This is a genomic window from Salipiger sp., assembly GCF_048261495.1.
Taxonomy (GTDB): domain Bacteria; phylum Pseudomonadota; class Alphaproteobacteria; order Rhodobacterales; family Rhodobacteraceae; genus Salipiger.
The window spans coordinates 1-54,446 of sequence record NZ_JBLXFX010000004.1 but is presented as its reverse complement, the minus strand read 5'-3'; the positions used below and the strand labels follow the sequence as shown (position 1 = coordinate 54,446).

At 66.3% G+C, this 54,446-nt stretch carries 55 protein-coding genes, 1 tRNA gene and 1 pseudogene (1 of these 57 running past the window's edge); 29 read left to right on the top strand and 28 right to left on the bottom strand.

Annotated features, from left to right (window positions below; translation table 11 throughout):
• On the bottom strand, positions 1–41 hold the 5' portion of the coding sequence (locus ACN0RJ_RS09480) for a DUF2270 domain-containing protein (protein WP_417719174.1). 637 nt of this gene lie to the left of the window's left edge; only the first 41 of its 678 coding nucleotides appear in the window; the start codon lies at positions 39–41; its stop codon lies beyond the left edge, outside the window.
• Between the two features lie 351 nt (positions 42–392).
• On the opposite strand from ACN0RJ_RS09480, the gene ACN0RJ_RS09475 reads away from it, so the two are divergent.
• Positions 393–1,937 carry a trimethylamine methyltransferase family protein gene (locus ACN0RJ_RS09475; protein WP_417724105.1) on the top strand — a complete coding sequence of 515 codons (1,545 nt, stop codon included), beginning with the start codon at positions 393–395 and terminating at the stop codon, positions 1,935–1,937.
• Between the two features lie 46 nt (positions 1,938–1,983).
• Here ACN0RJ_RS09475 and ACN0RJ_RS09470 read toward each other — a convergent pair whose 3' ends face one another.
• Positions 1,984–2,268 carry a DUF6477 family protein gene (locus ACN0RJ_RS09470; protein ID WP_417719176.1) on the bottom strand — a complete coding sequence of 95 codons (285 nt, stop codon included), beginning with the start codon at positions 2,266–2,268 and terminating at the stop codon, positions 1,984–1,986.
• A 225-nt stretch (positions 2,269–2,493) separates the two neighbouring features.
• Here ACN0RJ_RS09470 and ACN0RJ_RS09465 point away from each other — a divergent pair, with 225 nt between their 5' ends.
• Positions 2,494–3,609: a DUF6456 domain-containing protein gene (locus ACN0RJ_RS09465; protein WP_417724104.1), complete on the top strand. Its 1,116-nt coding sequence runs from the start codon at positions 2,494–2,496 to the stop codon at positions 3,607–3,609.
• Between the two features lie 61 nt (positions 3,610–3,670).
• Here ACN0RJ_RS09465 and ACN0RJ_RS09460 read toward each other — a convergent pair whose 3' ends face one another.
• On the bottom strand, positions 3,671–5,185 hold the full coding sequence (locus tag ACN0RJ_RS09460) for a catalase (RefSeq protein WP_417724103.1): 1,515 nt from the start codon (positions 5,183–5,185) through the stop codon (positions 3,671–3,673).
• A gap of 96 nt (positions 5,186–5,281) precedes the next feature.
• Here ACN0RJ_RS09460 and ACN0RJ_RS09455 point away from each other — a divergent pair, with 96 nt between their 5' ends.
• Entirely contained in the window at positions 5,282–6,226 is a 945-nt protein-coding gene (locus ACN0RJ_RS09455; RefSeq protein ID WP_417719179.1) for a LysR substrate-binding domain-containing protein, read from the top strand.
• Positions 6,227–6,304: 78 nt separating this feature from the next.
• Here the strand turns inward: ACN0RJ_RS09455 and ACN0RJ_RS09450 are convergent, their stop codons facing one another.
• Positions 6,305–6,853 (bottom strand): peroxiredoxin, encoded by a 549-nt coding sequence (locus ACN0RJ_RS09450; RefSeq protein WP_417719180.1) that lies wholly within the window; start codon positions 6,851–6,853, stop codon positions 6,305–6,307.
• 309 nt (positions 6,854–7,162) lie between these two features.
• Between ACN0RJ_RS09450 and lipA the strand changes: the two genes are divergently transcribed.
• Positions 7,163–8,113, top strand: coding sequence for a lipoyl synthase (gene lipA / locus ACN0RJ_RS09445; protein ID WP_417719181.1), 951 nt, complete (start codon positions 7,163–7,165; stop codon positions 8,111–8,113).
• An 81-nt stretch (positions 8,114–8,194) separates the two neighbouring features.
• Here lipA and ACN0RJ_RS09440 read toward each other — a convergent pair whose 3' ends face one another.
• The 12 genes from ACN0RJ_RS09440 to ACN0RJ_RS09385 form a co-directional block, all read right to left on the bottom strand.
• Positions 8,195–8,422: a ribbon-helix-helix domain-containing protein gene (locus tag ACN0RJ_RS09440; RefSeq protein WP_417719182.1), complete on the bottom strand. Its 228-nt coding sequence runs from the start codon at positions 8,420–8,422 to the stop codon at positions 8,195–8,197.
• Complete coding sequence (locus ACN0RJ_RS09435) at positions 8,419–8,595, bottom strand: DUF4169 family protein (RefSeq protein WP_417724102.1); 177 nt, start codon at positions 8,593–8,595, stop codon at positions 8,419–8,421. Before ACN0RJ_RS09435 ends, ACN0RJ_RS09440 begins: the two co-directional genes overlap by 4 nt.
• Before the next feature lie 127 nt (positions 8,596–8,722).
• Positions 8,723–10,117 carry a class II fumarate hydratase gene (gene fumC / locus ACN0RJ_RS09430; protein ID WP_417719184.1) on the bottom strand — a complete coding sequence of 465 codons (1,395 nt, stop codon included), beginning with the start codon at positions 10,115–10,117 and terminating at the stop codon, positions 8,723–8,725.
• Positions 10,118–10,238: 121 nt separating this feature from the next.
• Positions 10,239–10,805 (bottom strand): class I SAM-dependent methyltransferase, encoded by a 567-nt coding sequence (locus ACN0RJ_RS09425; RefSeq protein ID WP_417719185.1) that lies wholly within the window; start codon positions 10,803–10,805, stop codon positions 10,239–10,241.
• Positions 10,806–10,901: 96 nt separating this feature from the next.
• Positions 10,902–11,384 (bottom strand): SspB family protein, encoded by a 483-nt coding sequence (locus tag ACN0RJ_RS09420; RefSeq protein ID WP_417719186.1) that lies wholly within the window; start codon positions 11,382–11,384, stop codon positions 10,902–10,904.
• Positions 11,385–11,478: 94 nt separating this feature from the next.
• Entirely contained in the window at positions 11,479–12,720 is a 1,242-nt protein-coding gene (gene chrA, locus ACN0RJ_RS09415; protein ID WP_417724101.1) for a chromate efflux transporter, read from the bottom strand.
• Positions 12,721–12,792: 72 nt separating this feature from the next.
• Positions 12,793–13,455 carry a DUF1194 domain-containing protein gene (locus tag ACN0RJ_RS09410; protein ID WP_417719188.1) on the bottom strand — a complete coding sequence of 221 codons (663 nt, stop codon included), beginning with the start codon at positions 13,453–13,455 and terminating at the stop codon, positions 12,793–12,795.
• Positions 13,456–13,516: 61 nt separating this feature from the next.
• Entirely contained in the window at positions 13,517–14,275 is a 759-nt protein-coding gene (locus ACN0RJ_RS09405) for an aldolase/citrate lyase family protein (protein ID WP_417724100.1), read from the bottom strand.
• 5 nt (positions 14,276–14,280) lie between these two features.
• Positions 14,281–14,715, bottom strand: a complete 435-nt coding sequence (gene aroQ, locus ACN0RJ_RS09400) for a type II 3-dehydroquinate dehydratase (RefSeq protein ID WP_417719190.1) — start codon at positions 14,713–14,715, stop codon at positions 14,281–14,283.
• Between the two features lie 217 nt (positions 14,716–14,932).
• On the bottom strand, positions 14,933–16,129 hold the full coding sequence (gene pcaF, locus ACN0RJ_RS09395) for a 3-oxoadipyl-CoA thiolase (protein ID WP_417724099.1): 1,197 nt from the start codon (positions 16,127–16,129) through the stop codon (positions 14,933–14,935).
• Positions 16,126–16,815 (bottom strand): 3-oxoacid CoA-transferase subunit B, encoded by a 690-nt coding sequence (locus tag ACN0RJ_RS09390; protein ID WP_417719192.1) that lies wholly within the window; start codon positions 16,813–16,815, stop codon positions 16,126–16,128. Before ACN0RJ_RS09390 ends, pcaF begins: the two co-directional genes overlap by 4 nt.
• Positions 16,812–17,519, bottom strand: a complete 708-nt coding sequence (locus ACN0RJ_RS09385; RefSeq protein ID WP_417724098.1) for a 3-oxoacid CoA-transferase subunit A — start codon at positions 17,517–17,519, stop codon at positions 16,812–16,814. The genes ACN0RJ_RS09390 and ACN0RJ_RS09385 overlap by 4 nt, the downstream gene beginning before the upstream one ends.
• Positions 17,520–17,644: 125 nt before the next feature.
• Here ACN0RJ_RS09385 and ACN0RJ_RS09380 point away from each other — a divergent pair, with 125 nt between their 5' ends.
• From ACN0RJ_RS09380 to ACN0RJ_RS09355, 6 genes are all read left to right on the top strand, one after another.
• Entirely contained in the window at positions 17,645–18,400 is a 756-nt protein-coding gene (locus tag ACN0RJ_RS09380) for an IclR family transcriptional regulator domain-containing protein (RefSeq protein ID WP_417719194.1), read from the top strand.
• Positions 18,401–18,904: 504 nt separating this feature from the next.
• Positions 18,905–20,206 (top strand): tyrosine-type recombinase/integrase, encoded by a 1,302-nt coding sequence (locus ACN0RJ_RS09375; protein WP_417724097.1) that lies wholly within the window; start codon positions 18,905–18,907, stop codon positions 20,204–20,206.
• Positions 20,206–20,652: a hypothetical protein gene (locus ACN0RJ_RS09370; RefSeq protein ID WP_417724096.1), complete on the top strand. Its 447-nt coding sequence runs from the start codon at positions 20,206–20,208 to the stop codon at positions 20,650–20,652. Before ACN0RJ_RS09375 ends, ACN0RJ_RS09370 begins: the two co-directional genes overlap by 1 nt.
• Positions 20,653–20,755: 103 nt before the next feature.
• On the top strand, positions 20,756–21,043 hold the full coding sequence (locus tag ACN0RJ_RS09365) for a helix-turn-helix transcriptional regulator (protein ID WP_417724095.1): 288 nt from the start codon (positions 20,756–20,758) through the stop codon (positions 21,041–21,043).
• 100 nt (positions 21,044–21,143) lie between these two features.
• Positions 21,144–22,880: an AAA family ATPase gene (locus ACN0RJ_RS09360; RefSeq protein ID WP_417724094.1), complete on the top strand. Its 1,737-nt coding sequence runs from the start codon at positions 21,144–21,146 to the stop codon at positions 22,878–22,880.
• Between the two features lie 77 nt (positions 22,881–22,957).
• A protein-coding gene (locus ACN0RJ_RS09355; RefSeq protein ID WP_417723142.1) for an IS3 family transposase occupies positions 22,958–24,111 on the top strand; the annotation gives its coding sequence in 2 pieces (ribosomal slippage) (positions 22,958–23,210 and positions 23,210–24,111; 1,155 coding nt in all).
• 673 nt (positions 24,112–24,784) lie between these two features.
• On the opposite strand, the gene ACN0RJ_RS09350 is transcribed toward ACN0RJ_RS09355, so the two are convergent.
• Together ACN0RJ_RS09350 and ACN0RJ_RS09345 are read right to left on the bottom strand one after the other, a co-directional pair.
• On the bottom strand, positions 24,785–25,543 hold the full coding sequence (locus ACN0RJ_RS09350; RefSeq protein WP_417724093.1) for a hypothetical protein: 759 nt from the start codon (positions 25,541–25,543) through the stop codon (positions 24,785–24,787).
• A gap of 210 nt (positions 25,544–25,753) precedes the next feature.
• Positions 25,754–25,843: transfer RNA gene (locus tag ACN0RJ_RS09345), tRNA-Ser, on the bottom strand.
• Positions 25,844–26,010: 167 nt separating this feature from the next.
• On the opposite strand from ACN0RJ_RS09345, the gene ACN0RJ_RS09340 reads away from it, so the two are divergent.
• The 4 genes from ACN0RJ_RS09340 (at position 26,011) to ACN0RJ_RS09325 (ending at position 28,555) form a co-directional block, all read left to right on the top strand.
• The gene (locus tag ACN0RJ_RS09340; protein WP_417724092.1) at positions 26,011–26,823 is read left to right on the top strand and encodes a hypothetical protein; all 813 of its coding nucleotides are present in this window, start codon (positions 26,011–26,013) and stop codon (positions 26,821–26,823) included.
• A gap of 197 nt (positions 26,824–27,020) precedes the next feature.
• Entirely contained in the window at positions 27,021–27,569 is a 549-nt protein-coding gene (gene rplU / locus ACN0RJ_RS09335; RefSeq protein ID WP_417719196.1) for a 50S ribosomal protein L21, read from the top strand.
• An 18-nt stretch (positions 27,570–27,587) separates the two neighbouring features.
• A complete protein-coding gene (rpmA, locus tag ACN0RJ_RS09330; RefSeq protein ID WP_417719197.1) occupies positions 27,588–27,857 on the top strand; it encodes a 50S ribosomal protein L27 in 270 nt (89 codons plus the stop codon).
• Between the two features lie 149 nt (positions 27,858–28,006).
• Positions 28,007–28,555, top strand: a complete 549-nt coding sequence (locus ACN0RJ_RS09325; RefSeq protein WP_417719198.1) for a GNAT family N-acetyltransferase — start codon at positions 28,007–28,009, stop codon at positions 28,553–28,555.
• 119 nt (positions 28,556–28,674) lie between these two features.
• Here ACN0RJ_RS09325 and ACN0RJ_RS09320 read toward each other — a convergent pair whose 3' ends face one another.
• Complete coding sequence (locus ACN0RJ_RS09320; protein WP_417719199.1) at positions 28,675–29,244, bottom strand: YcbK family protein; 570 nt, start codon at positions 29,242–29,244, stop codon at positions 28,675–28,677.
• Positions 29,245–29,573: 329 nt separating this feature from the next.
• On the opposite strand from ACN0RJ_RS09320, the gene ACN0RJ_RS09315 reads away from it, so the two are divergent.
• From ACN0RJ_RS09315 to ACN0RJ_RS09300, 4 genes are read left to right on the top strand one after another with little or no spacing between them, the layout of a single operon-like run.
• Positions 29,574–31,214, top strand: a complete 1,641-nt coding sequence (locus ACN0RJ_RS09315) for a L,D-transpeptidase family protein (protein WP_417719200.1) — start codon at positions 29,574–29,576, stop codon at positions 31,212–31,214.
• A gap of 31 nt (positions 31,215–31,245) precedes the next feature.
• Positions 31,246–32,334: a UDP-3-O-(3-hydroxymyristoyl)glucosamine N-acyltransferase gene (gene lpxD / locus ACN0RJ_RS09310; protein ID WP_417724091.1), complete on the top strand. Its 1,089-nt coding sequence runs from the start codon at positions 31,246–31,248 to the stop codon at positions 32,332–32,334.
• A gap of 41 nt (positions 32,335–32,375) precedes the next feature.
• Complete coding sequence (locus ACN0RJ_RS09305) at positions 32,376–32,636, top strand: acyl carrier protein (RefSeq protein WP_417719202.1); 261 nt, start codon at positions 32,376–32,378, stop codon at positions 32,634–32,636.
• Between the two features lie 4 nt (positions 32,637–32,640).
• Positions 32,641–33,849 (top strand): beta-ketoacyl-[acyl-carrier-protein] synthase family protein, encoded by a 1,209-nt coding sequence (locus ACN0RJ_RS09300; RefSeq protein ID WP_417724090.1) that lies wholly within the window; start codon positions 32,641–32,643, stop codon positions 33,847–33,849.
• A 16-nt stretch (positions 33,850–33,865) separates the two neighbouring features.
• On the opposite strand, the gene ACN0RJ_RS09295 is transcribed toward ACN0RJ_RS09300, so the two are convergent.
• Positions 33,866–34,378 carry a VPLPA-CTERM sorting domain-containing protein gene (locus ACN0RJ_RS09295; protein WP_417724089.1) on the bottom strand — a complete coding sequence of 171 codons (513 nt, stop codon included), beginning with the start codon at positions 34,376–34,378 and terminating at the stop codon, positions 33,866–33,868.
• A 276-nt stretch (positions 34,379–34,654) separates the two neighbouring features.
• Between ACN0RJ_RS09295 and ACN0RJ_RS09290 the strand changes: the two genes are divergently transcribed.
• Positions 34,655–35,206, top strand: coding sequence for an NADPH-dependent FMN reductase (locus ACN0RJ_RS09290; RefSeq protein ID WP_417719205.1), 552 nt, complete (start codon positions 34,655–34,657; stop codon positions 35,204–35,206).
• 59 nt (positions 35,207–35,265) lie between these two features.
• Here the strand turns inward: ACN0RJ_RS09290 and gap are convergent, their stop codons facing one another.
• Positions 35,266–36,270 (bottom strand): type I glyceraldehyde-3-phosphate dehydrogenase, encoded by a 1,005-nt coding sequence (gap, locus tag ACN0RJ_RS09285; RefSeq protein WP_417724088.1) that lies wholly within the window; start codon positions 36,268–36,270, stop codon positions 35,266–35,268.
• Between the two features lie 226 nt (positions 36,271–36,496).
• Between gap and ACN0RJ_RS09280 the strand changes: the two genes are divergently transcribed.
• Positions 36,497–37,471, top strand: a complete 975-nt coding sequence (locus ACN0RJ_RS09280) for a DUF808 domain-containing protein (RefSeq protein ID WP_417724087.1) — start codon at positions 36,497–36,499, stop codon at positions 37,469–37,471.
• 78 nt (positions 37,472–37,549) lie between these two features.
• Here ACN0RJ_RS09280 and tkt read toward each other — a convergent pair whose 3' ends face one another.
• The gene (gene tkt, locus ACN0RJ_RS09275) at positions 37,550–39,565 is read right to left on the bottom strand and encodes a transketolase (protein WP_417724086.1); all 2,016 of its coding nucleotides are present in this window, start codon (positions 39,563–39,565) and stop codon (positions 37,550–37,552) included.
• Positions 39,566–39,807: 242 nt separating this feature from the next.
• Between tkt and ACN0RJ_RS09270 the strand changes: the two genes are divergently transcribed.
• Both ACN0RJ_RS09270 and ACN0RJ_RS09265 read left to right on the top strand, forming a co-directional pair.
• Entirely contained in the window at positions 39,808–40,425 is a 618-nt protein-coding gene (locus ACN0RJ_RS09270) for a hypothetical protein (RefSeq protein ID WP_417724085.1), read from the top strand.
• Positions 40,425–40,826: a cell division protein ZapA gene (locus ACN0RJ_RS09265; protein ID WP_417724084.1), complete on the top strand. Its 402-nt coding sequence runs from the start codon at positions 40,425–40,427 to the stop codon at positions 40,824–40,826. The genes ACN0RJ_RS09270 and ACN0RJ_RS09265 overlap by 1 nt, the downstream gene beginning before the upstream one ends.
• Before the next feature lie 246 nt (positions 40,827–41,072).
• On the opposite strand, the gene eno is transcribed toward ACN0RJ_RS09265, so the two are convergent.
• Positions 41,073–42,347 carry a phosphopyruvate hydratase gene (eno, locus tag ACN0RJ_RS09260; RefSeq protein ID WP_417724083.1) on the bottom strand — a complete coding sequence of 425 codons (1,275 nt, stop codon included), beginning with the start codon at positions 42,345–42,347 and terminating at the stop codon, positions 41,073–41,075.
• A 231-nt stretch (positions 42,348–42,578) separates the two neighbouring features.
• On the opposite strand from eno, the gene ACN0RJ_RS09255 reads away from it, so the two are divergent.
• The 5 genes from ACN0RJ_RS09255 to ACN0RJ_RS09235 all read left to right on the top strand — a co-directional run bounded on the left by ACN0RJ_RS09255 (position 42,579) and on the right by ACN0RJ_RS09235 (position 47,987).
• Positions 42,579–43,736, top strand: a complete 1,158-nt coding sequence (locus tag ACN0RJ_RS09255) for a mechanosensitive ion channel family protein (RefSeq protein WP_417724082.1) — start codon at positions 42,579–42,581, stop codon at positions 43,734–43,736.
• Between the two features lie 93 nt (positions 43,737–43,829).
• Positions 43,830–45,059, top strand: a complete 1,230-nt coding sequence (locus tag ACN0RJ_RS09250; RefSeq protein WP_417724081.1) for a hypothetical protein — start codon at positions 43,830–43,832, stop codon at positions 45,057–45,059.
• Positions 45,056–46,408 carry a cytochrome P450 gene (locus tag ACN0RJ_RS09245; RefSeq protein ID WP_417724080.1) on the top strand — a complete coding sequence of 451 codons (1,353 nt, stop codon included), beginning with the start codon at positions 45,056–45,058 and terminating at the stop codon, positions 46,406–46,408. Before ACN0RJ_RS09250 ends, ACN0RJ_RS09245 begins: the two co-directional genes overlap by 4 nt.
• 104 nt (positions 46,409–46,512) lie before the next feature.
• Positions 46,513–47,418 (top strand): fructose bisphosphate aldolase, encoded by a 906-nt coding sequence (locus ACN0RJ_RS09240; protein ID WP_417724079.1) that lies wholly within the window; start codon positions 46,513–46,515, stop codon positions 47,416–47,418.
• A gap of 272 nt (positions 47,419–47,690) precedes the next feature.
• Entirely contained in the window at positions 47,691–47,987 is a 297-nt protein-coding gene (locus tag ACN0RJ_RS09235) for a hypothetical protein (protein WP_417719216.1), read from the top strand.
• 5 nt (positions 47,988–47,992) lie between these two features.
• On the opposite strand, the gene ACN0RJ_RS09230 is transcribed toward ACN0RJ_RS09235, so the two are convergent.
• The gene (locus tag ACN0RJ_RS09230; RefSeq protein WP_417719228.1) at positions 47,993–48,610 is read right to left on the bottom strand and encodes a YitT family protein; all 618 of its coding nucleotides are present in this window, start codon (positions 48,608–48,610) and stop codon (positions 47,993–47,995) included.
• 186 nt (positions 48,611–48,796) lie between these two features.
• Positions 48,797–50,014 (bottom strand): NADP-dependent isocitrate dehydrogenase, encoded by a 1,218-nt coding sequence (locus tag ACN0RJ_RS09225; RefSeq protein ID WP_417724078.1) that lies wholly within the window; start codon positions 50,012–50,014, stop codon positions 48,797–48,799.
• A 164-nt stretch (positions 50,015–50,178) separates the two neighbouring features.
• Between ACN0RJ_RS09225 and ACN0RJ_RS09220 the strand changes: the two genes are divergently transcribed.
• Together ACN0RJ_RS09220 and ACN0RJ_RS09215 are read left to right on the top strand one after the other, a co-directional pair.
• Positions 50,179–50,505: a hypothetical protein gene (locus ACN0RJ_RS09220; RefSeq protein WP_417724077.1), complete on the top strand. Its 327-nt coding sequence runs from the start codon at positions 50,179–50,181 to the stop codon at positions 50,503–50,505.
• Entirely contained in the window at positions 50,502–52,046 is a 1,545-nt protein-coding gene (locus tag ACN0RJ_RS09215) for a methyl-accepting chemotaxis protein (RefSeq protein ID WP_417724076.1), read from the top strand. The genes ACN0RJ_RS09220 and ACN0RJ_RS09215 overlap by 4 nt, the downstream gene beginning before the upstream one ends.
• 117 nt (positions 52,047–52,163) lie before the next feature.
• Here the strand turns inward: ACN0RJ_RS09215 and ACN0RJ_RS09210 are convergent, their stop codons facing one another.
• The 3 genes and pseudogenes from ACN0RJ_RS09210 to ACN0RJ_RS09200 form a co-directional block, all read right to left on the bottom strand.
• Complete coding sequence (locus ACN0RJ_RS09210; RefSeq protein ID WP_417724075.1) at positions 52,164–53,375, bottom strand: multidrug effflux MFS transporter; 1,212 nt, start codon at positions 53,373–53,375, stop codon at positions 52,164–52,166.
• 207 nt (positions 53,376–53,582) lie between these two features.
• A complete protein-coding gene (locus ACN0RJ_RS09205) occupies positions 53,583–54,227 on the bottom strand; it encodes a DsbA family oxidoreductase (RefSeq protein WP_417719220.1) in 645 nt (214 codons plus the stop codon).
• A 92-nt stretch (positions 54,228–54,319) separates the two neighbouring features.
• Positions 54,320–54,446 (bottom strand): annotated as a pseudogene (locus tag ACN0RJ_RS09200) (3-hydroxyisobutyrate dehydrogenase); the annotation flags it as partial.

Sequence of the window (54,446 nt, the reverse complement as noted above, 5' to 3'; positions counted from 1 at the left end):
TCCGCATTGCCGAAGCCCGGTCGCGGCGCGTCATCCGCCACGGTCGGTGCCGGGGCCGCCGTGTCTTCGGTCCATCCGCCAGGCGATCCCTGGGTTTGTCGTGCATTCGCTGACATCTCTTTCCCTCAAGACTCCGGCCGCCATCCGCGCCCCTGTCCGCCCCCGGAACCCGGAGCCTAGGGCCCACGTGTTAAGGCGCCGATAACTCCGCCCGGTGCATCAGGGAAGAATGTGTCGGATTGTCCGCGTCCGGGCGGGCGGCGGCGCGCATGTCGCTTTTCCCCGCGATGCGCCGCAATCGCGCCAAAGGCGGCCGGGCGGAGGTAGTAACAAGGAAGAATCAGCCGGGCGCGTCGGGCGTGCCGGGTGCTGGGGGCAAACCGGAGGCAGGCATGACGGAAATGATGGCGCGCAAGCGGGGCCGGAGCGGCGGCGGCGCGGCGCGCAGGGCCGAACGCAGCGCTCCCGCGGTCGAGACGGCGAAATACATCGAACGCAATATCCCGCTCTATGACATCCTCGATGCCGAAGCGCTCGAGGCGATCGAGGCCCATGCCGACATCGTCCTGGAAGAGATCGGCGTCAATTTCGTCAACAATCCCGGAGCTCTCGCGCTGTGGAAGGCCGCCGGAGCGGACGTCGAGGGCGAGCGGGTCCGGATGCCCCGCGGCCTTGCCCGCGCGCTCTGCGCCACCGCGCCCGCGACCTTCACCCAGCACGCCCGCAACCCCGCGCGCAACGTCGAGATCGGCGGCCGCAACCTTGTCCTCGCCCCGGTCTACGGCCCGCCCTTCGTGCAGGACATCGAAGGCGGACGCCGCTATGCGACCATCGCGGATTTCCGCAATTTCGTGAAGCTCGGCCAGATGTCGAAATGGGTGCACCATTCCGGCGGTACGGTCTGCGAGCCGACCGACGTGGCGGTGAACAAGCGCCATCTCGACATGCTGCACGCCCATATGACGCTGTCGGACAAGCCCTTCATGGGCTCTGTCACCGAACCCGGCCGGGCGCAGGACAGCGTCGACATGTGCGGCATCCTCTTCGGCGAGGAGTTCGTGCAGAACAACACCGTGATGACCTCGCTCATCAACATCAACTCGCCGCTGACCTTCGACGACACGATGATGGGCGCGCTCGAAGTCTATGCGCGCAACAATCAGGCCTGCATCGTGTCGCCCTTCATCGTCGGCGGCGCGATGGCGCCGGTGTCGGTCGCGGGGACGCTGGTGCAGGTGCTGGCCGAGGTGATGGCGGGGGTCGCCTATTCGCAACTCGTCCGCAAGGGCGCGCCGGTGATCTTCGGCGCCTTCGTCACCTCCATCGACATGAACTCGGGCGCCCCCACATTCGGCACGCCGGAGGCCGCGCAGATCACCTACGGAGCAGGGCAACTGGCGCGGCGGATGGGGCTGCCCTACCGCTCGGCGGGGTCGTTCTGCGGATCGAAGCTACCCGATGCGCAGGCGGCCTACGAGACGGCGAACACGCTCAATGTCGGCCTGCTCTCCGGCGTCAATTTCATGCTGCATGCCTGCGGCTGGCTCGAGGGGGGGCTGGTGTCGTCCTACGAGAAATACGTGATGGATGCGGACCAGCTCGGCGCGCTGCACAAGATGGCGCGCGGCATCGCCGTGGATGCGGACTCGCTGGCGCTGGATGCGATCCGCGAGGTCGGGCCGGGGGGGCATTACCTCGGTTGCGCGCACACCCAGGCGAATTTCAAGACGGCGTTCTGGCGCTCGGATCTCTTCGATTACAAACCGTTCGAGACATGGAGCGAGGAGGGCGCGCGCGACACGATGGCGCTGGCCTCGGTGCGGGTGAAGAAGCTTCTGGCCGAATACCGCAAGCCCGAGCTCGATCCCGCGGTGGACGAAGCGCTGACGGCCTATGTGGCGCAGAAGAAGGCATCGGTCCCCGACAGCTTCCTCTGATCCCGGAAGGCCGGGCGATCGTTTCCGAATCGGAAACGACCGGCGATCACAGCCCGGCCTGAAACAGACGTGCCTCGCCCATCATGACGGCAAGGACCTCGACGTGGCGCGCCACCGAATAGCCCGCATCCGCGGCGCGGCGGCGCTCGTCCAGTTCGGCTTCGATCTCCATCAGCCGCATGATCGCCGCGCCCGAGCGCGGCAGCGGTCCGATGCCCAGAATGCGCGTCAGATGCGTGTCGCGGCGATAGTCGTCGGCCCCGAACCGCGCGGCGCGGATCAACAGGCGCGGACGGCGCAGGCTGTGCAGGATGGTGAGGATGTCTTGCATGGTCGTCTCCGGTCAAAGCGAAATCCCGGACATGCTGACACGGCGCAAACCGGTGTTGCGCGATGCTCCGGACGGCCGAACGCTTTGTTCAAGACTGTTTATAATTTGGGGATAATTTGTCTAACCACGGGCGATTGTTAACGAACAGGTAACAACCACACGCCTAGGTTGCGTCCAGCTTGGGGATAACTCTGTGGAACAATGATTGACTGAGGGGATGGCAAGATGATCTGCCGCAGTGACTGCGATCAACCGGACAGGCTTCCGTCCTGGGTTCCGGAAGACGCGAGGTTCTATCTCGCGCATACCGAAGGTGGAGAGGCGATCCGGAAGCTGGCCCGGGACGCGGGGCGCCATGCCTCGACGGTTCTGCGGCAGGTCCGGAAAATCGAAACGCTGCGGGACGACCCGCTTGTGGACGGTGCCCTGCGCCGGCTCGGAGCGCTGCGCCTCTGTGCCGAGGAGGCGCAATCCAAGAAGGAGACTGTGCGGATGATGGAGATTTCCCGGTCCGAAACGACACCCGATGCGGCCACCCTGACGCGCGAGGCCCGGCGCATCCTGCGGCGGCTGTGCGAAAGCGGCGCGGTGCTTGCGGTGGCGGCCGAAATGGAAAAGGCCGTGGTGGTGCGCGACACGGGCGAGGGCGGTTCGACCCGCACCGCCGTCGTCGATGCGCCGGTGGCGCAGGCCATGGCGCTGAAAGGCTGGATCGCCTGCGACAACCCGGGGCGGATCTCGCGCTATCACATCACCTCTGCGGGCCGGACCGCGCTGGGGCGGCTGATGGCGGAACAGGAAAGCAAGCTGCGCGGGTTCAACGAGGCCCAGGCCGGCTTCGACACCTCGGCGGCCGCCGAAGCGGCGATGGAGGCGGAAGAGGCCGATCCCCGCGGGCGCCGCCGCTACGTGGTCTCGGAAAGCCCGCTTCAGGGACTGGCACGGCGCCGCGACAAGGACGGCACGCCCTTTCTGTCCGAAGAGCTGGTCCGCGCCGGCGAGCGCCTGCGCGAGGATTTCGAGCTGGCGCAGATTGGCCACCGAGCGGCGCAGAACTGGGACCAGTTCCTGACCGCCGGCCTGCATCTCGGGCTGGTGACGGGGCAGGGGCGTGGCAGCGAGGGCGCGCGCCAGCGTCTGTCGGGCGCGCTGCGCGAACTGGGCCCGGGGTTGGGGGACGTGGCGCTGCAATGCTGCTGCTATCTCGAAGGGCTCGAAACCACGGAAAAGCGCATGGGGTGGGCCGCACGCTCGGGCAAGGTGGTGCTGCGCATCGCTCTGCAGCGGCTGCACCGGCACTACGAACGGACCATCGGCGCGGGTGGCGGCCTGATCGGCTGATCGTTTCCGCGTTGGAAACAGGAAGGGCGGAGCACGGGCTCCGCCCTTTTCTTGTCCGTGCCTACTCGGCGGCGCGCACCGGGGTGTCGCCGGTGACGGGAATGCCGGGATAGGTGTCGATGTTGCCGGACTTCAGATCCTCTGCCGCCTTGCGCACCCCCGCCTCGTAGTCGGGGTGCACCCGACCGAGGACCGCGTACCAGCGTTCCTTGACCGAGGTCGAACAGGGCGACATGGCGCGGGCCATGTTGAGATGCAGGCGCGCGCGCTCGTCATCGCCCAGAACCTCGGCATAGAGCGCGCGGGGCTGCACGTAGTCGGCATCCTTGTCCTCCTGCACGTAGCGATCCGCGTCACCCGAGATCCGCAGCGGCGGTTCGGCGACCGAAGGGTCGGGACGCGCCGCCTCCTCGTATTGATTCGGTTCGTAGTAGGCATCCGGGTGCCCGGTCTTCTGCGGGAAGAACCGCATGGAGCCATCCTTGTGATAGAAATGCGTCTCGGATTTCGCCCGGTTCGCCGGAAGCTGCTCGTAATGGGTGCCGAGCCGGTAACGATGCGCATCCGCATAGGCAAAGATCCGGCCCTGCAGCATCTTGTCGGGCGAAAAGCCGATGCCGGGGATCTTGTTCGACGGCGAATAGGCGGCGTTTTCGACGTATTGGAAATAGTTCTCCGGGTTCTCGTTGAACTCCAGCATCCCCACGGGGATCAGCGGGAACGCGGCGTGTGGCCAGACCTTGGTGAGATCGAAGGGATTGAAGCCGCAGGTCTCGGCGTCTTCCTCGGCCATGACCTGGATGTTCAGCTCCCACTTGGGGAAATTCCCCTCTTCGATGGCGTTGAACAGATCCTCCTGGTAGCTCTCGCGAGTCTTGCCGATGATCTCCTCGGCCTGCTCGTTGGTGTAGTTCCTGATCGGCTGCTGGCAGCGGAAGTGGAACTTGACCCAGTGCCGTTCGCCCTTGTCGTTGAACATGGAATAGGTGTGGCTGCCGTAACCGTGCATGTGCATCGGGTTCTGCGGAATGCCGCGATCCGACATCAGGATCGTCACCTGATGCACCGATTCGGGCTGCGCGGCCCAGAAATCGAACATCGCTTCGGGCGAGCGCAGGTTGGTCTGCGGGTGGCGCTTTTGCGTGCGGATGAAGTCCGGGAACTTGTAGGCATCGCGGATGAAGAAAATGGGGGTGTTGTTGCCCACCACGTCCCAGTTGCCTTCTTCGGTGTAGAACTTGACCGAGAACCCGCGCACGTCGCGTTCTGCGTCCGCTGCACCCTGTTCCCCGGCCACGGTGGACCAGCGGCTGAGGATGTCGCAGGTGTTACCGACCTTCGAAAAGATCGCGGCCGAGGTGTAGCGGCTGATGTCGTGGGTCACGGTAAAGGTGCCCTTGGCGCCCCAGCCCTTGGCGTGAACGACCCGCTCGGGGATACGCTCGCGGTTCTGGTGAGCCAGCTTTTCGATCAGCTGGTAATCCTCCAGCAGCACCGGCCCGCGGGCGCCCGCGGTGGCCGAGGTCTCGTTGGTGGGCATCGGGGCCCCGGCTGTGGTGGTCAGTCGCTTGGACATGGGTCGCTCCCTCCTTGCTATGGTGTCGACCCACGACTTAGTGGCCGTGAAATAATTACCAATTGCGAATAATTTGGTTTTCTATAGTTTTTGATTATGACAATCACCCTCCGGCAGCTTTCCTACTTCAAGGCCCTGGCGCAGCAGCGGAATTTCAGCCGCGCCGCGCTGGCCTGCAATGTCTCGCAACCGGCGCTGTCGGTGCAGATCCGCGAATTGGAAGCGGCGCTGAACGGGCCGCTCATCGAACGCCATGCCCGCGATGCGGTGCTGACGCCCTTCGGCCGCCAGGTGCTCGACGTGGCCGACCGCGTTCTGGGCGAGGTCGCGGGGCTGGAACAGGCGGCCCGGCGGCGCGGCGGCATGGCGGGTCGGCTGGCGCTGGGGGTGATCCCGACCATCGCCCCCTATTTCCTGCCCGAGGTGCTGGAGGCGCTGCGCTCGCGGGACATCTCTCTGGACGTGGCGGTGACCGAGGCCAAGACCGACCGCCTGCTGGACCTGCTGGCGGAGGGCGCGCTCGACGCCTGCGTGATCGCCCTGCCGCTGACCCGCGACGGCATCACCGCGCTGCCGCTGTTCGAGGACCGTTTCCTGCTGGCGGGCAGCGCCGGGCGGCTGGACCTCTACCCCGAGGCGCCGCACCCCGAGGGGCTGGGCGAGGCGCAATTGCTGCTGCTCGAGGACGGACATTGCCTGACAGATCAGGCGCTTGCGGTCTGCGGACGGGGGCGGGGGCACGCGCGGATCAACATGGCGGCCTCCTCGCTCGCGACACTGTCGCGGCTGGTCGAGGCGGGGTTCGGCCTGACGCTGATCCCCGAAATCGCGCTGCGGACGGAAACCCGCAATGCCGCCGACCTGCACCTGCGGCGCTTCGCGGTGCCGGAACCCTCGCGCAGCGTGTGCCTTGCCCGGCGCGGCACCGCGTCCGAGCCGGGCTGGTTCACCGACCTCGCCGCGATCCTCTCGGCCGTGGGGGCGCAGTTGATCGCGGAGGCGCGCCAAACCCTCCCCGATGCCGTGGGCCGGGCGGACTGAACCCGCGCGCACCCGAACAGCAAGGGGGAAGGCCGCAACCTTCCCCCGTTTCTCGAAAGAGTCCCGAGAGGGCTGCGATTACGCGGCCGCTTCCTTTGAGACCTCTGCCAGGTAGTCGAGCAGGTTTTCCGGGCTCGACACTCCGTAGGGATCCTCGGCGCAATTGTCCTCGAACCCCGGCTCCTCGAACCAGGCTTCGACCACGCCGTTGTCGACCACGGCGGCATAGCGCCAGGACCGCATGCCGAATCCGAGATTGTCCTTGGCGACCAGCATGCCGATCTTGCGGGTGAATTCGCCCGAGCCGTCGGGAATGACCGAGACGGCCTTGAGGTCCTGCGACTGGGCCCACTTGTTCATCACGAAGCTGTCGTTGACGGACATGCAGTAGATCGCGTCGATGCCGTGCGCGGCAAAGGTCTCGGCGTTCTGTTCGAAGCCGGGAAGCTGGTAGGTCGAGCAGGTCGGGGTGAAGGCGCCGGGCAGGGAAAACAGGATGACCCGCTTGCCCTTGAAGTAATCGTCGGTGGTCCGGTCCTGCCAGCGGAACGGGTTCGGACCCGCGATGGATTCGTCGCGGACGCGGGTGCGGAAGGTGACCTTCGGAAGAGCGACTCCGGTTTTCATGGGATTGAGATCCTCTGTCTTGCGTGTCGGCTCCTCCCCGGTGAGGCTGATAGCCGGGGGCGCGCAGGGGCGCAACGGGGGAAGCGGGCGGTTCGCCGCCGGGACCGGAAAAATCGCGCCGGGGGCGGGATTTGCGGCGCGCTGCCTGAGGAATATGCGGTGCGCAAACGCCCGGTGCGGCGGCGGTGGCGGCAGGGGGGCACTCGCTACGACGGGGATATGCCCTCCGGGAAACGGCTGGCACTGGAACCTCCCCCTGCCGTGCTGTATCCTGACGGACGAACGTACCAAGATCGCGGGGAAATTCCAGTGCGAGACCTCAAGATTCCGACGCAGCGGCATCCGGAAAAAGCCCACCGGCCCGACAATCCGCAACCGAAGAAGCCGGACTGGATCCGCGTCAAGGCGCCGGGCGGCGAGGGCTACAACGCGACCCGCAAGCTGATGCGCGAGCATCGCCTGACCACGGTCTGCGAAGAGGCGGGCTGCCCCAATGTCGGCGAATGCTGGTCCCAGGGCCACGCCACTATGATGATCATGGGCGAGATCTGCACCCGCGGCTGCACCTTCTGCAACATCGCCACCGGGCGCCCGGAGACGCTGGACGTGTTCGAACCGGGACGCGTGGCGGACGCGGTGCAGAAGCTGGGGTTGAAGCACGTTGTCATCACCTCGGTCGACCGCGACGACCTCGAGGACGGCGGGGCCGATCACTTCGCCCAGACCATCCGCGCGATCCGCCACCGCGCGCCGGACACCACGATCGAGATCCTGACCCCCGATTTCCTGAAATGCGCCCCCTCGGTGCTGGAAACCGTGGTCGCGGCCAAGCCGGACGTGTTCAACCACAACCTGGAAACGGTGCCGGGCCTCTACCCGACGGTGCGCCCCGGCGCGCGCTACTTCCACTCGCTGCGCCTGTTGCAGCGGGTCAAGGAACTCGATCCGTCGATCTTCACCAAGTCCGGGATCATGGTCGGGCTGGGGGAGGATCGTCAGGGCGTTGCGCAGGTCATGGACGACATGCGCGCGGCGGATGTGGATTTCCTCACCATCGGGCAGTACCTGCAGCCGACGCCGAAACACCACCGCGTCGACCGTTTCGTCACGCCGGACGAATTCGCCAGCTACGAGAAGACGGCATTCGGCAAGGGGTTCCTGATGGTCTCAGCCACACCGCTCACGCGGTCGAGTTACCACGCGGGCGACGATTTCGCGCGGCTCAGGGCGGCCCGCGAAAAGAAACTCGCCGAGGCCTGATCGGGCCCCGGCGCCGGACCCGGGTGCAAATTCCTTCCAAGGAATTTGCAAATCTTTTGAAAAAGATTTGCGGTGCGCCGCTCAGGGCGTCGTGCGCGATTTGACGCGTTGCAGGACATAGACCCGGATGGCGGAAGCGAGGCCCGCCTCGATCCCGCGATGTTCGTCGACTTCGGCGGCGAGGGCATTCAGCGGCTTGCCGTCGGCCTTCGCGATCGCCCGGAATTCGAGCCAGAACTCCTCCTCGAGCGACACCGACGTGCGGTGGCCGCGCAGCGTGAGAGAGCGTTTGACCGGGCGCCCGCTCATTCGTCGCGCGTGTGACCGTCGAGATCCCGCGCGGCCTTTTCGGCGCGTGCCTTGTCCAGTTCCTTATCGGCCTTGCTGCGGCCGTGAAGGACGGCGTTCCTGTCCCCAGTCTCGCGCTTTTCGGCGCGGGCCCGGTCCTTGCGGAAGCGGTTGAGATTCACGACCTTGCTCATGTCCAAGATGTAGCGCGTACCGGGGCCGCGGCAAAGGGGCAAGCGGAGGGGATCGCGTCGACGCTCCGGAACGTGATGCAACCGGAGGCTGACCGGCCCCCGGTTCCTGTCGTCACGATGCCGGCGCTCAGCCCTTGGGGCCGATCATGTCCTCGGGCCGCACCACGCGGTCGAAGGTTTCCGCGTCGACATAGCCGAGTGCGATGGCTTCCTCGCGCAGGGTGGTGCCGTTCTTGTGCGCGGTCTTGGCGACCTTGGTGGCGGCGTCGTAGCCGATGGTCGGCGCCAGCGCCGTCACCAGCATCAGCGATTCCTTCATCAGCTTGTCGATCCGCGCCACGTTCGCCTGCGTGCCCACCACCATGTTGTCGGTGAAGGCCGAGGCCGAGTCGCCCAGGAGTTGCATCGACTGCAGCACGTTGTAGCTCATCATCGGGTTGTAGACGTTGAGCTCGAAATGACCCTGAGAGCCGGCAAAGCCGACCGCCGCGTCGTTGCCCATGACATGGGCGCAGACCATGGTCAGCGCCTCGGCCTGGGTCGGGTTGACCTTGCCCGGCATGATCGACGAGCCGGGCTCGTTCTCCGGCAGGATCAGTTCGCCGAGGCCCGAGCGCGGGCCCGACCCCAGCAGGCGCATGTCGTTGGCGATCTTGAACAGCGAGGCCGCGACCGTCTTCAGCGCGCCCGAGAACATCACCATCGCGTCATGCGCGGCAAGGGCTTCGAACTTGTTGGGGGCCGTGACGAAGGGCAGGCCGGTGATTTCGGCCATGTTCGCCGCGACCATCTCGGACCAGCCCTTCTGCGTGTTGAGTCCGGTGCCGACGGCGGTGCCGCCCTGGGCCAGTTCGTAGATGTCGCCGAGGCAGGCCTCGACCCGCTCGATGCCCTTTTTCACCTGGTGCGTGTAGCCGCCGAATTCCTGGCCCAGCGTCAGAGGGGTCGCGTCCTGGGTGTGGGTTCGGCCGATCTTGATGATGTCCTTGAATTCCGCGGACTTCGCGGCCAGCGCATCGTGCAGTTTCTTCAGGCCCGGCAGCAGGACGTCGCGCGCCTGCATGGCGATGGCGACGTGCATCGCCGTCGGGAAGGTGTCGTTCGAGGACTGGCCCATGTTGCAGTGGTCGTTCGGATGCACCGGCGTCTTGCTGCCCATCTCGCCGCCCAGCATCTCGATGGCGCGGTTCGAGATCACCTCGTTCGCGTTCATGTTGGACTGGGTGCCCGACCCGGTCTGCCAGACCACCAGCGGGAAGTTGTCGTCGAAGCGGCCGTCGATGACCTCGGTCGCGGCGGCGACGATGGCATCCCCGACCTTCGGTTCGATGGTGCCCAGCGCCAGGTTGGCCTGCGCGCAGGCCTTCTTGACCACGCCGAGCGCGCGGATGATCGGCACCGGCTGCTTTTCCCAGCCGATGGGGAAGTTCATGATCGACCGCTGGGTCTGCGCGCCCCAGTACTTGTCGGCGGGAACCTCGAGCGGTCCGAAGCTGTCGGTCTCGGTGCGGGTGTTGGCCATCTCTGCCTCCTGCAAGCATGCGATTGTGTGCCGTTTAGCCGTCCGCCGACGCGGGGGCAACGGTCGAGCGCGCACCGCGGGTCGTGTTAGCGCCGCAAATCGCAGGGAAAAGCGCGAAAGCTCAGGAAATCGACCGCGTCAGGGTGTAGACCCGCGCCGGCGGCAGGTTTCCCCAGATCCGGCAGCGGCGCTGCGCCACCAGTCCGAGCCGCGTCATCAGCGGCTGCGGCACCGGGTTGGAGGGGCCGTAGGTGAACTGGATGAAGGGCGCGCCGGGCGGCAGCAACTCGAAGGCGGCGGTCAGGATCTCGTCCTGGAGACCGCGCGGAAAGGACAGCAGCGGCAGGCCGGACACCACGGCGCGGACATCGCTCAGCCCGACCTGGGTCATCTGCTGGGCACCGCGGTGGTGGATGGTCGCGTCCGGGTGGCGCAGGTGCAGAAGCTCGACGAAGGGCGCGTTGATTTCGAACAGGTGAAGGTCGGCGGCGGCGATCCCGGCGGCGATCAGCGCGCGGGTGATCTTGCCCGTGCCCGGACCCAGTTCGACCACCGGCCCCTTGCCCGCGGGAACCTGCGCCGCCATGGCGCGGGCGAGCCGTTCGGAGGATGGCACCAGCGCGGAGACCGATTGCGGCCGCCGCAGGGCCTGTCCCAGAAACAGCCCCAGATCCTCGCGGTGGCTCATCTTTTTCTCCAGATCGGTCCGGAACCTGCTGTTCCGTCAGTTGCAGGGACTATGCCCCGCATCGCGCGCCGGGTGCAAGACGGGCCATGGCGCGGGTCACTTGCGGAAGGAATCGAGCCTGACGACCTCGGCGTCGCGTTTGCCCGGTTTCCGGCCGTCACCGCTGTCGGGCGAGCCTTCGGGCGGGGTCGGTTCGTCGTCATCCTCGTCGTCGTCATCCTCGTCTTCGTGGGTTTCGAAGCGCAGGCCGAATTCGACCGAGGGATCGACGAAGGTCTTGATGGAATCGTAGGGGATATACAGCCGTTCGGGCGCATCGCCGAAGTTCAGCGTGACCGCAAAGCCGTCGTCGCCCGCGTCCAGCTCGTCGTACCAATGCTGCATGACCACGGTCATCTCGCCCGGGTAGCGGTCGGACAACCAGTCCGCCAGTTCCACATCCGGGTGCTGGGTGTCGAAGGTGATGAAGAAGTGGTGTTCTCCCGGCAGGCCGTCGCGCATCACGCCCGTGAGGACGTTCTGGATCAAGCCGCGCATCGCGCGGTGCATGAGATTGCCGTAGTCGATACCGCCTGACATGGCACAAATCCTTGTGTCTTCGGTCTTACCTTATTCGATTTGTCAGCGAGGAAAAGAGCCGGAGGCGCAAAATTTGCGGCAGTCGGCCCCACCGTCACCCCGCGAACCACCCGGCCACGGCGGTCACGGCGAGGGTCGTCGGGACCGATCGTCGCAGCGGGATCAGCAGCAGCGCGGCCAGCAGGGCAAGGGCCAGCGCCTCGGGGCGCAGGCTTTGCAGCACCGGCAGCAGCGGCGAGATCGGGCCATCGGGGCGAAAGGTTTCGCCGAACAGCACGTTGACGGCGAACCAGAGCGACAGGTTGGCGATGACGCCGAGCACGGCGGCGGTGATCGCGGAGAGCGCCGATTGCAGGCGCGGCCGTGCCAATAGGCGCTCGATGTGGGGCGCAAAGGCAAAGATCCACAGGAAGCAGGGCACGAAGGTCATCCAGAGCGTCAGCGCCGAGGCGGCCGCGGCAAGCGTCCAGCCCCCTGCCGCGTGGCCGATCAGCTGGCCGGTGAACTGCGTCACCAGGATCAGCGGTCCGGGTGTGGTTTCCGCCAGGCCGAGCGCATCGGCCATCTGCCGCGCGTCGAGCCAGTGCCGCGCCTGCACCACCTCCTGCGCCATGTAGGCCAGCACCGCGTAGGCGCCGCCGAAGCTGACCACGGCGAGCCAGGCAAAGAAGGCGGCAAGCTCGAACAGCAGGCGTTGCCCGGCGAGCAGCAGCAGGGGCAGCGGGGCGAGCCACAGCACCAGCCAGGCCAGCAGCGTGACGGGACGGGTCGGGCGCGGGGCGACGAGGGGCGGAGCCTCGGGCAAGGGGGCCTCGGCGCGGCGGCTCCAGCCCCAGAGGGCGGCGGCGGCGACGACCAGCGGAAAGGGCAGTTGCGCGACATAGAGCGCGGCAAAGGCCAGCGCCGCGATCACCGGCGCCCCCGGCGCGGCCAGCGCCTTGCGCCGCAGCCGCCAGAGCGCCTGAAGGACGATGACGATCACCGTCGCCTTGACCCCGAGCATCAGCGATTCGGTCTCGGGATGGCTGCCCCAGGCGGCGTAGAGCGCCGCCAGCACGGCGATCAGCGCGGCGCCGGGCAGCACGAACAGCCCGCCCGCCACCAGCCCGCCCGCGATTCCGCGCAGCCGCCAGCCCGCATAGGTGGCCAGTTGCATCGCCTCCGGACCCGGCAGCAGCATGCAGAGCGACAGCGCCGAGAGGAACTGCCGCTCGCTCAGCCAGCCGCGCTCCTCGACGAGGATGCGGTGCATCAGCGCGATCTGCGCCGCCGGGCCGCCGAAGCTGAGCAGGCCGATGCGGGCAAAGGTCCGGAAAAGGTCGGAAAACGGGATCATGGCGCCCGGAGTGCCCCGGCAGCGTGACACCGGCGTGACGGTGCGTGACGGGGCGTGGCGGGCATCGCGCCGTCAGCTCACGATCCGCGAAATCTCGCGGAGGATCTTCTTGCGGATGGTCTCGGGATAGGCGCGGTGCCCGCGCGATGTCAGCACGAAGCCGTCGCGGGTGATGAGGCGGCGGGTGTAGAAATTGGTTACCGCGACGCTCTTGCCGGGGGCTTCGATGGCAAGGCCGTTCACCGTGACCCCCATCGATTCGGCGCGGCGGCTGGCCGCCCCGGTGGAGCCGCCCGCGTTGGGCGTTCCGTCGCCCGACACATCGACCACCCGGCGGCGGCAGTCGGGCGCGCTGCCGAAAAGGTCGAGCGCGCGGTGCAGCGCCGGGGCCGGGGCGGTGTCGGACAGGACAAAGGCGCGCTCCATGCTGCGGGCGGCCTCGGCGAACTGCGCCACGTGCGAGGCGCTGAGCATCACCGCCCAGCCGATCGTGACCTGCTGGCGATCCTCGCCCGACCATTGCAGCACGGCCAGCGCGACCTGATCGCGCACCAGGATCTCGGCGATTTCGGGATCGGCCAGCGCATCCGCCAGCCCGTGCGCCTGAAGCCGGTATTCCGCCGGGTCGATGGAGTTGGAAACGTCCATCGCCAGCACCAGCGCCGTTTCACAGGCCTGTGCCCCGGGGGCGGAGATCAGAAGGGCGGCGGCAAGGCTCCGCAGGGTCGTCAGCATCCCGCGATGCTGGCAGCCGGACGGCATCCGGTCAATCTCCCGTGCCGTCCGGCGTGCGGTTTTACCAGGCGCCCCGTCGCGCCAGCGCGCCGCGCCTGACGATGGAGGCGTCCACGTCGACCGCAATGAACACCGCGCCGGCCTCGGCGCAGTCCTCGAGAAAGGGCTGGTCCGCCGAGAGCACACCCGCGGGCTTTCCCGCCGCCGTGATGCGGCGGATCGCGTCGACCACCGCCGCCTTCACGTCGGGACGGGCGGTGCCGCCGGGATGGCCCATCGACGCGGCAAGATCCGCCGGCCCGACAAAGATCCCGTCAACGCCGTCGACGGTGGCGATCGCTTCGATCTGGGCGACCGCGTCGACCGTCTCGACCTGCACCAGCAGGCAGAGCTCCTCCTCGGCGCGCTGCGCGTAGTTCTCGACCGCGCCGAAGCGGCTGGCCCGTGTGGTGCCCGCCACGCCGCGAATCCCGCGCGGCGGGTAGCGTACGGCGGCAACGGCGGCGCGCGCTTCCCCGGCGTTCTGGACATAGGGAATCAGGATGGTCTGGGCGCCGCAGTCGAGCAGCTTCTTGATCTCGACCGCGTCGTTCCAGGCCGGGCGCACGGCGGCGCTGGACGGGTAGGGCGCGACCGCCTGCAGCAGCGGCAGCGTGCCCGATCCCTCGACCGGCGAATGTTCGGTGTCCAGCAGCAGCCAGTCGTAGCCGCATCCGGCAAGCAGTTCGACCAGCCCGCTGTCGGGAATGGTGCACCACAGGCCGATCTGGCGGCGGCGTTCGGCGAGGGCGGCCTTGAAGGCGTTGCGGGGCAGATCCATCGCGCTCACGCTCCGGTCAGCGCGATGACGCGCTGCACCCCGGCCACGTAGCCGAACAGGCCGAGCCCGGCGATCACGCCGTCGGCCCGCATCGAGACATAGGAATGGTGGCGGAAGGCCTCGCGCTTGTGCACCTGGCTGATGTGGACCTCCATCACCGGACCCTCGAAGGCGTTGAGCGCGTCGAGGATCGCCACCGAGGTATGGGTGAAGGCCCCGGGATTGATGACGATGCCGCAGGCGGACTGCCGGGCCTCGTGGATCCAGTCGATGATCCGGCCTTCGTGGTTGGATTGCTCGAGCCGGATCTCGTGGCCCTCGCCGCAGGCCTCGGAACACATCCGCGCCACGTCGTCGAGCGTTTCATGCCCGTAGATCTCGGGCTGGCGTTTGCCGAGCAAGTTCAGGTTCGGTCCGTTCAGGACGAGAATGGTCTTCATGGGGGCCTCCGTGCCATCCCGCCGCGGGCGGCGGTCTCTCCTCGACCTCATGCATAGGCCGCGCATCGGCGCTTGGAAAGACGCTGCCGCCGGGAAACTGCACCAACCGGTGCAAAGCGGCATTTGATACGGATTTCATGCGTTTGGCCCGCGACAGCGGGGCAGGGGGCGAATCCCCGCGCGGCGGACCGGGGCGGCGGACCGCCCCGGTTGCCGGTCAGACCGCCTCGAGGGCGATGGCGATGCCCTGGCCGACGCCGATGCACATGGTCGAGAGCGACCGTTCGCCCGGCTTCAGGTCGAGCATGGCCGATCCGGTGATCCGCGCCCCGGACATGCCCAGCGGATGCCCCAGCGCGATCGCGCCGCCGTTGGGGTTCACGCGGGGATCGTCATCGGCGATGCCGAGGTCGCGCAGCGTGGCCAGCCCCTGGGAGGCAAAGGCCTCGTTGAGCTCGATCACCGCGAAATCCGCCTGCGTCAGTCCCAGCCGCGCCATCAATTTCTTCGACGCGGGCGCCGGGCCGAATCCCATGATGCGCGGGGCGACCCCGGCGGTCGCGCCGCCCAGGACCCGCGCGACGGGGGTGAGGCCGTGCGCCCTTGCCGCCGCTTCGGAGGCGAGAACAAGCGCCGCCGCCCCGTCGTTGACCCCGCTCGCGTTGCCCGCCGTGATCGTTCCGCCGGGCTTCACGAACCCCTTCAGCTTTGCCAGCGCCTCGGCGGTGGTGGCGGGGCGGGGATGCTCGTCGGTGTCGATCACCAGCGGATCGCCCCGGCGCTGCGGGATCGAGACCGGGGTGATCTCGCGCGCGAGGCGCCCGTTTTCCATCGCCGCGCCCGCCTTCTGCTGCGAGCGCAGGGCAAAGGCGTCCTGATCCTCGCGGGAGACGCCGAAATCCTCGGCCACGTTCTCGGCCGTCTCGGGCATCGAATCCACGCCGTACTGCGCCTTCATCAGCGGGTTGACGAAGCGCCAGCCGATGGTGGTGTCATGCACTTCGGCGGCGCGGGAAAAGGCGCTTTCGGCCTTGGGCATCACGAAGGGCGCGCGCGACATGCTCTCGACTCCGCCGGCGATGGCGAGGTCCATCTCGCCGGCGCGGATGGCGCGGGCGGCGGTGATCACCGCGTCCATCCCCGAACCGCAGAGCCGGTTCATCGTGGTGCCGGGCACGCTGTCCGGCAGCCCCGCCAGCAGCGCCGACATGCGCGCCACGTTGCGGTTGTCCTCACCGGCCTGGTTGGCGCAGCCGAAGACCACTTCGTCCACGGCCGCCCAGTCGAGATCGTGCCGCGCCATCAGCGCCCGGAGCGGGATCGCGCCGAGATCATCGGCCCGGACCGAGGACAGCGCGCCGCCGAAACGGCCGATGGGCGTGCGGATGTAGTCGCAGATATAGACGTCGGTCATGCCACATCCTCCGGGGCGATCAGGTCGGCGACAGCGCCGGTGGTGTGAAGCGGTGCGCCGGTCAGCGCCTGCAGTTCGTCGAAGGAGATCGCGGGGACCTTTTCCCGCAGCACGAAACGGCCGTCCTCGATATCGACCACGGCGAGCGAGGTATAGACCCGCGTCACGCAGCCGACGCCGGTCAGCGGAAGCGAGCAGGCCTCGACCAGCTTGGGCGCGCCCTTGCGGGTGACGTGGTCGGTCAGCACCGCGACACGCTTTGCCCCGTGAACGAGGTCCATCGCGCCGCCCACCGCGGGCACGCCGCCCTTGCCGGTGGACCAGTTCGCGAGATCCCCGGTCTGCGCGACCTCGTAGGCGCCGAGGATCGCCACGTCGAGATGCCCGCCGCGCACCATCGCAAAGCTGTCGGCATGGTGAAAGAAGGCGGTGCCGGGGCGGGTGGTGATCGCCTTCTTGCCGGCGTTGATGCAATCCCAGTCTTCCTCGCCGGGGGCGGGGGCGGGGCCGAAATCGAGCACGCCGTTCTCGGTGTGAAAGATCGCCTGCCGCCCCTCGGGCTGGAAGCGGGCGACCATCTCGGGAAAGCCGATGCCGAGGTTCACATAGGCACCGTCGGCGATGTCCTGCGCCGCGCGCCAGGCGATCTGGGCGTTGCTCAGGGAAAGGGTCTGAATGTCGGTCATGGGTAGACGGTCTCCGCCCGGTTGAGCATTTCTTCCTGCGCGGGCGCGGCGACCTCGATGACGTGATCGACGTAGATGCCGGGGGTCACGACCTGTTCGGGGTCGATCGCGCCCAGGTCCACCACGCGGCTTGCCTGGACGATGGTGGTCGCGGCGGCGGTCGCCATGACCGGGTTGAAGTTCCGCGCCGCCATCCGGTAGGTCAGGTTGCCGTGCGGGTCGGCCGTTTCGGCCTTGATGAGCGCGAAATCCGCGCGCAGCCCGCGTTCCTGCACATACATCCGCCCGTCGAACTCGGCGACCGGCTTGCCCTCGGCGAGGTCGGTGCCGTAGCTGGTCGGCGTGTAGAAGGCGGGGATGCCCGCCCCGCCGGCGCGGATGCGTTCGGCCAGCGTGCCCTGCGGCACGATCTCGAGCGCGATGCGTCCGGCGAGATAGGCCTCGGTGAAGACGCGCGGATCGGCGCTGCGGGGGAAGGAACAGATCAGCTTGTCGACCTGTCCCTGTTCGATCAGCGCGGCAAGGCCCACATGGCCGTTGCCCGCGTTGTTGTTCACCACGGTCAGGCCCCTGGCGCCGTGGTCGATCAGCGCGTGGATGAGTTCGATCGGCGCACCGGATCCGCCGAAGCCGCCGATCATCACCGTCGCCCCGTCGGGAATGCGGGACACGGCCTCGGCGATCGAGGTCAGTCTCTTGTCCATGACAATCCTCCTGTTCTTCCGCGCTGGCGCGCGATGTGGCACATGGCTAGGCGCGGCTCGCGCGGGAGGCCAGCGAATTTGTGCGGATGTTGACATATGTTCGCAAGACGTGAAGGTTTGTGCGCATGGTGAACAAGACCGATGTCATCGCCTCCTTCGGCAAGGGGCTCCGGGTGCTGGAGTGTTTCGGCGCGGACCACCCGCGGCTGTCCGTCTCCGAGGTCGCGGCCGCCACGGGCCTCGATCGCGCCACCGCGCGGCGCTGTCTGCTGACCCTCCATGCCGGGGGCTATGCCGATTATGACGGCAAGTACTTCACCCTGACGCCGCGGACCCTGCGGCTCGGGATGGGGGCGCTGGCCTCGCTGCCGCTTCCGCAGCGGGTGCAGCCCTGGCTGGAACAACTGACCGAGCAGATCGGCCAGAGCTGTTCGGTGTCGATCCTCGACGGCACCGAAATCGTCTACCTCGCCCGCGCCGCGCAGCGCCGCGTGATGTCGATCGGGCTGATGCCGGGATCGCGCCTGCCGGCGCATTGCACCTCAATGGGGCGGGTCCTGCTCGCCGCGCTGCCGGAGGCTGCGGCCCGCGCGGTGATCGAGGCCTCCGATCTCAGCCCGCGGACCGCGTACAGCCTTACCGACCCGGAGGAGATCCTGACCCGCATCGCCGTCGTTCGCGAGGCGGGCCACGCCGTCATCGACCAGGAGGTCGAGATCGGCCTGCGCTCCATCGCGGTGCCGGTCTTCGATTCCCGCAACGAGACGGTCGCCGCGCTCAACACCGGCATGGCAGCGACCGGGACCGGCACCGAGGGGATGGTGGCCGACTATCTCCCCGCGCTGCTGAAGGTCCAGGCAGGCCTGCGCCGCGTCCTGTGACCCGCCGGCCCGGAAAGTCGGAGCCTTGTCGTGAACATCTTGGGGGGGCGATGCCGCCGGCGTCGGGGCCGAATGGCTTTGCCGGAGAAAGACGACACAGCGTTGCCCCGGCACGCGCATGTGGATCGGAAACGCGGCGGCCACAGATCCCGCGACCGGATCAGGTACGGAATTACGAAAGAGCCTGATTTGTGGTCACCTGGCGCAACAAGACGCCATCGGCTGCCATAATGACCGCCCCGGTCCCGGAGCCATCGACACCCGGGTATCAGCCCCCCCAGACAACACGGAAATTCCGTGCCCGGTCAGGGCGGTATCGCAGGTACTCAATGGGGATTATGGCGGAGAGACAGGCCGCCAAGTATGCGTCTTTGGGTGTCTAGGGTGTCTTTCAGGTCCTTTTATTGTCAATTACTTAGGTGGTAATTCCTTCTCTATGGGTCTTGTTTTGCCTCTGACCTTCTACTAGATTTTGTTAGTAGAAAATCAGTAGCGGGGCGCGATATGGGACGCGGGATACACCGGCTTTCAGCCGTCGAAGTGAAGACGAAGACCAAGCCGGGCCACTATGCGGACGGGGGCGGGCTGTACCTGCAAGTGTCGAAGTGGGGCACCAAGTCTTGGGTGTTCAAGTTCACGCTTGGCGGTCGCACGCGCGGCATGGGGCTAGGCCCAATTCACACCTATTCGCTAGCCGAAGCCCGCGCCAAAGCTGGCGACCTGCGCAAGACCGTAGCAGAAGGCCGTGACCCCATCGAAGAACGCAAGGAAGCATTGGCGCAGCTTGCGACCGATGCCGCCCCGGCCATGACTTTCGCACAGTCGGTAGAACGGACGCTTGAGAAGAAGGAAGGCGAGTTCCGCAACGACAAGCACCGGAAGCAATGGCGCAGCACCTTGGACACGTACGCATCGCCGGTCATTGGCGCGATGGACGTTGGCGCGATCACCACACAGGACGTTTTGCGCGTTCTCAGTCAGGAAACCAACGGGGGCACCCTGTGGGAAACGAAGACCGAAACCGCGTCGCGCCTTCGTGGTCGTATCGAAGCGGTACTTAGCCAAGCGACCGTTGCGGGCTTTCGGACAGGCGACAACCCCGCGCGTTGGGCGGGCAACCTGAAAGAACTACTGCCGAAGCCAAGCGCCATTGCGGACAAGGGCAATCAACCCGCTTTGGCCGTCGCAGAATTGCCCACATGGTTTGCAGCCCTGCGGAAGCGCGAAGGTATCAGCGCCCGCGCTATCGAGTTCTTGGCGTTGACCGCCGCGCGTTCCGGCGAAATCCGGGGCATGTTATGGCAAGAGGTTCACGACCTAGACGGCGAAAAGCCCGTGTGGATTATCCCCGCATCGCGGATGAAGGCGAAGCGCGAACACCGTGTACCGCTCACGCCGGAAGCCGTGGCATTGCTCAAATCGGTGCCGCAGGTCGATGGAACCGACTACGTGTTTCCCGCCGTGCGGGGTGGTGCCCTGTCCGATATGGCCCTGTCAGGCGTCATGCGGCGGATGCAGGATGCCGAAGTGAAAGCCGGGCGGAAGGGGTGGCTAGACCCGCGTTCGGGCCGTCCTGCGGTGCCCCACGGGCTGCGCAGCACCTTCCGGGATTGGGCGGCTGAAATGGGCTTTGAACGCGACATGGCCGAAATCAGCTTGGCCCACACTGTGGGTAGCGAAGTAGAGCGCGCGTATCGTCGTAGCGATATGATCGAACGCCGCCGCGCAATGATGGGCGCATGGTCCGCCGCTTGCCGGGGCGAGAAGTCCGACAACGTGGTGCCGCTTCGTATGGGGGCCGTGTGATGGCAAAGCTGCCGTATTCATTCGACGCAGAAGAGTTTGCGCGGGACGCATTAGACGCTGACCCGCAGAAGGCATGGACGAAGCTTAAGACGGTTCAAGAGTTCTTGCAGGATGGTGAGCCGGTTCCACCTGAGTTGGCACGGTGGCTTGGCGAGGCGATCACACACGCGGCAACGCTTGCGTCGGAGGATGCAAACGCCGCCGCAAGCGATTTTACGAAGCGCCTAGGTCTGACCGTTGGTCGCGGCAACGAAAGCAGCCAAGACAAGCGTTGGCTGATCTACGGCGAGTTGATGGACCGACTTTGCGCTGAAACCTTCGTCGCAGCCGCGACCGCCGAAACCCGTGAGCAAATGGCGAAGGATGGACACAGGCCAGTTAGCGACACGCAGCTAACCAAGTGGCGCGACAAATACCGCGCCGTCAAATCGGCTAAGACACGGTAAGCATTAACTAAACACTAAATCACCCCTTTTGGTGTTCGGCGTTCGTTCGATTTGCTGGGCTAGTTGTGGCTCTCTTGTCTCATAGAGACACGGAGATACGCCTATGGACACTCAAACCAATTCGACCGCGACGCCCACGGCGACCGGCCCTCGCGCCAAGATGCTGCCCACACGCGCCACGATGGACGCGACGGGCTTTTCCCGACCCTACCTCTACGCCTTGATGAAAGACGGCCTCTTCCCGCGCCCTGTGAAGTGGGGGGACAAGTTTTCCGTGTGGCCGGAAGATGAGGTTTACGCGGTGATTAATGCCCGCGTGGCGGGGCGTTCCAATGAGGAATTGCGCCAGCTAGTGGCCGAACTTACCGACGCACGCTCTACGCGGATTTGAGCGTAGGCGGACATACTGTCCCCCAAAGACAATTGATAACAAGATGAATTTTCCGGTCTCGGGAAATCTACTAACTCTTGACTCACAGGCACACCCCGAAATGGCCGCAAGCGCACACCTAGACAACATACCTTCCGAACTGCGGTCGTATCCTCATTGGGTATGCCATGACGCGACCAAGCGCCCACTCAATCCGAAGACCGGCGAACTTGCTGACGTGTCGAACCCGGAAACTTGGGCAAGCTTTGACGCCGCACGCGATGCCTTGGACGGCGGGCGCGGTGTGGGTATCGGGTTCGTATTCAGTCATGCCGACCCGTTCACCGGGATTGACCTTGACGTAGGCCAAGGTGCGCAGCCGTCGGAAGGGCAACAGCGCATTTACGACGCCTTCGAGACGTACGCGGAACAATCGCCGTCGGGCCGTGGCCTGCACATCATTGCCAAGGGGCAGGTGCATAACGGCGGGGTGCGTAACAGCGCGCTTGGGGTTGAAGTGTATTCGTCGGGGCGCTTCTTCACGTTTACCGGGCAGGTTGTCCGCGCGGCGTCCATCCAGTCATGCCAAGACCTGATAGACCGGCTTTGTGAGGAAATTGCCCCCAATAGGGAAAGCGACACTGGCGACGTTATCGACCCAAACCCCGCGCCGTCGGTTTCCGACGAAACCTTGCGCGAACGTATCTGCGAAAGCGACGTGAACCGGGACCACTACGAAGGCCGCGTGTCGGACTGGTCCGCCGCATATTTCGCCCTGATTTGTGCTGCGTGCCTGTTTTCCAGCGATGAAGCGCAGGTGCGCCGCGTCGTGATGGAAAGCCCGTTGGTACAGGATGCCCCGCCGAAGGGCCGGGAAACACGGTCGCAGAAGGCCGCACGGCTTTGGTTGCGCGAATATCGTAGGGCTGCGGCTAAGGGTGCTGAAGAACGGCAGGCGAGCGCAGCAATGCGCCGAAGCGTCAATATCGACCTGTCAGGGCAGATAGCCCGCACCTTCGGCTTGGCGTCGCCGCAGCATTCGGACGTAGGTTGGTTTCCTGCATCGGATTTTGCGGGCAAGCCTTGCCAGCCCCGACCGTGGCATGTTCGCGGCCTAATCCCCACAGGGCAGGTTACGGCGCTCTACGGGGACGGCGGCACGGGCAAGAGTACCGTTGCCATGCAGCTAGCGGCGTCAACGGCCTTGGGCGTGCAGTGGCTAGGTCAGGACGTGCGCGACGGGGGCGTGATCTATCTATCAGCCGAAGACGATGCCGAAGAACTGCACCGCCGCTTAACCGGGATGGGCGACCTAAGCGCCATGCAGCGGCTCACCCTGCGGTCGCTGGCCGGGGAAGATGCCCTGCTTGCCGCTCCGCAGGGCCGCACGGGGGCACTCGCCCCTACGGCGCTGTTCCATGCTCTGGACGCCCGAATGTGCCTTGAGCGGCCCGCTCTGTTGGTGCTGGACACCTTGGCCGACTTCTTCGGGGGCAATGAAAATGACCGTGCCCAGGCACGCCAGTTTGTGGGCATGTTGCGCGGGCTGGCAATCCGGCACCAATGCGCCGTGCTGTTGCTTTCGCACCCTTCGGTCGCGGGTATTGCAAGCGGCGCGGGTTCTAGCGGTTCGACCGCATGGAGCAACAGCGTACGTTCACGCCTCTACCTGTCACGCATCACGGGCGAAGACGGATACGAAGCGAACCCCGACGCGCGGCGGCTCACGGTCAAGAAAAGCAACTATGGCCGTATCGGAAATGAAATCATGCTGCATTGGGATAAGGGCGTATTCGTCGCCACCGAAGTTCCCACACAGGCCGAACACTACGCCAAGGCCGAAAGCGTCTTCATGTGAGCTACCCCCCGAAATTCGGACACTGACATAAGCTACGATTTGCAGTCTGCTGATCTTCGACGAGAAGGAGATCAGAGATGTCGAAACGGAAGCAGCACGCGCCTGAGTTCAAGGCGAAGGTCGCGCTGGAAGCCCTGAAAGGCGAGGAGACGGCTGCCGAACTGGCAAGCCGGTTCGGGGTGCATCCGACGATGATCCATCAATGGAAGCGAGCCCTGCTCGAAGGCGCCTCCGGTGTGTTCGAACGCGGGGGCCGCAAGAAGCCGGAGATTGACGAGGAGCAGGTGAAGGAGCTCCACGCCAAGATCGGGGAGCTGGCGGTGGCCAACTCTTTTTTGGAACGAAAGCTGAAGCCCTGGGGCGGGAAGTGAGGCGCGGCATGATCGAGCCTGACCACCTGGATCTGTCGATCGGCCAGCAGTGCAAGTTGCTGTCGATCGCGCGTTCGTCTTTCTACTACACGCCCAAGGGCGAGACCGAACAGAACCTCGGCCTGATGCGGCGGATCGACGAGCAGTTCTTGGAGACGCCGTTCTTCGGTGTCCGGCAAATGACCTGGCACCTGCGCAACGACGGCCACCTAGTGAACGAGAAGCGCATCCGGCGGCTGATGCGCCTGATGGGGCTAGTGCCGATTTACCAGAAGCCCAACACGAGCAGGCCGACGAAGGGCCACAAGACCTATCCCTACCTGCTCAGAGGTCTACGGGTGGAACGCCCGAACCAGGTCTGGTGCTCGGATATCACCTACCTGCCCATGCGGCGCGGGTTCCTATACCTCGTGGCGATCATGGACTGGCATACCCGCAAGGTCCTGTCCTGGCGGATCTCGAACACGCTGGAGGCCGACTTCTGTGTCGAGGCGCTGAACGAGGCCATCCACAAGTTCGGCCCGCCAGAGATAATGAATACGGATCAGGGATCCCAGTTCACGTCCTTTGCCTGGACGGATCGGCTCCGCCGGTCCAGCGTGCGCATATCGATGGATGGGAAGGGCCGTTTCCTCGACAATATCTTCATCGAGAGGCTGTGGCGCACCCTGAAATACGAGTGCGTTTACCTGCATGCCTGGGAGACCGGATCGGAGACGAAAGCGGCGATCCGGAAATGGATGACCTTCTACAACCACCAGCGCCCGCATTCAGCCTTGGGCGGCCAGCCCCCGGCGCTGGTCTACTGGCAGAGAAATGATATCAACCAACCCGATCAGCAGGTGCAACGAGTAGCTTAATTTACGCCAGATCCTGTCCAAGAAATGGGGAGTAGCTCAAAGAACTACGAAAAGGTCGTAGGCGACGTACACGGCGCGTACTACAACGCGGAACTAGTCGAAGCCGCCGAAGCGTCGCGGGTCGAAGTTTAATGCCGCTAGCGTCGCAGGATATGGCGGCAATCGCCGCATGGGTTCAGGCCAGCAGCCCCGGCAAGGTTCGGTCGCCTATGGGCGGCTGGACGCAGCGCGGGCCGTACGCCGTCCTGTGGCCCGTCAATCCTGCCGTCGCCAGCTACCCCGACCTGTCAGGGCTAGGGCCGCGTTCCCTGCCGCTCTACGCCCCCGCAGTGGCCCTGTCTGCCCCCGTGCTGGAACACCGCCTAGGCTGGTCCTGTGAAACCCTGCCTGCGGCCTCTGAGCGGCTGCGGCACATGCTGTTCCACCGATGGGATTTGCCCCGGCCCCTAACTGTGGGCATCGCTTCGCCGTCGCAGTCCGTCAACGCTGCGCTTGCCGCAGAAGGCTTGAACGTTGACCTAACCGAAACCGCCGTGCTTGCTGTGCCGCTGTACGCGGTCACGTCGAAAGACCGCGCCGATGTGCAAGAGGTTTGCCGAAGTACCTACGCCGTAGCGGCGTAACCCGTGTTCTTTCTGAAAGTGCCAACTAGCCCCGCTTCGGCGGGGTTCTTTTATGTCCAGCCTTTACCCTCATCAAAGCCCACTCGTGGTTTCGCGAAACGGTAGCCCTTCCACATAAATTTGCACGCGCCAACTAGACCGAATTTCGGAATGACTTCACGCAAGAGCTGGTCAGGCGTTGTGATCTTCACCAGCACCTCTTTCTTAGAGCGTGCCACTACCTTTTGCAGCTTATAGTCCATAGTGAGAAAGTAGTTCATACCTGCGCACTCTGCGCACCACAGGTGATAAGCATCGAGCGCCTGATTGAGGTTGAGCGGTTTGGTGGCCCCTTGGAACGCGCCGGTGATCTTTGTTAGTTCAACGAAGCGTGGTGCGCGGATGTTCGAAAGAAAATCCAAGGTATACTCTTTGGGTTTCTTAGGTCCGCCTGCGATGATGCGTGACCGGGGCGCGATAGGGTCTGGAACGTCATTGATCGGGCAGTCGAAGAAGCGACCGGATGCACTCATCATTCCCGGAAGGCCCCAAGTTTCCAGATCAACTTCCGGGTGAGAATGGAAATTCAACTGCCCGGAAGTACCGGCGTAAGCTAGCATACCGAGCATTATGGCATCACGCTTCTGCGTATCACTCTTAATTTTGTGTATGTCGTTCGTTGTGTAAGGCTCATGCACAACGATTTCTTGCTCCAAACCACCCCAATTGATCGTTTGTTTTTGGGGGCGAAAGACGTGCTTCTTGACTGCTGAAAACTTAAGGATATTCGTGTCGAGAAATACGTCCGCTACCGATGCGACCTTTGCCAACAGGCTGCTTCCTTATGCTCTGAATACTACCAAAGCTAAGCTGTGCCTGACCCTTACCCGGTTCAATGGTCTGACCGTCCGGAAGCACTAAGGCGAAGAAATTTTCACAAATCTGTGATCGAAAGACACAGAACTACCGCTCAAAAATGAGTAGTAGATTGAGAGTAGATTTGGTCTCTTGCTAGATTTCTCAATAAAATCAAAGGCAAGTGGCGGAGAGACAGGGATTCGAACCCTGGGTGGGCTTGCACCCACAACGGTTTTCGAGACCGCCCCGTTCGACCACTCCGGCACCTCTCCGCGGTCTGGAGCGCCGTTTAGCCGGGTGTGGCGGCGTGTGCAACAGGGAAATCGCGCGGGTCCGGATTCGGTGGTGGCGACAATCGGCGTGTTCCGAGGACGTGACTTTCAAATCACCCGCGCGCCGCCTAATCTGCCGCGCGTCACGATACCGGAGATTCCCCCTTATGCGCTCGCGCCTCGTCGCCTGTCTTCTTGCCATCGCCTCTGCCTTGCCCCTGCGGGCCGGAGAGGCTTCGGATGCGGTGCTCGACGCGCTCGACCTTCCAGGAATCGTGCAGATCATGCGCGACGAGGGAATCGATTACGGACGCGAGATGGCGGCGGATCTGCTGCCGGAGGGCTCGCACCCCGGCTGGCAGGCCGCGGTGTCCGCGATCTACGACACCGGCGCGATGGAGCAGGTGGTACGGCGCAACTTCGGCGAGAGCTTCGGCGACACCGACCCCGCGCCGCTGCTGGAGTTCTTCGGATCGAGCGCGGGCGAGCGGGTGGTCGACCTCGAGATCTCGGCCCGGCGCGCGATGATCGACAACGATGTCGAGGCCTCGGCCCGCGCCACATTTCGCGGTCTCGAGGGCGGGGCGGACACCCGGATGCGCCTGCTCGACGAATTCATCGAGGCCAACGACCTGATCGAATCCAACGTCGTCGGAGCGCTGAACGCCAGCTACCAGTTCTATCTCGGGCTGGTCGACGGCGGCGCCTTCGAGATGACGGAGGGCGAGATCCTGTCCGAGGTCTGGGGCCAGGAGGAGGAGACCCGCGCGGACACGCGCGAATGGCTCTATGCCTACCTGCTGCTGGCCTACCGGCCGATGTCGGACAAGGTTCTGAAGGACTACGTGAAGCTGTCGGCGACCGAGGAGGGCAAGGCGATGAACCGCGCGCTCTTTGCCGGGTTCAACGGCATGTACGACGAGATTTCCTACGCGCTGGGGCTGGCCGCGGCGCAGCAGATGAAGGGGCAGGATCTCTGACCTCCGCCGGGCCCCGGGCGGGTTGACAATCCGGGGAAAAGCGTGGATAAGCGCGCACTCGGAAGCGGGGCTTTGCGGCCCCGTCTTTCATTTTCATCAACGACGGTCCCGAGAGGGACGCGCAGTTCGAGGCGGGCAGGGCCCGGAAAGTCCCCGGCGGGGCGCCACAGGACGCGGCAGAGAACAGGAAGACGCACATGTTCGCGGTTATGAAAACCGGCGGCAAGCAGTACAAGGTCCAGTCGGGCGATACGCTCCGGGTGGAAAAGCTGGCCGCAGATGCGGGTGAAACCGTACAGTTCAACGACATTCTGATGCTGGGTGGCGATTCCGTCGTCCTCGGCGCGCCGCTGGTTGCGGGCGCAGCCGTTCAGGCCGAAGTGGTCGATCAGATCAAGGGCGACAAGGTCATCACCTTCGTCAAGCGCCGCCGCAAGCACGGCTCGCAGCGCACCCGCGGCCACCGCCAGCAGCTCACCCTGCTGCGCGTGACCGAGATCCTGACCTCCGGCGCCGAAAGCACCGGTGTCAAGGTTGCCGCCGGCGCGGCCTCCGCACCGAAGGCCGCTCCCGCTGCCGCGGGCGACGACCTGACGCAGATCACCGGCGTCGGTCCGGCCGCTGCCAAGAAGCTGAACGAGGCCGGTATCACCACCTTCGCCCAGCTCGCCGCCGTCGACCCCGAGACCTTCGAGGCCGTCAAGGTCAAGCCCGAGTGGGTCGAACAGGCCCAGACGCTCGCCTAAGCTCAAGGAGACCAACCAATGGCACACAAAAAAGCAGGCGGTTCGTCCCGGAACGGCCGCGATTCCGCAGGTCGCCGTCTTGGCGTGAAACTCTACGGCGGTCAGCAGGCCATCGCAGGCAACATCATCATCCGTCAGCGCGGCACCAAGTTCTGGCCGGGCGAAGGTGTCGGCATGGGTCGCGATCACACGATCTTTTCCGTGACCGATGGCGCCGTGACCTTCCACAAGGGTCTGAAGGGTCGCACCTTCGTATCCGTGCTTCCAGTGGCGGAGGCTGCCGAGTAAGCCGATCTTCAGATCGTAGGATTGGGGGGATCGGCGGAAACGCCGGTCCCCCTTGCCATTCCGGACCAGGAGGGTTCCGGATCGGTCGGGGCGGGGGATCCTGTCGCCCCGCCACAAAACGGCCACCAGTGCATGAGAGGAGTATGCACATGAGTGTCGATCACGTTGATATCACGTCCGCCCAGCCGGTCATCGAGACCGGGCGTTTCGTGCTGCGTCCGTTGCGCCGGTCGGACACCGGCCTGATTTCCCTCTACGCGGGGGACGAGCGCGTGGCGCGCATGACCACCAGCATTCCGCACCCGCTGCCGCCCGGCGCGACCGAGGCCTACATTGCCCGCGCCGAATCCCCCGCGCGGGTCGAGGATGTCTGGGTGATGGATGCCCACGGTCACGAGGGGGCCGAGGTCATGGGGGTCATCTCGCTCAAGCGGATGGACCGGGACCAGTCGGAAATCGGCTACTGGGTGGCGCCGCCCTACTGGAACACCGGCCACGCCTCCGAAGCGGTGCGCGCGCTGGTCGAGGCGAATCCCGGCAACTCCGCGACGATGTTCGCCAGCGTCTTCCAGGACAACCCGGCTTCGGCGCGGGTGCTGGTCAATTGCGGCTTCGAATATATCGGCGATGCCGAGGCGTTTTCCGTGTCGCGCAATGCGACCGTGCCGACCTGGACCTACCTCAAGCGCTTCCGCTGATTTTTTTCACGATCGGGCGGAACGCTTTGCGGGCCGGGGCGTTGACCCTTCAGAAAGCAAAAGGGCGTCCTCATGGGACGCCCAAAGGCTGAAGTCTCGTCAAGAGGCCGCGTCGTTGTTCAGCTTCCCCAGGTGCGAACAGGGCCGCAATCCATGTGGACGAAGTCCGACCGGGTATAACGCCCGACGCCGCCGCCGTGGCAGGCTTGCGCTGCCTTGGCCATCTGGTTGACGGAGCGGGATTTCAGAGTGAGATCCGCCGCTTCGCCGCGCAGGTGGCGGGAGTTTTTCGCCACGCCCGAAGAGCGTGCGCGCAGCATGGCGTTGGTTTTCGGGCAGCGGTAGCCCGAGATGAGCATGTAAGGCTCGGTCACGTCCATGAGATTGTGTGCGGCGGTCATGATGTCGATCGTCCGCGCATCGATGTTCTTCACCTCGTTCGTGCGCCAGTCGCGCATGAAGTAGGTGATTTCCTTCAAGGCTTCGGAGACGTATTCACCCTCGATCCAGTAGATCATGTCGATCTTTTCACCGGTTCTGGAGGAATACATCTTGATCCGCCGGATATCGCCGCCCCCGCGAAGGAAGCCCGCAGCGTTCGCATACGTTGGTGCTGCTGTGACGAGTGTGGCCGCAAATGCGCCAAGAAGGCCGCGGCGTGTCAAGCCGCCCGCGTGCAGTTCTGTCATATTGAAGCGCCTGTCCCGTTAAGTCGCTGTACCTGTTACCGCCTCGTTGGGCGGTTCTGCCATCTCTCCCCAGATGCGAGAATTTTATGCCATATCTCGATTCTGCCCGAAAGCGCCTTTTCCCTCGAATGCGAACTATCAAGGGGTATCGGCAAGATCCTGCGCACTTGGCGCAAAACCTGTGGCGCAAATGCGCCGACAGGGCGTCGCGATGCAGCGCCGCCTCAGACGAGGGGAAGTTTGTCAACTGGGGAAAAAGTGAATGGACACTCGGAAGCAGCGGTGCACAATTGCTAACGTGTGCAATTCATTCATTTTTCGAGGCAGGCATGGCGAGTTTTCCAAGCGGGATCAACAACGGCGGACTGCGCCGGGCCACAGGAACCACGCTGGCGGCGCTCTGGATCGCAATGGCCGGAGCGCAGGGCGTTTCCGCGCAATCGCTTGAGCTTACGGCCTACAAGCAGGCCGTTGCGGAGGCAATTTCCGAGGACGAGGGTCTCGCGGCCTTCTACCGGGAGCGGGGCTTTGCGGCGATCTGGACCGACCCCGAGGACTCGGCCGCGGCCGAGCGGCGCTCGGCGCTGCTCGAGGCGATCGAGGGCGGCCAGGTGCACGGGCTGCCGGTCTCGCGCTATGATGAGGACGGGCTGATCGCCCGCATGCGCAACGTCACCAGCGAACGCGCGCGCGGCGAGCTGGAAATCCTGCTGAGCCGCACCTTCCTGAAATATGCTCATGACATCCAGAGCGGCATCCTCGTGCCGACCCGTGTCGATTCCGGCATCAAGCGCAAGGCGCCGGTGCGTGAATCGCGGGGGCTGCTCGAAGCGCTGGTGGCCGGAAACCCGCGCGAGGTGATCCGCGATCTTGCCCCGCGCACGCCGGAATATGCCCGTCTCATGCGCGAGAAGCTGACGCTGGAACACCTCATCGCCCATGGCGGCTGGGGCGAGCCGGTGGTGTCCGGCAAGATGGAGCCGGGGCAGAGCGGGCCGAACGTTGTGGCGCTGCGCGACCGGCTGATCGCGATGGACTATCTGCCGGCCTCGCTGTCGGCCAGCTACGACGAGGCGATGCGCGCCGCCGTGGCCAGCTTCCAGGAGGATCACGGGCTCGAGGCGGACGGCATTGCCGGAACCTCGACCCTGACCGAGATCAACGTCGGCCCCGAGGACCGTCTCAAATCGGTGGTCGTCGCGATGGAGCGGGAACGCTGGCTCAACCTGCCCGAGGGGCGCGGCAAGCGCCACGTCTGGGTGAATCTCACCGATTTCCATGCCACCATCGTCGACGACGGCAAGGTCACGTTCGAGACCCGCTCGGTCGTCGGACACCAGGATGCGGACCGTCGGACGCCGGAATTCTCGGATACGATGGAGTTCATGGTGGTGAACCCCTCGTGGTACGTGCCGCGTTCGATCGTGGTGAACGAGTACCTGCCGCAGCTACGCCGCAACCCCGGCGCTGCCGGGCATCTGGAGATCACCGACAGCCGGGGCCGCCAGGTCAACCGCTCGAACGGGTTCTCGCAGTACAGCGCCGCGAGCTTTCCCTTTGCAATGCGTCAGCCTCCGGGCCCGCGCAATGCGCTCGGGCTGGTGAAGTTCATGTTCCCGAACCAGTACAACATCTACCTGCACGACACGCCCTCCAAGAGCCTGTTCGACCAGACCCGGCGGACCTATTCGCACGGCTGCATCCGGCTGGGCGATCCCCAGGATTTCGCCTATGCGCTGCTGGCGCGGCAGACCGACGACCCGGTCGGCCTGTTCCAGTCGCGCCTGCGCTCGGGCGCGGAGTCGCGGATCAACCTCGAACAGCCGATCCCGGTACACCTCGTCTACCGGACCGCCTTCACCAAGGCCAAGGGACACGTGAACTACCGCCAGGACATGTACGGTCGTGACGCCAAGCTCTGGAATGCGCTCAGCGCGGCAGGGGTGGCGCTGATCGCCGGGCAGAGCTAAGTCCCTGCGGGAGCAATCCCGGAGGGTTCCCATGCACACCATCGCAGACATCGCCCGCGCCCTCGGCATCGAGGCCGCCGGCGATACCTCGTTGCGCATCGCCCGCGTGGCCGAGCCGGCAAGCGCCGGGCCGGACGATCTCGCCATGGCGATGAAGCCGGAATACGCCGCGCAGATCGGCACCGGGCAGGCCCGGGCCGCGATGCTTTGGTCCGGCGCCGACTGGCAGGCGCTCGGGCTGAAGGCCGCGCTGATGGCGCAGCGGCCGCGCTTTGCCATGGCCGGACTGTCGGCGATGATGGACCCGGGGCAGGGCCACGGCGCGGGGATTCACCCGACGGCGGTGATCGACCCTTCGGCCGTGCTGGGCGAGGGGGTCTGCGTCGGCCCGTTCACGGTCATCGGCGCCGGGGCGCGGATCGGTGCGGGTTCGGTCATCGGGCCGCAGTGCCAGGTGGGCTGGGATGTCACGCTGGGCGAGGGGGCGCTGCTGCACGGCGGTGTCCGTCTCATGGCGCGGGTCCGCATCGGCGCCCGGTTCATCGCGCATCCCGGGGTGGTGATCGGGGCGGACGGCTTTTCCTTCGTCACGCCCGAGGTCTCGGGCGTCGAAAAGGCCCGCGCGAGCCTCGGGGCGGAGGGCTCGGAAAGCCGCCAGAGCTGGGCGCGCATCCATTCGCTCGGCTCGGTCAGTATCGGTGACGACGTCGAGATCGGGGTGAATTCCTGCATCGACCGGGGCAGCGTGCGCGACACCCGCATCGGCAACGGTGTGAAATTCGACAACCTCGTGCAGATCGGCCACAACGTCGTGATCGGCGACGACTGCCTGATCTGCGCGCAGTCGGGCATCGCCGGGTCGACCGTGCTGGGGCGCAACGTCGTGCTGGGCGGCCACACCGGGGTGTCGGACAACCTCACCATCGGCGACAACGTCATCACCGGCGGCGGAACCAAGGTCCTGTCGAAGATCCCCGCAGGGCGCGTCATGCTGGGCTATCCGGCGATGAAGATGGACACCCATCTCGAAACCTACAAATCCCTGCGCCGCCTGCCGCGCCTGTTCGCGGATGTCGCAGCCCTCAAGAAAGCTGTTTCCAAGTTCACGGGGACAGAGTAGACGGGCGCCGACCGTGTTGCGACGAAGAGGGAGCGCCGCTCATGAGTGTGCAGGACAAGGTGATTGCCATCATCGCCGAACAGGCCGTGCTGGAACCGTCGGATGTGTCGATGGACAACACGCTCGAGGATCTGGGGATCGATTCCCTCGGTCTCGTGGAAAGCATCTTCGCCATCGAAGAGGCCTTCGACATCTCGGTGCCGTTCAATGCCAACGAACCCGAACAGAGCGATTTCGACATTTCCTCGGTGGCGAGCATCGTCGCCGGGATCGAAAAGCTGATCTCGGAACAGGCGGCCTGATCCGGTGAAACGGGTAGTCATTACCGGCGCGGGAACGATCAACGCGCTGGGACGCGACGTGCCTTCGACGCTCGAAGCCATGCGCGAAGGCCGCTGCGGCATTTCGGACCTGGAATTCCGCGACGTGGAGCGCCTGTCGATCCGCATCGGCGGGCAGGTCAAGGGCTACGCGCCCGAGTCGGTGTTCAACCGGCAGCAACTGGCGCTCTACGACCGTTTCACGCAGTTCGCCCTGATCTCGGCGCGCGAGGCGATCGCGCAGTCGGGGCTGGAGTTCTCGAACGGGCTGGCCGACCGCTCGGGCGTGGTGCTGGGCACCTCCGGCGGCGGGCTGACCACGCAGGACGAGAATTACCGCTCGGTCTACGAAGAGGGCAAGAACCGCGTGCATCCCTTCGTGGTGCCCAAGCTGATGAACAATGCCGCCGCGTCGCACGTGTCGATGGAGTTCAACCTGCGCGGGCCGACCTTCACCGTCGCCACCGCCTGCGCCTCGTCCAATCACGCGATGGGGCTGGCCTTCCAGATGGTGCGCTCCGGCGCCTGTCCGGTGATGCTCACGGGGGGCACCGAATCCATGCTGTGCTTCGGCGGGGTCAAGGCCTGGGAAGGGCTGCGCGTCATGTCCAAGGACGCCTGCCGCCCGTTTTCGGCCAACCGCAACGGCATGGTGCAGGGCGAGGGCGCCGGGGTCTACGTGTTCGAGGATCACGACCACGCCAGGGCGCGCGGCGCGGTGATCCTCGCCGAGGTCGCGGGCTTTGCGATGACCTCGGATGCCTCGGACATCGTCATGCCGTCGAAACAGGGCGCGGCGCGGGCGATCAACGGTGCCCTGCAGGATGGCGGCATCAACCGCGACGAGGTGGGCTACATCAACGCCCACGGCACCGGCACCGCCGCCAATGACAAGACCGAATGTGCCGCCGTGGCCGACGCCATGGGGCGCCATGCCGACCGGTTGATGATGTCGTCCACCAAGGCGATGCACGGCCATTGCATCGGCGGGACCGGCGCGGTCGAACTGCTTGCCTGCCTGATGGCGCTGCGCGACGGCATCATCGCGCCCACCATCGGCTACGAGGAACCGGACCCGGAATGCGCGCTGGACGTGGTCCCGAACGAGGCGCGCGAGGCGCGGGTGTCCTGCGTGCTGTCGAACGCCTTCGCCTTCGGCGGGCTGAACGCGGTGCTGGCGCTGCGCGCGGTCTGAACGGCGCTCGCGCGGCTCAGGCCCGCGCGGGCCGCGTGGCGCGGCGGCGCAGTGCGGCCAGCCCGGCAAGGCCGCCGATCAGCAGCAGCGCGGGTGCGGGCAGCGGCACCGCCGAGGCGACGGCGCTCGGCGCCGGGTCGATGGCGTAGGTCACGGTGCCGTTGCCGTAGGTGGCCCGGATCCAGACATAGACGTCTTCGAGCTCGGAGCCGAAATCCACCGTCACCGACCGGCTGTCCATCCAGCCCGTTCCCAGCGCCCAGTCACCGCCCGAATAACCGCAGTCGAGGCAGGTGCCCCCCGGGTAATCCCCGTCGCGGCGGCCATCCTCGCGCGTGGACCAGCGGATGTAGCCGCCGTAATTGGCATAGCCCGAATAGCCGGCGGGCAGGCTGAAATCGAGCGTGGTGGACGCCACATCCGATAGGGTGAAGCGCATGTCGCTGCCCCCGGCAAGCGAGACGGTGAGGGCAGAGGCGGGGGCGGAGAGGCAGGCAAGGGCCGCAATGGCAGCGAGCAGCGGTTTCATGGAACATGGATCCGGAACTGGTACGAGGGATGCGCGGCAATACGCCCCCGGTGACGAGCCGGTCAATCGGCATCGGGGGGGAGAATTCGGGACGTTGCGTCACGATTGCGCCGCGCCGCCCGCGCCGCCGCGGGCCCGGTCGGATCGCGCACAAACGCACCCGCAAAGCCAAAGTTCCGTCAATCTGCGCACGATCAGCGTGTGTTTTCGGGCCTGCAACTCCGCGCCGATCTGCCCCATATCTCGGGACAGAGACATCAGCCACAGGAGGCACTCATGTCGAAGAACGTTGCCGTCATCGTCGGTTCCCTGCGGGCCGACTCGGACAACCGCAAACTGGCCAAGGCCCTTGTCGGCCTCGCGCCCGACTCCCTCGGGTTCTGCTTCGTGGGGACGGGCGATCTGCCGCTCTACAACCCGGACCTCGACACCGACACCCCGCCCGAAGCCTGGACCGCCTTCCGCAAGCACATGAGCCGCGCCGACGCGGTGCTGTTCGTGACGCCGGAATACAACCGCTCGGTTCCCGCCAACCTCAAGAACGCGCTGGACGTCGGTTCGCGGCCCTACGGCAGCAGCATCTGGAACGGCAAGCCGACCGGCATCGTGACCGGCTCTCCCGGCGGTATCGCGGGCTTCGGAGCCAACCATCACCTGCGCCAGTCGCTGGTGTTCCTCAACGCCCCGCCCATGCACCAGCCCGAAGCCTATGTCGGCGGCCTCGCCACGCTGTTCGACGAGGACGGCGCGATCAAGGACGAGGGCACGCGGACCTTCCTCACCGGAGTGATGAAGGGCTTTGCCGACTGGGTCGAAAAGCTGTCGTGACATGACAGGGGCGGCGCCATCCCCGGCGCCGCCCCCGACCTGTTCCCTGCGCGCCCGCGTCAGTGATGCAGGCGGCCCATGGTGGCCGCGACATCGGCCATGCGGGCGGAAAACCCCCATTCGTTGTCATACCAGGCCAGCACCCGGACCGTGCGCTTGCCGACCACCTTGGTCTGCTCGGGCGCAAAGATCGAACTGGCCGTGGTGTGGTTGAAGTCGATCGAGACCTTGGGCTCCGGATCGTAGCTCAGCACCATGCCCATGCGCCCGGCGGCCGCCTCGCGCACCACCTCGTTCACATCCTCGACCGTCACGTCCTTGCCGGCCTGGAAGGTCAGGTCGACCGCGCTCACGTTCGGGGTCGGCACGCGGATCGCGGAGCCGTCGAGCTTGCCCTTGAGGTCGGGCAGTACCTCGCCCAGGGCCTTGGCCGCGCCGGTGCTGGTCGGGATCATCGCCATCGCGGCGGCGCGGGCGCGGTAGAGGTCGTCGTGACGGCGGTCCAGCGTCGGCTGGTCGCCGGTGTAGCTGTGGATCGTGGTCATGATGCCGCTCTCGATGCCGATCGCCTCGTTCAGCACCTTGGCCAGCGGCGCGAGGCAGTTGGTGGTGCAGGAACCGTTCGAGATCATCACGTCGCCGGTGACCAGGTCGCGGTGGTTCACGCCGTAGACGATGGTCTTCTGCACGTTCTTGGCCGGGGCCGAGATCAGCACCGATTTCGCGCCCTGCCGGATGTGCTGGGCCGCGGTGGTGCCGTCGTTGAACTTGCCGGTGCATTCCAGCACGACGTCGCACCCGGACCAGTCCAGCGCCGCCATGTCATAGGTCGACATCACGTCGATCGGCCCGCGCCCCAGGTCGAGGCTGCTGCCCTTCACCCGCACATCCCCCGCGAACCGCCCGTGCACGCTGTCGTAGCGCAGCAGATGCGCCGCCGTCTCGATCGGGCCGGTGGCGTTGATGCGCACGACCTGAACATCGTTGCGCGCGCTCTCGGCGATATGGGCCAGCGTGCAGCGGCCGATCCGGCCGAATCCGTTGATCCCGACGGTGACGGTCATGGGCAAAGCTCCTCGAATGATCCTGTTGCCCGACCTATACGAAGCGATGCTGCAGGCGAAAACCGCAAAATGCGATATATGACAACATGTTAGCGATAAACCTGCCTGTGTGCGCTAACACCGGCGGGGCCTGCCTGCCGACCCCGCAGCCGCGCCGCGCCGCGGCCGCCTTGCACCCGGGCGATTGCCCGCTAGGTTCAGGACGAAACCATGCGGGGAGAATGACATGAGCGGCCTACTGGCGCTTCTGGACGACGTTGCGGGCATCGCCAAGATCGCGGCGGCCTCCGTCGACGACATTTCGGCCCAGGCGGCCAAGGCCGGCTCCAAGGCGGCGGGCGTGGTGATCGACGATGCGGCGGTCACGCCGAAATACCTGCACGGCTTCGAAGCGGCGCGGGAATTGCCGATCATCTGGCGCATCGCGCGCGGCTCGGTCTTCAACAAGGTGGTGATCCTGCTGCCCGCCGCGCTGCTGATGGCCAATTTCGCGCCCTGGCTCGTGCCGATCCTGCTCATCCTCGGCGGCTCCTACCTCTGCTTCGAGGGGGCCGAGAAGGTGCTGCACTGGATCCTGCCCCATGACGACCACTCCGGGGGCCCAGACGGCAGCCACGACATCGGCGATCCGCTGCACCTGGAGGAGCGCAAGATCAAGGGCGCGATCAAGACCGACTTCATCCTCTCCGCCGAGATCATGACCATCGCGCTCTCCTCCATCGAATCGACCGAGGTCTGGATCCAGGCCGCCGCGCTCGCGCTCGTCGGCGTCGGCATCACCGCCGTGGTCTACGGCGCCGTCGCGCTGATCGTGAAGATGGACGACATCGGCCTCTGGCTCACCCGAGTCGGCCGCCTCGGCGCCACCCGCGCGCTCGGGCGCGGCATCGTCAAGGCGATGCCCTGGGTCATGCGCCTGCTCTCGACCGTGGGCACCGTCGCCATGCTCTGGGTCGGCGGCTCGATCATCGTGCACTCGCTGGCACAGATCGGCTGGCACCTGCCCGAGGAAACGATCCACCACGCGGCCGAAGCCGCCGCAAACCTCGTCGGGCCCGACATCCGGTCCGCCGCGATCTGGACCGTCACCGCCGCCATCGACGGCATCCTCGGCCTGCTCTGGGGCCTGATCCTCGTGCCGGTGGCGACGAAACTCATCCTGCCCCTGTTCGGCGGCACGAAAAAAGAGGCGGCCCACTAGGACCGCCTCCGCGTTTCTTCTGGCCGGAAATATCCCGGGGGGCGAGGGGGCAGCGCCCCCGAACGCCCCGCAGGGGCGTCAGAGAAGCCCCTTCGCGGTCGCCACCACGTTCTCCGCGGTGATGCCGAACTTCTCGAACAGCACCTCCGCAGGGGCCGACGCGCCGAAGCTCGACATGCCGACGAACGCGGCCTTGCCCTCGCGGCCTCGCTCGCCCAGCAGCCAGCGGTCCCAGCCCATGCGCACCGCCGCCTCGACGCCGACCCGGACCGGACCGGCGGGCAGGATGCGCTTGCGCCAGGCCTCGTCCTGCGCCGCGAACAGCTCCATGCAGGGCATGGAGACCACGCGGGTGCCGATGCCCTCGGCCTGCAGCGTGTCGCGCGCGGCAAGCGCGATCTCGACCTCGGAGCCGGTGGCGATCAGGATCACCTGCCGCTTGCCCTCGGCCTCGGCCAGCACGTAGGCGCCGCGCTCGGTCAGGTTGGCCAGCTTGTGCTCGGTCCGCACGGTGGGCAGGTTCTGGCGGGTCAGCGACAGAACCGACGGCGTGGTGGTCGAGCGCAGCGCGATCTCCCAGGCCTCGGCGGTCTCGACCGTATCGGCGGGGCGGAACACGTAGGTGTTGGGCGTCGCGCGCGAGATCGCCAGGTGCTCGACCGGCTGGTGGGTCGGACCGTCCTCGCCCAGGCCGATGCTGTCATGGGTCATGACGAAGACCGTCGGGATCTGCATCAGCGCCGCCAGGCGCATCGAGGGGCGGGCGTAATCGGTGAAGGCCATGAAGGTGCCGCCGTAGGGGCGGATGCCCCCGTGCAGCGCCATGCCGTTCATCGCCGCCGCCATGCCGTGCTCGCGGATGCCCCAGTAGACGTAGCGGCCCTTGCGGTTGGTCTCGTCGAAGACGCCGAGATCCTTGGTCAGGGTGTTGTTCGACCCGGTGAGGTCGGCCGAGCCGCCCACGGTCTCGGGCATGATCGGGTTCACCACCTCGAGCACCATCTCGGAGGACTTCCGCGTCGCCACCTTGGGCGAGCTTTCCGAGATCTGCTTCTTCAGCGCCTTGATCGTCGCCGACAGCTTGTTCGGCGCACCGCCGGCCATGACGCGGTCGAATTCCGCCCGGCGCCGCTCCGAGAGCTCCGCCATGCGTCCTTCCCAGGCCTCGCGGTCGGCCGCACCGCGCGACCCCGCCTGTTCCCACCAGCTCTTGATCTCGGCGGGCACCTCGAACGGGCCGGTGGTCCAGCCCCAGACCGCCTTGGCATCGGCGTTCTGATCGGCATTGGTCAGCGCGCCGTGACCCTTCGAGGTATCCTGCGCCGCGTGACCCAGCGCGATATGCGTCTTGCAGGCGATCATCGAGGGCTTCTTCGACTTCTTCGCGGCGACGATCGCGGCGTCGATCGCCTCGGGATCGTGGCCGTCGATCTCCTGCACGTGCCAGCCCGCCGCCTTGAACCGCTGCACCTGGTTGGTGCGGTCCGACAGCGACACCTTGCCGTCGATGGTGATGTCGTTGTTGTCCCAGAACACCACGAGATGGCCCAGCTGGTAGCGCCCGGCGAGCGAGATCGCCTCGTGGCTCACGCCCTCCATCAGGCAGCCGTCACCGCAGAACACGTAAGTGTGGTGATCGACCGCCTTGCGGCCGAAGCGGGCGCGCAGGAGTTCCTCGGCCATGGCAAAACCCACCGAGTTCGAGATCCCCTGGCCGAGCGGCCCGGTGGTGGTCTCGATGGCATCGGCGTGGAAGTTCTCGGGATGGCCCGCCGTGCGCGCGCCCCACTGACGGAAGGACTTGATCTCGTCCAGCGTGATCTGCGGATCGCCCGAGAGATAGAGCAGCGCATAGATCAGCATGGAGCCGTGGCCGTTCGACAGGATGAACCGGTCGCGGTCCGGCCAGGTCGGGTTCTTTGCGTCGAATTTCAGATGCTTGGACCACAGAACGGTGGCAATGTCCGCCATGCCGATGGGGGCGCCGGAATGGCCCGAATTGGCCGCGGCGACCGCGTCCAGCGCCAGGGCGCGGATGGCGGTGGCGCGCATCCAGTGGTCGGGGTGGGCTTGGCGAAGGGCGTCGATATCCATGGGCAGCTTCCTCTTTCTCCCGGATGGCTCGACCGGGTGAATAGCAGCGTGGCCACGAAGTGCAAGCTTGGGCCATGTGCCTCTTGGTGGCAGGATGAAGCTTGTCCTGTAAGGTCTTGTAACATAAGGCGGGCATTTTCCGTTGCCGCTTGCTAGACTTTCCCGAAACGGGGTGGAGCCGATTCGCGCAGCGGCGCCGGGCGGCGAGACAGGTCCCGACGGTACGGAAAACAGGGGGCAAGATGAGCCAGATAGACGACTTGCAGGCGCGGATCTCCCGGGCGCTGGATCGTATTTCGCAAGGGGTGGAGCGGCTGTCCGTGACCCCGCCACCCGCCGCCGCGGAACCGGAGGCCGGACCGCCGCCGGAACCGGAGGTGCAGGAACTTGCCCCGACACCCGCGGAAGAGGCGCCCGATGCGCCGCCCGCCGTCGCGGCCGACAGCGAGGAAACGGAACGGCTGCGGGCCGAACTCGACGACGAGAAGATCGCCAATGCCCAGCTCGAAGAGCGCGTGAAGGTGCTGCGGGCCCGCCTCGACCTCGCCGAGGCCGGTGGCGGCGGCGCGGATGCGGCGCTCTCCGAACAGCTCGAAGCACAGCGCGAGGCGATGTCGGCGATGGACGGCGACCTCCAGCGCCTGCGCATGTCGAACGAGATGCTGCGCCGGACCAATCAGGAACTGCGCGAGGCGCTCGAAGCCAACGTCGGCGAACCGCACCTCGTGAACAAGGCCATGCTGGCCGAACTCGAAGCCCTGCGCGCCGCCCGCGCTGCGGAGGCGACCGAAGCCAGGGCGGTGCTCACCGCGCTGGAACCGATGTTCCGGGAAGCCGGAGTGGACGGGGAGGCGATGTGATGTCCCAGAAGGAAGTCGTGATCAACATCGGGGGCCGCACCTTCGAGGTGGCCTGCCAGGACGGCGAGGAACAGTACCTGCTGACGGCGGCGCGCATGCTCGACGGCGAGGCGCAGGTGCTGGTCGAACAGATCGGACGCATGCCGGAACCGCGGATGCTCCTGATGGCGGGCCTGATGCTGGCGGACAAGACCGCCGGTCTCGAGGACCGCCTGCGCGAAGCCGAGGACCGGATGGGCGTGCTGTCGGAAGAACTGCGCGAATTGCGCGAACGTCCCGCTCCTGCGCCGGAACGGATCGAAGTGCCGGTCATCCCGCAGAGCGTCAGCGAAGCTCTGGCCGAAATGGCCGCCCGCGCCGAAGCCGTTGCGGACGAGGTCGAGGTGAAGGCCGCCTCCTGAGCGTCCCCGGCGTGTCGAGCGGGCGGGTCGATCCCCGCCCGGCAGACGACGTGCTCCGTCCGGTGATCACGCCCCGGGAGTCCGGTCCGGCCTGCCTCCGGCGGGGATATTTTCGGCCAGAAGATGCCGGGGCAGCAAGGATCTCATGCTCCCGCTGGCGCCCGCGTTTCTTCTGGCTCGAAATATCCCGGGGAGTCCCCCGTCAGGGGGACGGGGCAGAGCCCCGTTCCGCCCGCGGGCCCGGGCTCAGCGCAGGATCGAGGTGCCGGCGTACTGAGCCACTTCGCCCAGCATTTCCTCGATGCGGATCAGCTGGTTGTACTTCGCGAGCCGGTCGGAGCGCGCCAGCGAGCCGGTCTTGATCTGGCCGCAGTTGGTGGCAACCGCGAGATCGGCGATGGTCGCGTCCTCGGTTTCGCCCGAGCGGTGCGACATCACGTTGGTGTAGCGGGCGCGGTGGGCCATGTCGACGGCCTTGAGCGTCTCGGAGAGCGAGCCGATCTGGTTGACCTTCACCAGCATGGAGTTCGCGACCCCGCGGTCGATACCCATTTTCAGGCGCGCGGGGTTGGTCACGAAGAGGTCGTCGCCCACAAGCTGGATGCGGTCGCCGAGCTTTTCGGTGAGCAGCTTCCAGCCCTCCCAGTCATCCTCGGCGCAACCGTCCTCGATCGAGATGATCGGGTAGTCGTCGCAGAGCTTTGCCAGGTAATCGACGTTTTCGGCGGAGGTGAGCGAGAGGCCTTCGCCCTTCATCTCGTAATTGCCGCCCTTGAAATACTCGGTCGAGGCGGCGTCCATCGCGAGGTAGATTTCCTCGCCGGGCTTGTAGCCGGCCTTTTCGATGCTCTTCAGGATGAAGTCGAGCGCCTCGCGGGTCGAGCCCAGTTCGGGGGCGAAGCCGCCTTCGTCGCCGAGGCCGGTGGACATGCCCGCCGCCGACAGTTCCTTCTTGAGCGTGTGGAAGACCTCGGAGCCCATGCGCACGGCGTCGCGTATGTTCTCCGCGCTGACCGGCATGATCATGAATTCCTGGATGTCGATCGGGTTGTCGGCATGTTCGCCGCCGTTGATGATGTTCATCATCGGGACGGGCAGGGTGCGCGCGGAGGTGCCGCCGACATAGCGGTAGAGCGGCTGGCCGGTGAAATCCGCTGCCGCCTTGGCCGTGGCCAGCGACACGCCGAGGATGGCATTGGCGCCGAGGCGGCCCTTGTTCTCGGTGCCGTCGAGCTCGATCATCATCGCGTCGATGGATTCCTGTTCGGTCGCGTCGAAGCCGACCAGAGCCTCGGCCAGTTCGCCGTTCACCGCGGCGACGGCTTCCAGAACGCCCTTGCCCATGTAGCGCGCCTTGTCGCCGTCGCGGCGCTCGACCGCCTCGTGGACCCCGGTGGAGGCGCCCGAAGGCACCGCGGCGCGGCCCATGGTTCCGTCTTCGAGGGTGACGTCGACCTCGACCGTCGGGTTGCCCCGGCTGTCCAGGATTTCGCGGGCGTGGATGTCGATGATGGTGCTCATGGGGAATTCCCTCGCGTCCGAAATGGGTTCGGGAGGAGCTATAACACCCGCGCCGCAATTGTAAACGCGCGCTGGCGCTAACGGTCGGAGATTTGTGATTGCGCTAACATCACGCCGCGCGGCGGGCAGTTTTTGCCAAATGCCGCACCGCAGCTAGGTTGCTTCGGGAACAAGCGAACACCAGCAGACACCGGCGCCGGGGGAGGAGGGGCGGCCGGGCAGGAGAGACATGTGGAAGACGAACTGCAACAGCTCGGAGATCAGGTCGAGGCGATTTCGCAGGATATCGAACGGGTGATCCCGGTTCTGCCGGATTGGGCCATGCCGCTGATCGTGCTCGGGGTGGCCTTTCTGACCGGGGTGATGATCTTTCGCGGCGTCTTCGCGCTGCTGACCCGGGCGGTGGCCGGGCGCGATCTGTTCTGGCGCAGCCTCGTGTCGCGCACGCGCCGCCCGCTGCGCATGGCGCTGGTGGTGGCGGCCCTTGCCGTCGGGGTCGCGGTGGCGCCGCTCGGCGCCGGGGGCAAGGACATGGCCGGACACGGGCTGCTGATCGCCTTCATGGTGCTGGTCGGTTGGGTGGTCCACACCGCGCTGCACATCTGGACGACCGTGCACCTGCGCAAGTTCTCGCTCGATGCCGAGGACAACATGCTGGCGCGCAAGCATGTCACGCAGAGCCGGATCCTCGTGCGGCTGGCCGGCTGGCTGATCGTCATCGTCGCCTCGTCGGCGATCCTGATGACCTTCGACGGGGTGCGCCAGTGGGGCGTGTCGCTGCTGGCCTCGGCGGGGGCGGCGGGGATCGTCGTCGGCTTTGCCTTCCAGCCGGTGCTGAAGAACCTGATCGCGGGCATCCAGCTTGCCGTGACGCAGCCGATCCGCATCGACGACGCGGTGATCGTCGAGGGCGAATGGGGCTGGGTCGAGGAGATCACCGGCACCTACGTGGTCATCAAGATCTGGGACTGGCGCCGGCTGATCGTGCCGCTGTCCTATTTCATCGAACAGCCCTTCCAGAACTGGACGCGGGACAGTTCTTCGCTGATCGGGGGCGTGCTGCTCTATCTCGACCATTGCGCCGATATTTCGCGGCTTCGGGAAAAGACGAACGAGGTGTGCCGGGCCTCGGCGCTCTGGGACGGCAATGTCTGCCACGTGCAGGTGAACGACTTCCGCGAACGGGTGATGGAGGTGCGCATCCTGGCCAGCGCCCGCAACGCGCCGCGCACCTACGATCTGCGCTGCGAGATCCGCGAGGCGCTGATCACCTGGATCCAGGGCGAGATGCCCGAGGCCCTGCCGCGCACCCGCGAGACGGTGTCGGTCGACGCGCCGGAGCGGCGCTTTCCGGCGCAGTTCGGCGGGGCGAACGGGCGGCCGTCCTAGCGGCGCCTCCCGCAACCGGCGATGCCGCGCGCCGGTCATACTCTTGCCCTCGCGCCGGGATAGACGCACGATGGCAGGAAAATGGGCAGCGACATGACAGACCCCCGTCCCGAGGTGCAACGCCGCCGGGTGTTCTACATTCCCGGCTACGACCCGATGCCGCCCCGCCGGTATCGCGAGCTTTACCGGACCGAGGGCGCGGCGCAGGCCGGGATCTCGGGCTACGATCTGCGGCTGACCCCGAAACAGGGCGAGGGGGCCTATGGCTGGCAGGTCTCCGCGGTGATCGACGGCGCGCGCGTCGAGTCCGACGTGGAGGTGCTGGTCTGGTCGGACATCGTGCAGGCCAGTATGTCGGACACCCTCGCCGCGACCTACTGGCAGATGGTCCGCACCGCCTGGACCTACATTCCGAGCGGGGTGCTGCGGCGGCTGATGCTGATGCGCAAGGGGCCGGTGATCGCGGCGCTCTACCCGGTCGGGGTTCTGCTGCTGCAACTGCTGGTCGCGATCCTCGCGGGATGGGCGGCCCACGCGGTGCTGGCGCTGCTGTCGCCCTGGATCGGCGTCGTCGCGCAGGTGCTGGGGGCGGTTGCCTGGATCGCGGTGATCTGGGCCGTGCTGCGCTGGTTCCGGCGTCAGGACGGCAGGCTCTACGCCTATTACCTCATGCATGACTATGCCTTTTCCGCCCGTCACCGGGGCGCCAACCCGCCCGAACTCGAAGCGCGGATGGCCGCGTTCCGCGCCGCAATCTCCGAGGCCCTGCGTGCCCCGGTGGACGAAGTTCTGGTCGTCGGGCACAGCTCGGGCGCGCATCTGGCGGTGTCGATCCTGGCCGACCTGCTGCGCGCCGGGGCGGCGTCGTCGCGCGGGCCGAAACTGGCGCTTCTGACGCTGGGGCAGGTGATCCCGATGGTCTCCTTCCTGCCCGAGGCGCACCGCCTGCGAGCCGATCTGGCGTATCTCTCGACACGCCGCGACATTGCCTGGGTCGATGTCAGCGCCCCCGGCGACGGCTGTTCCTTTGCGCTCTGCGATCCGGTGGCGGTGTCGGGCGTCGCCCCGGAGGGCAAGCGCTGGCCGCTGGTGTTCTCGGCGCAATTCTCGCGGACGCTGAGCCCCGAGCGCCTGCGGGCGCTGCGCTGGCGGTTCTTCCGGCTGCATTTCCAGTATCTCTGCGCCTTCGACCGTCCGCGCGACTACGACTATTTCCGCATCACCGCCGGGCCGATGACGCTTGCCAGCCGCTACGCGGAGCGGCCGCCGTCCAACAGCCGCATCGACATCCCGGTGTCGAAATACACCTCGACCGCGCCGTGACGCCGCCGAAACCTCCGTCGCGGCCGGATCGCGTGTCGATGCTGCGCTACCTGCGGCTGTTCCGCGCCGACATTCTCTCGGCCCAGCCGGCGCGGCTCTACCGGGCCTGGATGGCCGAATTCCGCACGCCCTTCTTCCGCTCCTATCTCGTCAACGATCCGCAGATCGTGCGCACCGTCCTGCGCGAGCGGCCTGCGGATTTTCCGAAATCCGGCCGGGTGGCGGAGGGGCTGCGCCCCTTGCTCGGCCGGTCGGTCTTTCTGACCAACGGGGCGGAGTGGCAGCGCCAGCGGCGCATCATCGACCCGGCCTTCGAGGGCGGCCGCCTGCGGGAGACCTTTCCGGCGATGCTGGCGGCCGCCGGTGCCGCGCGCGACCGGCTGGAGCGCCGCGTCGGCGAGGTGGTCGAGATCGAGGCCGAAACCTCCCATGCCGCCGCCGACGTGATCTTCCGCACGCTGTTTTCCCTGCCGATCGAGGATGCGCTGGCGCGCCGGGTCTTCGACGCCTTCCGCGCCTACCAGCGCAGCCAGCCGATCCTGAACCTTGCCGCCTTCCTGCCGCTGCCCGCCTGGGTTCCGCGCTTTCACCGGCGCGAGGCGCGCGTCGCCGCGCGGCTGATCCGGACGCTGATCGCGGAGCTGGTGGCGCGCCGCCGGGACGAGATCGCCGCCGGAACCGCGCCGGACGATCTGGCGACCAAGATCATGACCACCCCCGACCCGGAAACGGGCGAGACGTTCTCGGCCGCGGAGATGGTCGACCAGGTGGCGATCTTCTTCCTCGCGGGGCACGAGACCTCGGCCTCGGCGCTGGCCTGGGCGCTGTGGCTGGTGGCCTCGCATCCCGACTGGCAGGACCGGCTGGCCGAAGAGGCGCGGCTGATCGGCGACGGGGCCGCCTTCGGCGACGTGGCTCGGCTGCGGCTGGCGCGGGATGTCTTCCGCGAGACCCTGCGGCTTTATCCGCCGGTGCCGATGATGGTGCGCGAAACCGCCTGTTCCGAGCGGTTCCGCCGGCGCGCGGTTCCCGAGGGCGCCCAGATCGTCCTGTCGCCCTGGCACCAGCACCGGCACGAACGGATCTGGAGCGATCCCGACGGTTTCGATCCCGGACGCTGGCGGACCGAAGAGGGCCGCCGCTGCGGGCGCGAGGCCTACATGCCGTTCTCGGCCGGGCCGCGGGTCTGTCCCGGCGCGGGCTTTGCCATGGTCGAGGGGCCGCTGCTGCTGGCGGTGATCCTGCGCGACTTCCGGCTCTCGGTCCTTCCCGGAGAGCTTCCCGAGCCGATCGCCTTTCTCACGGTGCGATCCCGCAACGGCATCCGGTTGCGGGTGGAACGACGTTAGCGACGGACGTTAGCGCTAAACCGGCGGGCGATCCCTACCCATCGCGAAACACATGGTCTATGCCTTGCGCGAAGCGACATTTCAGCGTGGGAAGAGGGAACTCCATGGCTCAGGACAAGGCCGTTTTCGAAAAGCAGAAGCAGCAGATGGCAACGGGCAACGGCTTCATCGCCGCGCTCGATCAGTCCGGGGGCTCCACCCCCAAGGCGCTGAAGCTCTACGGAGTCGAGGAAGACGAGTACAACGGCGAAGCCGAGATGTACGGCGAGATCCACAAGATGCGCACGCGCATCATCACGGCGCCGGATTTCACCAACGAGAAGGTGCTCGGCGCAATCCTGTTCGAGCGCACCATGCGCGCCGAAATCGAAGGGATCCCGACCGCACAGTACATGTGGGAAAAGCGCGGCGTGGTGCCGTTCCTCAAGATCGACAAGGGTCTCGAGGACAAGGCCGACGGCGTGCAGATGATGAAGCCCATGCCGGGGCTGGAGGCGCTTCTGGAAGAAGCCGCGCAGACCTTCGGCATCTTCGGGACCAAGGAACGCTCGGTCGTGCACGAGGCGAACGAAGCCGGGATCAAGGCGATCGTCGCCCAGCAGTTCGAGGTCGGCAGGACCGTGCTCGCCGCCGGGATCGTGCCGATCCTGGAGCCCGAGGTCGACATCAACTCGCCCACCAAGGCCGAGGCCGAGGCCATGCTGAAGGCCGAGATCCTCAAGCAACTCGACACCCTGGCCGAGGGGCAGGACATCATGATCAAGCTCACCATTCCCACGGTGGACGGACTGTATGACGAGCTGGCCGATCACCCCCGCGTGGTGCGCGTCGTGGCGCTGTCGGGTGGCTATTCCACCGATGTCGCCTGCGAGAAGCTGGCAAAGCAGCCCAAGATGATCGCCTCCTTCAGCCGCGCGCTGGCCGAAGGGCTGTCCAAGAAGCAGTCCGACGCCGATTTCGTCGCGCTGCTGGGCACCAACATCGACAAGATCTACCAGGCCTCGCTCTGATCGCGGCCCCCGGCTGACAGGGGCCCCGGCAACCGATGGGTTGCCGGGGCCTTTTGCCGTCCGGCGGGTCGGTCGGTTTCTGCCGATCCTCCGGGACGCCGCGAAAGCCGGTGCGGATCGGCAAGTGTTGGCGCATGGCATCGGCCGAATCCGGCGAGCCCGCGCGCGAAAGCGCGCATGGCGCGCGAGGGGGCTGGAAGGCGCCGGGGCAGGGTGTATGCCTCCCGCCATCGCGACCCGAGTCGCGTCAGCACGCCATCGCCGGAGCATCCATGAAGCGCTTCCTTGCCCTGTTCCCGGTCCTCGTGACCGTCACCCCGGCCTTCGCCGGGGAACCGCTCGACCGGAACGGCGACGGTTGGGTCACGTTCGACGAAATCCAGCGCGTGCTGCCGCAGATCTCGACCGACACCTACATCTGGATGGACAGCGATGGTGACTCGCTTCTCGACTACGAGGAGCTGGAAGCCGCCCGCAAGGCGGGTACGCTGCCTGACGCGGGTTCGACCCGCGCGACCGTCTCCGGGTCTCCCCGCCCGGAGGCGGTTTCTTTCCTGCGGTTGCGCTAGCCGGGTCAGGACCGTGCGATGTAGCGGTCGCGGCGGTGGTTGATGGTGATGATCGCATTCAGGATCACCGCGCCCAGCAGCGACCAGCAGACCGTCTGCCAGGGGAACAGGAACAGCGCGACGACAAAGACGCAGAGGTCGAAGCCGAGCTGGATGTTGCCCGCCTTGATCCCCCGCGTGTCCTGCAGCCAGAGCGCCACGATCCCCACGCCGCCGAGCGTCGCCCCGTGGCGGAACAGCGACAGCAGGCCCAGCCCGGCGAGCACCCCGAACAGGATCGCCGCGAGCCAGGGCGGCAGGGAGATGGTCAGCACCGCCGGCATGGCATCGGCCATGGTCGACATCATCAGCACCGACACGAAGCTCTTGATGGTAAAGCGCCACCCAAGCTGGCGGATCGCCAGAACGTAGAACGGCAGGTTGATGACGAAGAACACCAGCCCGAAGGGCCAGCCCGTCGGATAGGAGAGCAGCAGCGCCAGCCCCGCGATCTGGCCGGTGAACAGCCCCGTGGCCCGCAGGAACTGGATCGACAGCGCCACGAGCAGGGTGCCGATCAGGATGCCGTGGACATCTTCCCAGAGCGTGTGCCGGTCGGGCGGAGGGCTTTCGAGGATCTGCATGGCCACGGTGTGGCGCAGGCGGGGAACGCGGTCAATCGCTGCCGCGACGGCGGGTCGGCCGGTTCGGAGCAAGTGCCGGGGGAACAGGCGATCCCGCCCGGATTCGCCCGGATGCATCGCGTCCCTGCGGTGGGCGGCGGGCGCGGTCCTGAAGCCTGCACCCGCCATTGCAACCCGCGCGCCGGGTCAGGCCGCCGACAGCGCCTTGTTCAGGTTCTCGTCGATCTTTTCGAGGAAGCCCATCGTGGTCAGCCATTTCTGGTCCGGCCCGACCAGAAGCGCGAGGTCCTTGGTCATCCATCCCGCTTCGACGGTCTGCACGATGACCTTCTCCAGGGTCTCGGCAAAGGTCAGAAGCTGCGCATTGTCGTCGAGCTTGGCGCGATGCTTGAGACCGCCGGTCCAGGCAAAGATCGAGGCGATGGAGTTGGTCGAGGTCGCCTTGCCCTCCTGGTGCTGGCGGTAGTGCCGCGTCACCGTGCCATGCGCCGCCTCGGCCTCCACGATCTTGCCGTCCGGCGTCATCAGCTGCGAGGTCATCAGCCCCAGGGAGCCGAAGCCCTGCGCGACGGTGTCGGACTGCACATCGCCGTCATAGTTCTTGCAGGCCCAGACGAAGCCGCCGTTCCACTTCATGCAGCAGGCGACCATGTCGTCGATCAGCCGGTGTTCGTACCAGATGCCCTTGGCCTTGAACTTCGCCTCGAACTCCTCCTCGAAGACCTTCTGGAAGATCAGAAGGAACTGGCCGTCGTACTGCTTGAGGATGGTGTTCTTGGTCGACAGGTACAGCGGCCAGCCCATGTCGAGCGCGTAGTTCATCGAGGCGCGGGCAAAGTCGACGATGGAGGCGTCGAGATTGTACATCCCCATGTAGACGCCCGAGGACGGGGCCTTGTAGACCTCCTCCTCGATCACCGTGCCATCGTCGCCGACGAACTTCATCGACAGGGTGCCGGCGCCGGGAAACTTCATGTCCGTCGCCTTGTACTGGTCGCCGAAGGCATGGCGGCCGATGACGATGGGCCTGGTCCAGCCGGGCACGAGGCGGGGCACGTTCCTGCAGATGATCGGCTGGCGGAAAACCACCCCGCCTAGGATGTTGCGGATCGTGCCGTTGGGCGATTTCCACATCTTCTTCAGGCCGAATTCCTCGACCCGCGCCTCGTCCGGAGTGATCGTGGCGCATTTCACCGCGACGCCGACCTCCCTGGTCTTCTCGGCGGCCTCGACGGTGATGCGGTCATCGGTGCGGTCCCGCTCCTCGATCCCGAGATCGTAGTAGAGCAGGTCGATGTCCAGGTAAGGAAGTATCAGCTTCTTCTTGATGAAATCCCAGATGATCCGGGTCATCTCGTCCCCGTCCATTTCGACGATCGGGTTCTCGACCTTGATCTTCGACATCTTGGCACCTTTCGTGGCTGGGTGAATCGCTTGTTGCCGCTGTACGCGATTTTGCACCTGCGGAAAAGATTTGTATGCAACTGTATACAAAGATCGGCGGTTTTTTAGATATTTCCTCCTCCGTCGTAAGCGATCGGCAAGCATCTGCGGGATATCGAGGCAGCATGAACATCCGCGCCCGACTTGTCATGCAGCTCTTCGTCATCTTCGCCGTCCTGACCTTTGCCGCCGGGGTCAGCCTGGCATCGGCGCTCGGGCCGGAGCCGGACGCGGCCGGGCAGCCGGTTCTGGTGCTGGCGCCGCCCTGGGGGCAGGGTGCCGCGGCCATCGTCGCGGCGGCGGGCGGGCGCGTCGTCGGCCCGGTCACCGCGCCCTTCGGCGCCCTCGCGGTGTTCGCGGTGCCCCGACCCGGGCCGGGACTGCGGGCAAGGGGGGCCTGGTCCGTCCATGACGCCGGGGTTCTGGCATCCTTCTGCGGAGCATCTTCATGATCGCACGACTGTACCACCTGGCGCGCAGCACGAAGGAGCCGGTGCTGGTATTGCTTCTCGGCGTGATGCTGCTGCCGGTCCACCTGGTGACGGATCTCTACCTCGGTCATGACGGCATGTTCTCGACCCTCGCCTCCGCCGCGCTACTGGTCGTGGCGGCGCTGTCGCTGCGCTGGCCCTCCGCGCTCGGGGATTACGTGCTCGCCACCGTGGTCGCGGCCGAGACGATGATCCTGACGGCGGCCTACCAGATGCACCCCTGGCAGATCGACACGCACATGATCTATTTCGTGGTGCTGGCCGGTGTCTCGGTGCTCGGGCGGATCGGCGTGCTGGTCTGGACCGCCGGCATCATCGCCGTGCATCACCTCGCGCTCACCCTGCTGCTGCCGGCGATGGTCTATCCCTCGACCGACCTGGTGGAGAATGCCATGCGCACCGCGCTGCACGGCGGGATCGTGGTGCTGGAATCGCTGGTGCTCGGGCTCGGCATCCTTCAACGCAATGCGGTCAAGAAGCGCATCGCCGAAAGCAGCGAGCGGCTGGCGGACGAAAGCCACAAGGCGGCCGAGGCGCAGGCCCGCGCCGAAACCGCCGCCCGCGAAACCCGGGAGGTGGTGACCCTCTTCCGGGAGCGGTTGCATCTTCTGGCCGGGCGCGACCTGTCCTGCAGCATCGACGAGGATCTTCCCGAAGCCTTCGATTCCCTGCGCCGGGATTTCAACCGCGCGGTGGAGCAGATGCGCGATGCCCTGACCGGTGCCGGAAAGCTCGCCCGCGCCTTCGAAGAGGAGGCGGGCGCGCTCGAAGGGGTGACCGGCGATCTCTCGAGCCGCAGCGAACGCCAGGCCCATGACCTCAGCACCGCCGCCCGCGACATGTCCGAGATCACGCAGGCGCTGAACGAAACGGCGGGGCAGGCCGGAAAGGCGTCGGACCGCGCGACCTTCGCCCGCGAAAGCGCCATCGAGGGCGGCACCGTCACCGAACGGGCCATCGCGGCCATGCGCCTGATCGAACAGAGCTCGTCGGAGGTCGGAAAGATCATGGATCTGATCGACGACATCTCCTTCCAGACCAACCTGCTCGCGCTCAATGCCGGGGTGGAGGCGGCGCGCGCCGGGGAAAGCGGCAAGGGCTTTGCCGTTGTCGCCTCCGAGGTGCGCTCGCTCGCACAGCGCACCTCCGAAGCGGCGGCGGGGGTGAAACAGCTGATCATCGAAAGCGAATCCCAGGTCACCAACGGCGCCGAACTGGTGAACGAGGCGGGCACGCGCCTGTCTTCCATCGTCGAGGAGGTGACCGCCGTCAGCGGCATGATCGCCGGCATCCGGGACGAAAGCCGCGGGCAGTCGGAAAGCATGGCGCGCCTCTCGGGCACCGTGGCGCGACTGGACAGCGAAACCCAGGACACCGCCGGCCTGAGCGAGGAAATGGCAGCCATGGGCCTGCGTCTGCGCAGTCACGCCAGGGAGCTGGCGCAGGACATGGCCGCGTTCCGCTTGCAGAGGGATCTGCCTGCAAAAAAACGCAGCGCCTGAGCGCTGCGTCCTATGCCCTTCGATGGCCGTGTGCCGGGGCCGGGGCGCCTTGCCCGGCACGGTGTCCGGATCAGGGCGCCGATCCACCCGGCCCGCGGGGCGCGAGGCGCCGAGCCGTCAGGCCGGTTGATGCTCCGCTTCGACCCGTACCAGCCATTTCATCAGCGCCAGTGCCAGGACCGCCTCGCACAGGATGCCCGTCGCCAGCGGAAGCGGGGTTCCGTCGAACATCAGCCCGGTCGGAATGGCGATGATCACCGCCAGCACCGTCGCCACCGCTCCGATGACCGAGGCGGCCACGCCCGCGATATGGCCGAGCGGCTCCATCGCGATCGCGTTCACGTTGCCGATGGTCAGACCCATCTGGAAGAACACCGTTGCCTGCCAGACGATGAACAGCGCAAAGGCTGCCGTCCCGGAAATGCCCGAGGCAAAGGCGGTGACGGTGATCGCCGCCATGATCGTCTGCACCGTCAGCATGCTGATCACGAGGAACCGCATGCCGAGCCGCATCACCAGCGTCGCGTTCAGGATGCTGCCGGTCGCGGCGACCAGCGCCACGCCGCCGAACCAGATCGGAAAGCTTTCGGCACGGCCGAAGCTGATGTCGTAGATCTGCTGCACGGTCGAGATCATCGAGAACAGCATCGCAAAGACCAGCGCCTGCACCCCGATCGAGATGCGCACCACCGGGTTGCCGAGGATCTCGCGCACCGCGGCCCAGATCGCCGTGACGCTGAACGGGCGCCGCTTCTCGGGGGGGAGCGTCTCGGGCAGGCGGATGGTCAGCCAGAGCGCGGAGACGGTGGCGAAGATCACGAAGCACCAGAAGATCGCGCGCCAGCCCCACCAGGCGATGATGATCGCGCCGATGGAGGGGGCGAAGGCCGGGAACACGGTGAAGACCATCATCACGAAGGACATGATCCGCGCCATGCCGCGTCCGGAATAGAGGTCGCGCACGATGGCGAGTGCCACGACCCGCGGTCCCGCCGCCCCGAGCCCCTGCAGCAGCCGTGCGCCCAGCAGCGGTTCGAGGGTATCCTCGTAGGCCGCCAGGATGGAGCCCGCGATATACAGCGCCGTGCCGGCGAGGATGACGGTCTTGCGCCCGAATGTGTCCGACAGCGGTCCGGTGAACAGCGTCCCGATCCCCATGCCGAGCACGAAACTGGTGATGACCAGCTGCGCCCGGTTGAGATCCTCCGGCGTCAGCTCCCGCCCGATCTCGGGAAGGGCGGGAAGCATGGCGTCGATGGAAAACGCGATGGTCGCGAAGAGCATTGCCAACAGGGCGATGAACTCTGGCCGACTGGGGGATTTCTGCATGGGAGCCTCGATGGTGACACGCCCCGCAGGGCCCGTCGGGCGCGAGGATCGCTTGTTGTACCGCTGTCAACAGCGCTATCGCGTCACATGTTCCCGGAAAACCCAAAACTGTGTGCAGTCCTGCACAGACATCAGGCAGGCATGGCTGCCATGCAGACAGATCATGCCGCGGGGCAGGGCCGCCGGCCCCGGGGGGCCGACAGTGGATCAGGCAAGCGGGTCGGTTTGGGCGCGCAATTCCTCGATCACCCGGGCCCAGAGTTCGGGCGGCTGCGCACCCGGCACCGCGTGCTTGCCCGCCACCACGAAGGTCGGAACCGCGGTGACGCCCATCCCGCGCGACGTGGCGTCCATCTCGACGATCTCGCGCCGGTCCGCCTCGGAGGCGAGCAGGCGAAGCACCAGGCTCGCGTCCATGCCGCAGCCGTCGGCGATGTCGCCCAGAACCTCGTGATCCCCGATATCGCGGCCGTCGACGAAATAGGCCCGGAACAGGGCCGAGACGATGGCGGTCTGCACACCCTCGATCCCCGCCCAATGCGTCAGACGGTGGGCATCGACGGTCGAGGGGGTCGTGCGGATCGCATCGAGATTGATCTCGAGCCCGGCCTCCTCCGCCATGGTGGCCACGGGGAGGTAGGCGTCGATCGCACCCTGCCGGCCGCCGAATTTCGTTTCGAGATAGGCGCGCCGGTCCATGCCGTCCGCGGGCATGTCCGGGTTCAGCATGAAGGGCCGCCAGCGGATCGTGAAGGGGTGGTCCGGCGCATCCGCAAGCGCGCGGTCCAGCCGGGCCTTGCCGATGTAGCACCAGGGGCAGATCGGGTCGGAAAAGATGTCGAGCGTGACCATGGGTTTGTCCTCTTTCCCGCCCTCATAACAGGGCGGAACGGGAATGGCGACAGGGACGGAGGGATCTCCGTCCCCGCTGCCGTCTGCCCTTTTCACCGTCGGCGTTTTTCGAATCTGGGGAGCATTGCGGAGAAGTCGCGGCCTCTGCCGTCTTCGGTTTCGACGAAGGTTCTGTAGAGTTCCAGCGCCGTTTTGCCCATGGGGGTGTCGGCGTCGGCG

Bases quoted from the DNA above. Each gene is read 5' to 3' on its own strand.
- ACN0RJ_RS09210 (WP_417724075.1), bottom strand. From the start codon at position 53,375: ATGCAGAAATCCCCCAGTCGGCCAGAGTTCATCGCCCTGTTGGCAATG.
- rpmA (WP_417719197.1), top strand. From the start codon at position 27,588: ATGGCACACAAAAAAGCAGGCGGTTCGTCCCGGAACGGCCGCGATTCC.
- ACN0RJ_RS09220 (WP_417724077.1), top strand. From the start codon at position 50,179: ATGAACATCCGCGCCCGACTTGTCATGCAGCTCTTCGTCATCTTCGCC.
- ACN0RJ_RS09270 (WP_417724085.1), top strand. From the start codon at position 39,808: ATGAGCCAGATAGACGACTTGCAGGCGCGGATCTCCCGGGCGCTGGAT.
- ACN0RJ_RS09280 (WP_417724087.1), top strand. From the start codon at position 36,497: ATGAGCGGCCTACTGGCGCTTCTGGACGACGTTGCGGGCATCGCCAAG.
- ACN0RJ_RS09250 (WP_417724081.1), top strand. From the start codon at position 43,830: ATGACAGACCCCCGTCCCGAGGTGCAACGCCGCCGGGTGTTCTACATT.
- ACN0RJ_RS09320 (WP_417719199.1), bottom strand. From the start codon at position 29,244: ATGACAGAACTGCACGCGGGCGGCTTGACACGCCGCGGCCTTCTTGGC.
- ACN0RJ_RS09420 (WP_417719186.1), bottom strand. From the start codon at position 11,384: ATGTCAGGCGGTATCGACTACGGCAATCTCATGCACCGCGCGATGCGC.
- ACN0RJ_RS09360 (WP_417724094.1), top strand. From the start codon at position 21,144: ATGGCCGCAAGCGCACACCTAGACAACATACCTTCCGAACTGCGGTCG.
- ACN0RJ_RS09205 (WP_417719220.1), bottom strand. From the start codon at position 54,227: ATGGTCACGCTCGACATCTTTTCCGACCCGATCTGCCCCTGGTGCTAC.
- rplU (WP_417719196.1), top strand. From the start codon at position 27,021: ATGTTCGCGGTTATGAAAACCGGCGGCAAGCAGTACAAGGTCCAGTCG.
- ACN0RJ_RS09370 (WP_417724096.1), top strand. From the start codon at position 20,206: ATGGCAAAGCTGCCGTATTCATTCGACGCAGAAGAGTTTGCGCGGGAC.
- ACN0RJ_RS09460 (WP_417724103.1), bottom strand. From the start codon at position 5,185: ATGTCCAAGCGACTGACCACCACAGCCGGGGCCCCGATGCCCACCAAC.
- ACN0RJ_RS09425 (WP_417719185.1), bottom strand. From the start codon at position 10,805: ATGAGCCACCGCGAGGATCTGGGGCTGTTTCTGGGACAGGCCCTGCGG.
- ACN0RJ_RS09340 (WP_417724092.1), top strand. From the start codon at position 26,011: ATGCGCTCGCGCCTCGTCGCCTGTCTTCTTGCCATCGCCTCTGCCTTG.
- ACN0RJ_RS09235 (WP_417719216.1), top strand. From the start codon at position 47,691: ATGAAGCGCTTCCTTGCCCTGTTCCCGGTCCTCGTGACCGTCACCCCG.
- fumC (WP_417719184.1), bottom strand. From the start codon at position 10,117: ATGGCCAACACCCGCACCGAGACCGACAGCTTCGGACCGCTCGAGGTT.
- pcaF (WP_417724099.1), bottom strand. From the start codon at position 16,129: ATGACCGACGTCTATATCTGCGACTACATCCGCACGCCCATCGGCCGT.
- ACN0RJ_RS09265 (WP_417724084.1), top strand. From the start codon at position 40,425: ATGTCCCAGAAGGAAGTCGTGATCAACATCGGGGGCCGCACCTTCGAG.
- ACN0RJ_RS09305 (WP_417719202.1), top strand. From the start codon at position 32,376: ATGAGTGTGCAGGACAAGGTGATTGCCATCATCGCCGAACAGGCCGTG.
- ACN0RJ_RS09450 (WP_417719180.1), bottom strand. From the start codon at position 6,853: ATGAAAACCGGAGTCGCTCTTCCGAAGGTCACCTTCCGCACCCGCGTC.
- eno (WP_417724083.1), bottom strand. From the start codon at position 42,347: ATGAGCACCATCATCGACATCCACGCCCGCGAAATCCTGGACAGCCGG.
- ACN0RJ_RS09325 (WP_417719198.1), top strand. From the start codon at position 28,007: ATGAGTGTCGATCACGTTGATATCACGTCCGCCCAGCCGGTCATCGAG.
- ACN0RJ_RS09405 (WP_417724100.1), bottom strand. From the start codon at position 14,275: ATGGATCTGCCCCGCAACGCCTTCAAGGCCGCCCTCGCCGAACGCCGC.
- ACN0RJ_RS09475 (WP_417724105.1), top strand. From the start codon at position 393: ATGACGGAAATGATGGCGCGCAAGCGGGGCCGGAGCGGCGGCGGCGCG.
- lpxD (WP_417724091.1), top strand. From the start codon at position 31,246: ATGCACACCATCGCAGACATCGCCCGCGCCCTCGGCATCGAGGCCGCC.
- ACN0RJ_RS09435 (WP_417724102.1), bottom strand. From the start codon at position 8,595: ATGAGCAAGGTCGTGAATCTCAACCGCTTCCGCAAGGACCGGGCCCGC.
- ACN0RJ_RS09410 (WP_417719188.1), bottom strand. From the start codon at position 13,455: ATGCTGACGACCCTGCGGAGCCTTGCCGCCGCCCTTCTGATCTCCGCC.
- ACN0RJ_RS09215 (WP_417724076.1), top strand. From the start codon at position 50,502: ATGATCGCACGACTGTACCACCTGGCGCGCAGCACGAAGGAGCCGGTG.
- ACN0RJ_RS09365 (WP_417724095.1), top strand. From the start codon at position 20,756: ATGGACACTCAAACCAATTCGACCGCGACGCCCACGGCGACCGGCCCT.
- ACN0RJ_RS09470 (WP_417719176.1), bottom strand. From the start codon at position 2,268: ATGCAAGACATCCTCACCATCCTGCACAGCCTGCGCCGTCCGCGCCTG.
- tkt (WP_417724086.1), bottom strand. From the start codon at position 39,565: ATGGATATCGACGCCCTTCGCCAAGCCCACCCCGACCACTGGATGCGC.
- ACN0RJ_RS09390 (WP_417719192.1), bottom strand. From the start codon at position 16,815: ATGACCGACATTCAGACCCTTTCCCTGAGCAACGCCCAGATCGCCTGG.
- ACN0RJ_RS09440 (WP_417719182.1), bottom strand. From the start codon at position 8,422: ATGAGCGGGCGCCCGGTCAAACGCTCTCTCACGCTGCGCGGCCACCGC.
- gap (WP_417724088.1), bottom strand. From the start codon at position 36,270: ATGACCGTCACCGTCGGGATCAACGGATTCGGCCGGATCGGCCGCTGC.
- ACN0RJ_RS09225 (WP_417724078.1), bottom strand. From the start codon at position 50,014: ATGTCGAAGATCAAGGTCGAGAACCCGATCGTCGAAATGGACGGGGAC.
- ACN0RJ_RS09230 (WP_417719228.1), bottom strand. From the start codon at position 48,610: ATGCAGATCCTCGAAAGCCCTCCGCCCGACCGGCACACGCTCTGGGAA.
- ACN0RJ_RS09295 (WP_417724089.1), bottom strand. From the start codon at position 34,378: ATGAAACCGCTGCTCGCTGCCATTGCGGCCCTTGCCTGCCTCTCCGCC.
- ACN0RJ_RS09385 (WP_417724098.1), bottom strand. From the start codon at position 17,519: ATGGACAAGAGACTGACCTCGATCGCCGAGGCCGTGTCCCGCATTCCC.
- ACN0RJ_RS09315 (WP_417719200.1), top strand. From the start codon at position 29,574: ATGGCGAGTTTTCCAAGCGGGATCAACAACGGCGGACTGCGCCGGGCC.
- aroQ (WP_417719190.1), bottom strand. From the start codon at position 14,715: ATGAAGACCATTCTCGTCCTGAACGGACCGAACCTGAACTTGCTCGGC.
- ACN0RJ_RS09290 (WP_417719205.1), top strand. From the start codon at position 34,655: ATGTCGAAGAACGTTGCCGTCATCGTCGGTTCCCTGCGGGCCGACTCG.
- ACN0RJ_RS09380 (WP_417719194.1), top strand. From the start codon at position 17,645: ATGGTGAACAAGACCGATGTCATCGCCTCCTTCGGCAAGGGGCTCCGG.
- ACN0RJ_RS09375 (WP_417724097.1), top strand. From the start codon at position 18,905: ATGGGACGCGGGATACACCGGCTTTCAGCCGTCGAAGTGAAGACGAAG.
- ACN0RJ_RS09455 (WP_417719179.1), top strand. From the start codon at position 5,282: ATGACAATCACCCTCCGGCAGCTTTCCTACTTCAAGGCCCTGGCGCAG.
- ACN0RJ_RS09240 (WP_417724079.1), top strand. From the start codon at position 46,513: ATGGCTCAGGACAAGGCCGTTTTCGAAAAGCAGAAGCAGCAGATGGCA.
- chrA (WP_417724101.1), bottom strand. From the start codon at position 12,720: ATGATCCCGTTTTCCGACCTTTTCCGGACCTTTGCCCGCATCGGCCTG.
- ACN0RJ_RS09465 (WP_417724104.1), top strand. From the start codon at position 2,494: ATGATCTGCCGCAGTGACTGCGATCAACCGGACAGGCTTCCGTCCTGG.